Origin of the sequence: Bacillus sp. RC252 (assembly GCF_044909215.1) — a bacterium.
GTDB classification, from domain to species: Bacteria; Bacillota; Bacilli; order Bacillales; family Bacillaceae_G; genus Bacillus_A; species Bacillus_A mycoides.
The window spans coordinates 1-57,671 of the sequence record NZ_JBIYDV010000004.1; the positions used below are offsets into that span (position 1 = coordinate 1).

Below are 57,671 nucleotides of genomic sequence, written 5' to 3' on the forward strand. Positions count from 1 at the left end.
CCAGTAGCACCTGTGTTACCTTGAACGCCTTGAGGTCCGGTAGCACCCGTGTTACCTCTAGGACCAGTGGAACCAGTAGCGCCCGTGTTACCTTGAGGTCCAGTAGGTCCTCTGCCGAACGAAGCTGAATTAACTAGAGTAGTTTGTAACTCTGCAATTAATTTAAGGAGTTCTTGGAGTGTACAAGGATCAATTCGGAATAACTTTGTAATGTAAAGTAAATAATTAATTAAAATTTGAAGTTCAACAAATACAGCACTTGCTACGAAGGTTGGATTTTTTAATATAGTTATTAAGTTTTTAATGATGGCTAATCCTTGTGCTTTCAGAGCGGAAGTAGTGTCTAGTGAACAGATGAATTTGCTTAGTAGGTGCAATGTATCTATTAGATCTTCTATGTTTTTGGAAGATGGATTGGCGAAAAGTTTAGGGATTATTTTTATTAAATCGTTAATGATTGCGCGGAATGTTCTAATTTGCGCTTTAGTAATTGGAATCGTTGGGGTAGTTGGAATTCGTCCAGCGCTAGTTGGAAAGCATGGATTGGAGTATTTATTTTGATTGTCATTAAAGCGAGACATTAAATCTCTCCTTTCTAATAAGAATGTGAACGAAACTCATCATAGTAGATGCAGAGAGTAGTTAAATGGTCATAGTGAAATGGGTTCTTTCGAGAAAAAAATAAAAAAAACGCCTTATTATAGGGCGTTTTTTTTATTTTCAGCATACTGATAATACCGTTTTAGTGAAATTTTTGATTTGAAGCCAACTAATTTTATGATCTCTGGCTCTGGGGTTTGTTTTTTTATTAGGCGTAAAATAAATGTGTTCCGGAAATGTTGTCCAGAAATGCCTTTACGTAAATTCGCTCTTGCTACTTCAAGTCGGATCATTTTTTGAATAGCGATTTCTGTTAGTGCTTTTGGTGCGTCGTTTTCATATACCCATCTGTATGTTCCGCGGTTAAAATCGAATGCAACAAACAACGGGTCATTACTATGGTATTTAGGGCGAACTGGTTCTGGAATACTTTTATAATATGTGTACAGTTGTTTTTTGTCTTCGATTGCTAATGTGATTGTTCTTTCTACTCCTGCGGTTGCTGGAATAGAAAGTGTATTAGTTTCAAAATGAACGTGATGCATAGTTAATGCTGTAAGCTCTTGTAAGGATAGTCCGTAGTCGATTAATATACTTAAAATGGCGATATTACGATCCATTAATAATGGACGAACGGGACGTTGTTTTTCTGAAAGTCCTTCTAATGAAGTGACTATATGCTTTAATCTTTTTTCTTCATCGGATGAAATGAAATCTTCATTACGCAATGCACGGTTTGGTTGAATAGTAATTTCCATATCATTCAATGGATTTGGAATGTTAAGAAAATGATGCATTCTATTTAATACAATAAATACACGATGCATTGTTTTCTCAGAGTAGTGTCGATTCTTTTTTAAGTCTGAAAAGTAATCTTCATAGTCTTTTGTACAAAGTGTTGCCCATATATTACTGGAAGGGAGCTTTTTGTTTTTTTCTAACCAATGTCCAAAATCTTCAATGTCATAAACATAACGTTTAATGGTTGAAGACTTTCGGCCTTTATTCAATAAAAAAATAGAAAAGGCTTGTATTGTATCATGGAATTCCGTTGTTTCCATAGTCCCACCACCTTGATTATTTCTTATATTATAGCAAACTTTTCTGAAAATAGGCATTTGCAAGAGGGACTGGAATAATAATATTTGGTGAGTGGATAAAATGAGGTGATTGTATGGAACAATCGATGCGTAAGAAAAATAACAATCAAATTAATATTGTATTAAACCATCGAAAGAAAATTTCGTTACCGGCATCAGAAAATAAAACGGTAATTTCAAGTGAAACCACTACTAAACATGAGATGTTGCAGAGAATTGAAGAAGAGATGGGAAAGCTTGTTGGGATGGATGAAATAAAAAAGATAATAAAAGAAATTTATGCTTGGATTTATGTAAATAAAAAAAGACAAGAGATGGGGTTGAAATCTGAGAAGCAAGTGCTTCACATGTTATTTAGGGGGAATCCCGGTACTGGGAAGACAACCGTTGCTAGAATGATAGGGAAATTGTTGTTTGAGATGAATATTTTATCGAAGGGGCATTTAGTTGAAGCAGAACGTGCTGATCTTGTGGGGGAGTATATCGGTCATACAGCGCAAAAGACGAGAGATTTAATAAAAAAGGCCATGGGAGGTATTTTGTTTATTGATGAGGCGTATTCTTTAGCGCGGGGGGGAGAGAAGGATTTTGGGAAGGAAGCTATTGATACACTTGTGAAGCATATGGAAGATAAGCAGCACGGTTTTGTATTAATTTTAGCTGGATATTCAAGAGAGATGAATCATTTTCTTTCATTAAATCCAGGGTTACAATCTCGTTTTCCATTTATTATTGAATTTGCGGATTACTCGGTAAATCAGCTGTTGGAAATTGGAAAGAGAATGTATGAGGAGCGTGAATATCAGTTATCTAAAGAAGCGGAGTGGAAATTTCGAGATCATTTACATGCGGTAAAGTATTCGTCGCAAATTACATCGTTTAGTAATGGGCGATACGTACGGAATATTGTTGAAAAATCGATTCGTACACAAGCTATGCGATTGTTACAAGAGGATACGTATGATAAATATGATTTAATTGGGATATCAAGTATGGATTTAATGCTTGAAGAGGAGACGCACAGTACGTAAACTGTGCGTCTGTTTTTATGCATAAGTTCGTTTACTCTTTTTTTGCTTTTTCTTGGTGAGTTTTATGAAGACGTTCCATTTTAGCGCTCTTTTCGTGCGCTGAATTTGGATCATGTCCAAATTGGTTTACTGAGCTTTTTTGAGCTCCTTTATTAACATGGTTTGTCATTTGCATTCACCTCGCTTTAAAAATTAGTATAAACATTATGTAAAGAAAAACTCGTTAGAAAAGAAAAACCTCTTTACGATATGTAAAGAGGTTAGATTGCTATTTATGCATTGAGCGCTCCTTTGTATCGATGCGTCTATGCGGTAAATGCCATTTGTAATGAATAGAAACCATGCGAAAGCAAACAATTAAAATGAATAAGGTGTATAGAGCCCAATCGCTAACGATGACTTTAGCGCCAATCAAAAAACCGGCTAAAATCGTCCAAAACGCATATACATCAGCTCGAAGGACGAGAGGTTTTCTACGTGCTAAAAGATCACGAATAATACCGCCGCCAATGCCAGTTAAAACAGCAGCTACAATTGTAGCGCTAATTGGTAAATTTAATTTTTGGGCGTATAGAGCTCCTTGTACGGCGAACGCTGATAAGCCGATGGCATCTGTGATGTTTTCCCACTTTTTCCAATGCTTAATTAATTTATTAGGAAAAAGAAAAATAATCGTCATTGATAATAGTGCGATTTGGAATAACATGTCTTGTTGCCAAAACGCGACGATTGGATAACCGATTAATAAATTACGAAGGGCACCTCCCCCAAATGCGGTTGCCATTCCTAAAATATATACCCCGAAAATATCATAATCCTCTTCCATTGCAACAATGGCTCCGCTTAGTGCGAAAGCGATTGTGCCTATGATGCTAAAAATCTCCCATGCCATGAATTTTCTCCCCCGCTAACTAGATGAAATGTGCTTCCTCTGCTATTATATTAGAAGGTTTAAATTTCGAAAAGGATGAGTGAACATATTTGATGGAAGAAAAAGAAAAAATCATATTAGTTGGCTGTCAATTGCCACAAGATGATGATGAAAAATTTATGCATTCCATGAAAGAGCTTGCATCGCTAGCGAAAACTGCGCGAGCGGAAGTGTTAGTATCAACGACGCAAAAGCGCCCGAAGTTTCATCCGGCGACTTATATAGGAAAAGGTAAACTAGAAGAGCTTGCAGCGTTGACGGAAGAATTAGAACCAGCTGTTATTGTTTTTAATAATGAGTTAACACCAAGTCAAATTCGGAATTTATCTTCAGTATTAGATGCGAGAGTGATTGACCGAACGCAGTTAATACTAGATATTTTTGCGCAACGTGCGAAATCGAGAGAGGGTAAGCTTCAAGTAGAATTAGCTCAATTGCAATATACAATGCCGCGCCTTATGGGACAAGGTCTTGCTTTATCGCGTCTTGGTGGTGGAATTGGTACAAGGGGACCAGGAGAGACGAAGCTTGAGACAGATCGTCGTCATATTCGATCTCGTATTGATGAAATAAAGAGACAACTTGCGGTTGTTGTGGAGCATCGAAAGAGATATCGTGAGAGAAGAAAAGATAATAAAGTGTTTCAAGTTGCGTTAATTGGGTATACAAATGCAGGGAAATCTACGTTGTTTAATAGATTAACGGAAGCTGATACGTTTGAAGAAAACTTATTGTTTGCAACGCTAGATCCGACGACAAGAAAGATGCCGTTACCTTCTGGTTATACAGTGCTTTTGACTGATACGGTTGGTTTTATACAAGATTTACCTACGTCACTAATTGCTGCTTTTCGATCTACGTTAGAAGAAGCTGGGGAAGCAGATGTTATTTTACATGTTGTTGATTCTGCAGATCCTAATTATGTAGGGCATGAGCAGACAGTAAAACAATTATTGTCGGACCTTGAAATTAATCGTATTCCTATTATTACGTTATATAATAAAAAAGATAAATTGCATCAAAACTTCATTCCATTTCCGAAAAGTGATTTCTTAATGACTAGTGCTTTTGAAGAAAGTGATTTATTGCGTATAAAAGAAGCGCTAGAAACGAAGATGAAGGAAGAAATGGATGATTATAAAGTGGAAATCCCTCCGAGTGAAGGTAGGTTATTAACGCTTTTAAAGACAGAAACAATATTAACTAAAATGGAGTTTCTAGAAGATAAATTTGTATATGATTGTACAGGGTATATATTTGCTCATTCATCGCTTAAGGGGCAATTAAAGAGATTTTTAGTGGAAGAAGGAGAAAATAATGTTTGATCGTTTGAAAAATGGAGAAAAAATTGCTCCAATCGTAAAAGAAGTAGAAAGTCAAATTATAGAAGTACATAAATATGTGGATGAAGTGATTGAGAGTAACCAATTTCGTGTATTAGAAAGTTTTCGTAAACACAAAATTAGCGATTCGCATTTTATTCCGACGACAGGTTATGGTTATGATGATATTGGTCGTGACACGTTAGAAAAAGTGTATGCTGATGTATTTGGGGCAGAAGCGGGTCTTGTTCGTCCGCAAATTATTTCAGGTACTCACGCAATTTCGACAGCTCTATTCGGTATTTTACGTCCAGGAGATGAACTGCTATACATAACAGGAAAACCATATGATACGTTAGAAGAAATCGTTGGTGTACGCGGAAAAGGTGTAGGCTCATTTAAAGAATATAATATTGGTTATAACGCAGTTCCGTTAACTGAAGAGGGATTTGTGGACTTTGAATATGTTGCAGCTGCGATCCATAGTAATACGAAGATGATTGGTATTCAGCGTTCAAAAGGATATGCTACTCGTCCGTCGTTTACTGTTTCACAAATTAAAGAGATGATTGCGTTTGTGAAAGAGATTAAACCTGATGTTGTTGTATTTGTAGATAACTGCTATGGCGAATTTATTGAAGAAGAAGAGCCATGTCATGTTGGTGCGGACTTAATGGCAGGTTCTCTTATTAAGAATCCTGGCGGTGGAATTGTTAAAACTGGTGGTTACATTGTTGGTAAAGAGCAGTATGTTGAAGCGTGTGCATATCGTCTAACATCTCCAGGAATCGGTGCGGAAGCAGGGGCATCTTTATACAGTTTGCAAGAAATGTATCAAGGTTTCTTCTTAGCGCCGCATGTAGCGGGACAAGCGCTAAAAGGTGCGATTTTTACAGCTGCATTTTTAGAAAAGTTAGGGATGAATACATCACCAGCTTGGAATGCACCAAGAACAGATTTAATTCAGTCTGTTCAATTTGATGATAAAGATCGTATGATTGCGTTCTGTCAAGCGATTCAATATGCATCTCCAATTAATTCTCATTTCACTCCATATGCAAACTATATGCCGGGTTATGAAGATGATGTAATTATGGCTGCGGGGACGTTTATTCAAGGTGCAAGTATTGAGCTGTCGGCTGATGGTCCGATTCGTCCGCCTTATGTTGCTTACGTGCAAGGTGGATTAACTTATTCGCATGTAAAGATTGCGATTTGTTCTGCGATTGATGCGTTAATTGAAAAAAAACTATTAACAATTTCTTAAAGGAAAGCTGTCGATTTCGGCAGCTTTTTTCGTGTGAAAGTAATGATTTGTGCCATTAGAAAAAAATGAAAAAATTCACAAAAAAATCATGTAAGAAAAGCTAACATCTATTGACACTAAACATAACATGGTATAAAATGAGAAACAGTTAAGGCGAAGGAGGAACTGAAACAATGAAAGAAGATAGACGTTCTGCTCCGCTGTTTCCAATTGGTATTGTAATGGATTTAACACAATTATCTGCACGTCAAATTCGCTACTATGAAGAGCATAATCTTATTTTTCCAACCCGTACAAAAGGGAATCGTAGATTATTTTCATTTAACGATGTAGATAAATTGTTGGAAATTAAAGATTTGTTAGATCAAGGCTTAAATATGGCCGGAATTAAACAAGTATTGCAAATGAAAGAAAATCAAACAGAAGCAGTGAAAGTAAAAGAAGAAACGAAAGAAATTTCAAAATCCGAGCTTCGCAAAATTCTTCGAGATGAACTACAACATACAGGTAGATTTAATCGGACCTCATTGCGACAAGGTGACATTTCAAGGTTTTTTCACTAAAGATAACTGATTCTGAAGGTGTTTAGAGGGACTAAGGAGGAATTTATAATGGCTAGGTACACAAAAGAAGATATTTTCCGTTTGGCGAAAGAAGAGAATGTAAAGTATATCCGTCTGCAATTTACGGACCTTTTAGGGGTAATTAAAAACGTAGAAATTCCAGTGAGCCAATTAACAAAAGCTCTTGATAACAAAATGATGTTTGATGGATCTTCTATTGAAGGTTTCGTACGTATTGAAGAATCTGATATGTATTTATATCCGGATTTAGATACTTGGGTAATTTTCCCTTGGACAGCTGAAAAAGGTAAAGTAGCTCGTTTAATCTGTGATATTTACAATGCTGATGGTACTCCATTTGATGGCGACCCACGTAACAACTTAAAACGTGTGTTAAAAGAAATGGAAGCATTAGGATTCTCAGATTTCAATCTTGGACCAGAGCCAGAATTCTTCCTATTTAAAGTTGATGAAAAAGGAAATCCAACACTGGAATTGAACGATAACGGTGGATACTTCGACCTTGCGCCGATGGATCTAGGGGAAAACTGTCGTCGTGATATCGTTCTTGAACTTGAAGAAATGGGCTTTGAAATTGAAGCATCTCACCATGAGGTTGCGCCAGGTCAACATGAAATTGACTTTAAATATGCAAATGCAATTCGCTCATGTGATGACATTCAAACATTCAAGCTTGTTGTAAGAACGATTGCTCGTAAACATGGTTTACACGCAACATTTATGCCGAAACCATTATACGGTGTGAACGGTTCAGGTATGCACTGTAACTTATCACTATTTAAAAATGGTGAGAACGTATTCTTCGATCAAAACGGTGATTTACAATTAAGTGATGATGCTCGTCACTTCATCGCAGGTATTTTAAAACATGCGCCAGCATTTACAGCGGTAGCAAACCCAACTGTAAACTCTTACAAGCGTTTAGTACCTGGATATGAAGCTCCATGTTACGTAGCATGGTCTGCACAAAACCGTAGTCCATTAGTGCGTATTCCTGCATCTCGTGGTATTAGTACACGCGTAGAAGTACGTAGTGTTGACCCAGCTGCGAACCCGTATTTAGTAATGGCTACATTATTAGCAGCAGGTCTTGATGGAATTAAAAATAAATTAACTCCACCAGCTGCAGTAGACCGTAACATCTACGTAATGACAAAAGAAGAGCGTGAAGAAGCAGGTATCGTTGACTTACCAGCAACATTAGCGCAAGCGTTAGTTACTTTACAATCTAATGAAATCGTATGTGGCGCATTAGGTGATCATTTACTTGAGCACTTCATTGAAGCAAAAGAAATTGAGTGGGATATTTTCCGCACGCAAGTTCACCAATGGGAACGCGACCAATATATGTCTCTATATTAAGAGAGAAAAAAGCCCTAATACTACGGTATTAGGGCTTTTTCGTCATTTATCTACAGTGAAAAAACACGAATATTGTCGCATTTTTTTTAGTGTCATCAGGAAGTAATTTAGTGAAAATAATTTGTGTTGACTCGTTCTGTATAAAGAACTAAAATGGCATTAACTAGAAATGTTTGTATATTAAAAAGAATGAAAATATTGTTTTTTTCTTAAGTTTTCGATGTCAATTTCAAGTTGAAGCTCATTGGTTTTAAATGAGGAGGGAAGTTATGGATAAGGAAATAAATTTGAAAAATCTATTTACTATTATACGGAAAAGAATTTGGATCATTCTATTATTTACAACTCTCACAACAGTAGCAGGAGCGATGTATACTATATATGTAAAAACACCATTATATGCCTCTTCAGCAAGAGTTATTGTTCAAGCTAATGCTGAAACGATGAATACATTGAAAGCGATGGTAAATGAGCCTGTAATATTAGAAAAAGTGGCTGCTGAATTGAATATTAACAGATCTGCAGGTGCATTAAGTGGACAAATAAGTACAGAAAGTGTGCAAGGGTCCCAGATTATGAGAATAAATGTAGTGGATATAGATCCTGTGCTTGCTCATAAAATTGCAAATACTACAGCCGTTGTTTATAAGAAAGAAGTAGCGAATATACTGAATTTTAATAATGTGAGTATATTACCAGAAGACCCAGTTCAAAAAAATTCTATGCCTATAAATATAAATCACTTTAAGACGATACTAATTGCATTCTCTATAGGTATGGTGCTCAGTATTGGATTCATTTTTTTATTGGATTCACTTGATGAGAGAATCAAATCGGAACGGCGAATTGAACAATTGTTAGATGTCCCTGTTTTGGGCGGAATATCTAAAATGAATAGAAAAAATGTGAAAGACAAATTCAGTAAAAAAAATACGGTATTATTGGGGGAGGGAACGGAGTGGCTTACAAAAATAGACGAAAAACAAATAAAGTTAAAGGAGAAAGTATAATTGTACATACCGCTCCAAGATCGAAAATTTCGGAGCAGTATCGTTCGCTTCGAACAAACCTTCAATTATCTTCATCTATTCATAAAAGCAGAACTATAGTTATTACTTCTCCGAGGTATGGTGAAGGAAAATCAACGATTACAGTTAATTTAGCAGTCTCAATAGCACAAAAAGGTGAAAAAGTATTGGTAATAGATGCAAATTTACGAACACCAACGATTCATGAAATGTTTGGAGTAGAAAATACAATTGGATTAATTGATATATTGAACGGAAAAACAACTTTAGAGGGCGCCGTGAAAAAAACAGAGATGGAAAGTCTGGATGTATTAACTAGCGGACCGGTACCAGTCAATCCATCCGAAGTACTTAGTTCGAGTGCAATGGATATGTTAGTTCAAAAGGCAATGGAACGATATGATATTATATTATTTGATTCTTCTCCTGTACTAGAAGTAACAGATACAAGTGTATTGGCTGATAAGTGTGAAGGTGTATTATTGGTGATACGTTATAATCATACTGTGAATGAAGATGCGCTTGAAACGAAAAGGGCGTTAAGTTTTACGAAAAGTAGGATATTAGGTGCGATTTTGAATGGAAAAGTATAAATAACATAAATGGACTTTTAAAAAAATAATTTAATATCCCAATATTAAGATGTTTTTTATAAAGAATTTTTTAAAGAGCTACGATGTGGTGATGTCTCCTTACCGCTATCAACGGAGGCACTCGATTATGCTGTGGGTTGTGAAAACAACCTTAGATGCGAGTCATCAAGAGTGTAATGTGAGGCCGGGTTAGATGCCCATGTTTTATTAAAGTTTCTAACTATGTGCTTTTAATAAAGAGAATATAGTTAGAAACTTTAAATTTGAAAGAGTTAAGTATGGAATTGATTAAAGGAGGAAGTTACATGACGTATCGGCGGAGGATATCGTTATTGCTTTTAATGGATTCAATGATTGTGTTAAGTGCTATTTTCTTTAGTTATTTCTTTGTAAATGCTAGCTTTAGTGTTATCACTTTATCATCAATTATTAGCTCTATCACTCTATTAGTCAGTCATCATTTATTTGCTTTAATATATAAGTTGTATAATAAAGCTTGGGAATATGCAAGTATAGGAGAATTACTCATTATATGCAAAGTTGTTACATTTTCTATAATTGCTACAGCAGTTGTGCAGCAACTAATCATGCAAAAAATGTATTTTCGGCTGTTAGTTGTAACTTGGATGATTCATATTTTATTAATTGGTGGTTCACGTTTTATATGGAGAATGTACAGAGATATTTATTATGTAAAAAAGGGTGATAGAAAAAGAACGTTAATTGTTGGTGCGGGATCTGCTGGGACAATGGTTGCAAGGCAGTTGTTAAAGAATAGTGCTGCCGAATTAATGCCAGTCGCATTTATTGATGATAATGTAAAAAAACATAACCTTGATATTTGGGGTATTCCAGTAATTGGTGGTAAGAATCAAATTGAGTACGCTGTTAAAAAACTGAATATTGAAATAATAATTTTGGCAATTCCTTCATTAAACAAAAGAGAGCAAAATGTTATTTTGAAAAGATGTTTAAAAACAGAAGTGAAAACTCAAATTCTTCCGATGTTAGAAGACTTAGTAACGGGTAAAGTATCGGTGAACGAATTCAGGGATGTTCAAGTAGAGGATTTATTAGGGCGTGATCCTGTAGAACTTGATGTGGATATTATTTCAGATTATATAACTGACAAGGTTATTTTAGTTACTGGTGCAGGAGGTTCGATTGGTTCGGAAATTTGTAGACAAATTGCAAAATTCAGGCCGAAAAGGTTGATTTTACTAGGGCATGGGGAGAACAGTATTTATTCTATAGAAATGGAATTAAACAGAAAATATGGAGATATGAAAGGCACGTTTATTCCTGAAATCGCAGATATACAAGATGAAAAAAAGATGAATTCAATAATGAATAAACATCTTCCAAATGTTGTATATCATGCAGCTGCACATAAACATGTACCACTAATGGAGAATAATCCTGAAGAGGCTGTTAAAAATAATTTGATTGGAACTATGAATGTATCAGAGGCAGCGAGAGCACATGGAGTAGGAACGTTTGTTATGATTTCCTCTGATAAAGCTGTGAACCCGAAGAGTGTTATGGGAGCAACAAAGAAATTAGCTGAGATGGTAATTCAACATAAAGATAAAATAAGTCATACAAAGTTTGTTACTGTACGCTTTGGGAATGTCTTAGGAAGTAGAGGGAGTGTTATACCTTTATTTAAGAAGCAAATTCAAAATGGTGGACCAGTTACAGTTACTCATCCTGATATGGTTCGGTATTTTATGACAATCCCGGAAGCATCAAGACTCGTAGTGCAAGCTGGTGCTTTAGCTAAAGGTGGAGAGATTTTTGTATTGGACATGGGAGAACCAGTGAAAATAGTCGACCTTGCCAAAAATCTTATTCGATTATCAGGAAATTCTGTGGATGAAATAGGAATAGAATTTACTGGTATACGCCCAGGGGAGAAACTTTTTGAAGAATTACTAAAAGAAGATGAAATGAATGAAAAGCAAATTCATCCGAGGATTTACGTAGGACAAGAAATGAATGTTCGTATAGAAGAAATTGAAGAGTTTATTTCAAGTTATACAGATTTAAACGAAGTAGAATTAAGAAAACGATTGTTAAAGTTAGTAAATCAGCGTAAAACTTTAAAACTGTTAATACCTGTATCAGGTTAATAGAAAAAATTTATATAAGACGGGTGCGTGGGATGGTGTCTAAAAAAGTTCTGTTTTGTGCAACTGTAGATTATCATTTTAAGGCTTTTCATTTACCGTATTTGAAATGGTTTTCAGAACAAGGATGGGAAGTACATGTTGCAGCGAATGGGAATATACATCTTCCGTACGTAACTCGAAAATATAATATTCCTATTCAAAGGTCACCTCTTAGTATACAAAACCTCCACGCATATAAAAAACTAAAATCAATTATTGATCAAAATAAATATCATATCATTCATTGTCATACGCCTATGGGAGGAGTAATTGCTCGTTTAGCTGCTCAGAAAGCCAGGCGGCAAGGAACGAAAGTCGTATATACAGCACATGGATTTCATTTTTGTAAAGGAGCACCATTCATAAATTGGCTTCTATATTATCCAATTGAAAGAAGTTTAGCAACTAATACGGATTGTCTTATAACAATTAATCAAGAAGATTACAATTTAGCAGTTAAACATCGTTTTCAAGCGAAAGATATTAAATTCGTTCATGGTGTAGGGGTAGATATAAAGCGATTTGCCCCTGTAACTGAAACTGAAAAGCAAGAATTAAAACTACAATTTGGCTATAATCCACAAGATTTTTTAATGTTTTCTGCTGCTGAATTTAATAAGAATAAAAATCAAAGCTTTTTAATCCATGTATTAGCACAATTGAAAAATGAAATGCCACATGCGAAGCTTTTGCTTGCTGGCGAAGGACCGTTAATGGAAGAGTGCAAAAAAATAGCTACTCAACTAGGAGTGACTAACATGGTTCATTTGCTCGGTTACAGAAATGATATAGCTTCCTTACTACAGATGTGTGATCTTGCGGTTGCATCTAGTTACAGGGAAGGTTTGCCAGTTAATATTATGGAAGCCATGGCTTGTGGACTTCCGGTTGTAGCTACTGATAACCGGGGACATAGGGAATTGATTATTAACAATAAAAATGGTTGGATTGTAGATCGTGATGATATAAAAGCAATGGCTGACAGGATAAAGGGTATTTCTATAAATCCTAAAGTATTAGCTCAGATGGGGCAGTATGGATGTACTATTATTAAAAATCAATATTCAGTAAATGAAGTGTTAAAAGAGAAAAAAGAAATTTATACAACATTTATGGGGGAAATGGAGGATTTAAATTGGGCACTCCATTAAGAGTATTACATGTAGTCGTAAATATGAATAGAGGCGGAGCGGAAACTTTAATTATGAATTTATATCGCAATATAGATCGTTCCAAAGTTCAATTTGATTTTTTAACATGTAAAGAAGGAGTGTTTGATGAAGAAATAGTAAAGTTGGGCGGAAAAGTTCATAGAATTCCATATGTTACGGATGTTGGTCATAGAGGCTATATAAAGGCATTAAATACCTTCTTTAGCTCTCATCCGCAATATAAAATCGTTCATTCACATATGGATAAAATGAGTGGATTGGTACTTCGTTCAGCTAAAAAAGCAAGGGTGCCAGTTAGGATTGCACATAGTCACAATACTAGTAGTGAAGGTGGTGCTACTGCAAAAATCTATAAATGGTATGCAGGAAAATCTATAGGTACATGTGCAACGCATTTGTTAGCATGCTCAAATGCAGCTGCGAGATGGTTATTTGCAGATAAAGCTGATACAGCTAGAATCTTAAAAAATGGAATTGATTGTGATAGATTTTTGTTCATTCCAGAAATGAGAAAACATGTAAGAGAAGAATTACAGCTTGAGCAAGACGCTCTTGTTATTGGCCATGTTGGAAGATTTGCTCATCAAAAAAATCATGCTTACCTTATAGAAGTATTTGCGCAGTTAACTCGATTTAGGCCGAATTCAATTCTTTTATTAGCTGGCGAAGGGCCACTTCGTATGGAAATTGAAAATCAAGTGAGGGAATTAAATTTGGAGAAGCATATAAGGTTTCTTGGGATACGAGCTGATATAGAAAGGATACTTCAAGCATTTGATGTATTTGTTTTTCCATCCATACATGAGGGATTGCCACTTACTCTCATAGAGGCGCAAGGAGTTGGTTTGCCTTGTATTATATCGGATGCTATTACGAAAGAAGTGGATTTGGGAATGAATCTAGTTGAACATGTTCCTCTAGCAGATAAAATGGCTTGGATAGAAAAAATGAAAAATATAGAAATTAGTAATTTTCCGAGGGAAATACCAGCTCAAGTATTTTTGGAGAAAGGCTACGATATAAAACATACGGCAGAATTAACTCACGACTATTATTCCGTACTTTCGAGGTGAGTAATTTGGAGAATTTAACGATTTTCACCCCTACTTATAATAGAGCATATTGTCTTACAAATTGTTATGAGAGTTTAAAACGTCAAACATGTAAGAATTTTATTTGGTTAATAATAGATGATGGATCTAGTGATAACACAAAAGAATTGGTGGATAGCTGGATTGCTGAAAAATATATAAAAATTATGTATCATTGGCAACAAAATCAAGGGATGCATGGTGCTCACAATACAGCATACGAAATGATTGATACGGAGTTAAATATTTGTATTGATTCTGATGATTATATGCCAGACGATGCTGTAGAAAAAATCCTTTCTTTTTGGAGTAGATATGGGAATGATGAAGTTAGTGGGATAATTGGATTGGATTTGTATACAAATGGGCAATTAATTGGTTCAAAGTTACCAGAAAACCTTAAATATTCCACGTTGTTTAATCTTTACAACAAACATGGTGTCACAGGTGATAAAAAATTGGTCTATCGCACAGAATTGACTAAGAAATATCCATACCCAATTTTTAAAAATGAAAAATATGTTGGGTTAGCATATAAATATTATATGTTAGATCAGCAGTATGAGATGTTACTGATGAACGAACCTCTTTGCTATGTTGAATACATGCCTGACGGTTCATCAATGAATATGCTAAATCAATATCGTAAAAATCCAAGAGGTTTTGCTTTTTATCGTAAGGAACTTATGAAATTACCATTTACTAATCGAGTATTCAAGTATAGGCAAGCTGTACATTATGTATCTAGTAGTTTTATAGCGAAAAATAAAAGATTTATGCAAGAGTCGCCATGCAAAGGTCTTACGATTTGCGCATTGCCATTTGGAGTTATTCTTTATAGTTACATTACAATGAAAACAAGAATGGAAGTAAATATATAGGGATTTACTTAGTAAGTAAATGAGAGGACATAATAATGACTATACTTTGGATGAATCTTTTTATCGTATTCATACTCGCATTTTTTGCAAGGTATTTTGCTATACCTGTAACTAATAATTTTACATTGATAAAGCCAAATAGATTATTGGTTTTAATGGCGGCTCTATCACTTGTATTGGTAGCGGGACTTCGGAATAATATTGGGGATACTTATTTTTATATGCATGCATATAAAATAACGGAGTTTAATTGGGAGTATGTTCAAACTAACAAAGACATGGGCTTTAATATTTTTCAAATGGTTTTGAAAAAATATGCGGATGATCCTCAAGTAATGGTTTTTACTACAGCATTGATAACAAATGTACTCATTGTAGCAACACTATATAAATATTCAAGACTAATTGAATTGAGTTTATATGTTTATATTACGTCGGGTATGTATTTAACATCAATGAATGGGATTAGGCAATATTTAGCCGCTGCAATTATTTTTGCTGCCACAAAATATATTTTTGAAGGAAAATGGAAAAAATATATGGCAATTGTATTATGCGCATCAACATTTCATGCAAGTGCATTAGTTCTTATGCCAATCTACTTTTTTGTAAGAAAAAAAGCCTGGTCAGGAACGACATATTTGCTTCTTTTTTTAGCAGTATGTGTAGTTATAGGTTTTAATCAGTTTTCGGAAGTTTTATTTTCGGCAATTGGAAATACTCAATATGGTCAATATAAGGAATTTCATGAAGGTGGTGCCAATATACTTAGGGTTGCTGTGAGTATAGTGCCAATTATACTGGCTTACCTTGGGAAAGATAAAATGAGGGCGTTATTCCCTGAAAGTGATTATATTGTAAATATGTCTATATTAGGTCTTGTTTTTATGATTATTTCAACACAAAATTGGATATTTGCTAGATTCTCCATATATTTTGGATTGTATCAGTTAATATTAATTTCTTGGGTTGTGAAGTCATTTACAGATAAAGATCAAAAGTTGATTTATTATGCAGTTCTAGTGTGCTATTTTATTTATTTTGTATATGAACATGTAATTACTCTGGGAATTATCTATAAGAGTAACCTACTTTGATAATAAAGTGCAAGATGCTGGGAGAGGATTGTTAAATGGGGATAGATTCTAAGCTTAGACCTAAAAATAAAAAGAAGGTTTTACACATTGTCAGCGCTCTGAATCGCGGGGGAGCTGAAACGTTACTAATGAATATATATAGGAAAATAGATAAGAGGCAGCTTCAGTTTGATTTTGTATCTCATCGAAATGAGAAAAATGATTATGAAGATGAAATAATGGCGTTAGGTGGAAGAATATATAAGGTACCTAGTTTAGGACAAATAGGACCTTTTTCCTATGTTAAAGAACTTGTGAAAATTATGTCGGATAATCAATATGAAGTTGTACATGCACATACGGATTATCAAGGTGGTTTCGTTGCTGTAGCGGCAAAAATAGCCGGTATAAAAAAGAGGATTTGTCATTCGCATAGTAATAATTGGCCACAAGACTCTGGAATAAAAGCAAGAGTTATCCTAAAGGTTTTGCAATCTATTATTAAATATGCTGGAACTAATTATTGTGCGTGCAGCGTTGAAGCAGCACGTTTTTTATTTGGCGAAAGGATGCTTCATAGTGAGAGGATAGAACTAATTAAAAACGGTATAGATATTAATCAATTTACTGATATAGACGCTGGGAGTAGTGTCAGCGTAAGAAGGGAACTTAATATACCGAATGCAACAAAATTAATAGGACATATAGGAAGTTTTTCAGAGTCAAAGAATCATATTTTTATCCTAAAAGTTTTAAAGCAAATTTTAAAACGAGATTCAAATTTTGTTGCTATTTTAGTAGGAGATGGCCCGTTAAGGATTTCTATTGAATTAAAAGCAAAGCAATTAGGGATTTTTGAAAATATTAGATTTTTGGGGGTTAGGAAGGATATTCCACGACTCATGAAGAGTTTTGATGTTTTTATTTTTCCTTCTTTGTTTGAGGGGTTTGGTATTGTAACTTTAGAAGCGCAATCTGCAGGTGTACCATGTGTTGTAGCAGATACGCTACCTAATAATACTGATATGGGGTTAGGGATAATGTCATTTGTTGACTTAGATGAAGAAATTGAAATATGGTGTAAAGAAATTTATAAAGCCTTGTTAAAAGAAAGACCTGACAGGGAATTCATAATTAACAATATATCGAAATTAGGCTTTGATATTAACGATAACATTTACGAGTGGCTATCGTTATATGGAATTGTGCGCAAGGAAGAAATAGGATAATCTAATTTATTTTCATTTTATATGTCTGATGTATAAGGAGATTTGTTGAGCGTAACAGCAAAATACAAATATAAAATGAGGAAGAGAAATCAATAATAGATTTTGTGAGGTATCCTATAATGAAAAAGAAAAGAATATTAATTACATCTTTTGATATGGAAATTGGTGGAGTAGAAAGAAGTTTGATTGGTTTATTAAATACAATTGATTACAGTAAGTATGATATAGATTTAATGTTATTTAAACATGAAGGTGGATTTTTCTCTTTACTACCTAAAGAGCCGAATTTATTAGAGGAATTGCAACAATATACTACTTTTAGAAAATCAATTAAGCAGATATTACAAGAAGGGCATTACTCAATTGGGATTACTAGGATAGTAGGGAGAATTATGGGCGTTATGCATGGGCGATATGTAAATAGTAAAGAACCTGGATACTTCGTCATTCAATATGGATGGAGAATATCTCTTCCATTTCTTCCAAAGTTGAGAGAAGAGTACGATGTTGCGATAAGTTTTTTATGGCCGCATTATTTTATAGGGGATAAAGTTCGAGCGAAAAGAAAAATTGGGTGGATTCATACTGATTATTCGAACATACAACTTAACAAAGAAATGGAATGTAAAATGTGGAGGAAAATGGATGATATTGTGGCGGTTTCCGAAAGTTGTAGAGATACATTCCTGAATAGTCTGCCTTATATTAATAAAAAGGTGCAAGTGATAGAAAATATAATAGATTCTGAATTTGTTCGCGAACAATCTAATGAAGGAGATATTACTCAGGAAATACCAATAAATAGAGAGCGAATCAAGTTAGTTACTGTTGCTAGACTTTCTCATGCTAAGGGAATTGATGACGCTATATATGCGCTTAGAAAACTATTAGATCAAGGGTATGATATCGAGTGGTACATAGTTGGATATGGGCCTCAAGAAGCGGAACTTAAATTGTTGATAGATAAATTAGGACTTCAAGATGAATTTGTTTTACTAGGTAAGAAGATTAATCCGTACCCGTACATAAAAGCATGTGATATTTATGTACAACCTTCTAGATACGAAGGGAAGGCAGTAACAGTTCGGGAAGCGCAAATTCTTAAGAAACCAGTATTAATAACTAATTTTTCAACTGCCAAAAGTCAGCTGGAGAACGGGGTAGATGGATATATTTGTCCAATGGGTATAAAGGGAATTGTCGAAGGAATAAAAAAAATGATTGATGATGTTGAATTCAGAAGTGAAATTGTTAATAATGTAAGCCAAAAAAATTATGGTAATGAAATAGAAGTGGAAAAGATATATAGGTTAATTGAATTAGAATAGATTAAGTTATAAAACTAAAAAATCTTTTACTATTTATAAAAGATACTTGGGGGAATTATTTTTATGGAGAATGTTTTAGTATTAGATACATCGGTAGGTTCTCTTAACAAGGGTGACGATATAATAATGAAGTGTGTAAAGCATCATCTTTCTGATATAACTAAAAATGCATATGTTTTAACATTACCTACTCATGTTTCACCTTTTCATTGGTACCAAGTAGCGAGAAAATCAAATAGGGTAAAGATTTATAGTGATGCGAAATATAAGTTTGTAGGTGGTTCGAATTTGCTAGCAATGGATATGTTTACGCACTTTCCGCAGTGGAATATTAATATATTTAATTATGGTCCTTTAAAGGGGAGTGTTCTGGTTGGAGTTGGTGCAGGAAAAGGGAATAAAATAAATCCCTATACAAAAATGTTATATAGAAAAGTTTTATCACATGAATATATACATAGCGTTAGAGATGAAAGAACAAAAAAAATTTTAGAAGAAATGGGCTTTAAAGCTCTAAATACTGGTTGTGCAACTTTGTGGTCTTTTACGCATGATTTTTGTAGGGGAATTCCAAGTGGAAAATCGGAATCGGTTGTTTTTACACTAACCCATCATTCTAAAAATCGTGAAAAAGATCAATTATTGATAGATACACTTAACAAAAGTTATGAAAATGTCTATTTTTGGATACAAGACGCTGATGATTTTGAATATTTAAAAACTTTAGAGGGTATACAGGACATAAAAATTATACCTCCTACTATAGAGGCGTATGAAAAAATCCTAAATACAGCCGTCGATTATATTGGAACACGTTTACATGGCGGCATATTTGCTATGCGTCATAAAAAACGTGCAATAATTATCTCCATAGATGAAAGAGCTAAGGGGATGGGCGAAACGTATAATTTAAATCTGATTGATAGGGAAGATTTAAATAATCTTGAAAAAATGATAAATTCAGAGTTTATCACGGATGTTCAAGTGAATTTTGATGTAGTAAATCAATGGTTAAAACAGTTCTCTAATTAATAAATGTACTTTGATAAAAATGGCGATTTATTAGGAGGCTCAAATGAATAGTATAATTCTCGATAAAATTGTCGTAAGAAATAATAGAGTTGATTATTCTTTTAGTATTAAGGGGGATTTACAAAAGTATTTTAAGACAAGTAATCATATGTTTCTTGAATATAACTATGATGTATCTGATATCCCTTTAAGTATTTTGGCTATTCCGTTTGTTGCAAATGTAGTTCCTCTTGTATGGATTACTAATTCAACAATAGTAATAAATGAACTAGATAAATCTTTTTATATTTGTTTAAATAATATAAAAAATGCATATCAAAACATGTTTCCTGGTGTGAAATTTAAAGGATCCGTGGATGTAGGAGAAATTATTGATAATGTTTACATTCCGGAATTTGAAGCGGCATCTTTATTTAGTGGGGGATTAGATGCACTTACTACATTTATAAGAATAAAAGATAAAAACCCCTTGCTAGTTACTGAATATGGATGGCATGAAAATGAAATAGAGGGTAGTAAAGTATGGGAGGCAGATAAAGAAAATGCCATAAATTTTGTAAAGGATAATGGACTAGAAAATATTTTTATACAATCCAACTATGGGACCTTTATAATTGCAGGGAACATTGACCATGATTTTAGAGAAAAGTTAAACGATACATGGTGGCATGGATTGCATCATGGTCTAGCGATAATATCTGCAGCTATTCCAATAGCTTTTAAACTTAAGATAAAATGTATATACATTGCAAGCTCTAATTCTCCATTATATCAAGTTACTTGTGCATCTGATCCAACTGTGGATAATGAAATAAAATATGCATCTGGAACAGTATTTCATGATGGATACGAACTTACTAGGCAAGAAAAGATTAAAGTTGTTGTGGACCATTATTCAGCTAGTAAAGAACCTGTTAATATCAGGGTATGTTTTAAAAATGAAGAAAATTGTTGTAAATGTGAAAAATGTTTAAGAACAATTATGGGAATTATTGCTGAAGGGAGAGATCCTCGTGAATATGGTTTTAATATTCCAAGTAATCTTTATCAGTACGTTAAAACTTCTTTAAATAGTGAGGTGAAGTTTTTTACTAATACATTCATTGAAATGTATTGGAATTTAATCCAAGTGCGAATGAAACAAAATTGTGATTGTATTACAGATAAAAATTTACTAAATTGGTTTCTAGATTATGATTTCAAGGCGCAACGAAGAAAAGCGTTATTAAAATACAGGATAACAAAGTTTTTCCCTATTTTAAAGAGGAAGATTAGTGCCAAATTTAGTAGAGTGGGCACGCAAAACAACTAAAATATAGAAGGTATTACGATGAGAATACAAAATTCCTTAAAAAATATTTTATTCGGTTTGTCTGGACAAATAATTAGTATTGGCATGGGATTTGTTGTTCGAACTGTTTTTATTTATACACTCGGTATAGAATATTTAGGTGTGGATGGGCTTTTTACAAGTATACTATTGATGTTTTCCCTAGCTAATTTAGGCTTTGATACAGCTATAATTTATAGTTTATATAGGCCATTAGCTGAGAAGGATATCTATAAAATACAGGCATTAATGAATTTATATCAAAAAGCATACAGATTAATAGGAGTAGTAGTCTTATTATTAGGGTTATCTCTATTACCATTTCTTGATTATTTAGTGAATGCAGATACTATGATTAAAGACATTAACATTATCTATCTTTTATTTTTAATAAGTTCGGTGTCATCATATTATTTTGTATATAAGCAATCTATTATTATTGCTGATCAAAGTAACTATATCATTTCTAAAATACACACTTTGTTCATAATTATATCTAACGCATTACAAATTGTTTTATTAATAATTATTAGTGATTACATTGTAGTACTGATAGTTCAATTAACATTGAAAGTAATTGAGAATGTATATATTGCAAATAAGGCAAATAAATTATATCCATTTTTAAAAGAAAAAAATAATGCGAAATTATCTAAGGCAGACAGACGAGAGTTTTTTGAGAATTTGTATTCCTTGTTACTATATAAAATTAGTGGTGTAGTAATTAATGCAACAGATAATATAATTATATCGAAATTCATTGGAATTATTTGGGTTGGTGTGTATTCAAATTATTTGTTGATCTTAAATACATTAAATACCTTATTAGGCTATTTGTTTTATTCTATCACTGCTAGTGTTGGAAATTTGAATGTGAAAGAAAATGCAGAAAAAAAATATTTTATTTTTCGTGTAATTAACTTTTTTAATTTTTGGATATATGGATTTTGTACAGTTTGCCTTTGGAATTTGATAAATCCATTTATAACACTCTGGTTAGGTGAGGAATATGTGTTTAATAAGTATGTATTATTTTTCATATTACTTAATTTTTTCACTTCAGGAATGCAAAATACAACTACAATTTTTAGAGAAACCACAGGTTTATTTAAAAAAGGGAAGTATAGACCTATCATAGCGGCAATTATAAATATTGTAGTTTCTATAATTCTCGCGAAACAAATAGGAATAGCAGGAGTGCTTTTAGGGACTGTTATTAGTAGATTATGTACTTACTTTTGGTATGATCCTTATATTATATTTAAAATGATTTTTAAAAAATCTGTAAAAGTATATTTTATTAGATATATTTTGTTTGTAGTGCTTGTATTATTTTCTGTTATAGCAACGGATTTTATTGGTTATATTTTTCACATAAATATATTTATGGACATGGTAATACGTAGTATTTTGTGCCTGATTATTCCGAATTTGATCTTTTGGATGGTATTTAAAGAGGCGGAAGAGTATAGATATTTCCTTAATTTAACCCGAATATTAATAAAAAAAATAAAGTCGAAAATATTAACTCGGAAAGTTTCGAATGATAATTATCCATAAATTATTATTTTATTTTTTCCATATCACAGTAAAGAATGCTTTATTTACGGAAGAGATTTTAGGTTGTTCTGAAAATAATAGTAGGGGAGTTATGTATAAAGAGCATAGTGTCTTTTTAATAAAATTGTAAGTTTAAATAGTATAAATAAAAGGGTATTGAAATAAAAACAGCTAGTAAGAATAGATCTATTTAGGAAGGAGAAAGGAATTGTGAAAAGACTTTCTAAATAATGGATCTCTAAAAAAAATAAAAAGTGATGTTACTTCTCTTATATCCAATCAATTTACCTTATGAAACATAAGATGTAGAAAAGCAAAAAAGAGGTGTGAATTGATGTGGAGAAGAAGGGATAATCTTGGGAATTTGAATGATTTAGATTTGGTGTCCAAGCCTCCTTTTCATAATGACATTTTAACTTATGATAGTACGCAATTAAAATGGATTCCAAAATCATTTGAAGCTACAAATTCTACAAGTATATATGTATTAGAATTAGATAGATGGGATGTTAAGAATGATGGGACTGATGCTATCAATACTTCCAAAGGTATTAATAATGCTTTAGTTTGGGCGGCTCAACAAGGTTATACGGAAGTTGTGTTACCTAGAGGAATATATTTGATTGATAAACAAACACCCATCGAACCACCAAGTCATTTAACTTTGAATCTAAACGGTTCAACATTAAAAATGGAAACAAATAATTTGACTGGATATGCAATTATAAGTTTTCGTAGAAATCAAGTATATTCTAGGATAACAAATGGTATTATCCAAGGAGATAGATATACACATGATTATTCTAGTGGGGGAACACATGAGGCAGGGTACGGCATTGAATTGGGGAGTTTTACTCCACCTGCTGATGGGGGGAACAATACACGGTTTGTATCTTTAGATAATCTAGATATTTTAGATTGTACAGGAGATGCCATTACACTGAACAGTACTTTTGGGCAGATTTCACCTTTTCCTACAGCATTAGCAAGTTCATTTGAACAGGGAGCAATTAATACAACAGATGGTTCATTAGTAAGTAGTACAACAAAGATACGTTCCAATTTGCAAATTGATATGACCCAAGTGGCTATTGTAAAGTATGGTTACTTTGGATTATATGGAAATGGATTTGGAGCATTGGGTTCTGAAATAAAATGCGATTATTATGATGTCATTTTTTACACTTCAAATAATATATTTTTATCTTCAAAAACCAATGTACAATTCTTTGATGAAGTAGAAGTCCCTAATGGAGCAAGTTATGCTAAAATTGTTTTGCATCAAGGGAATGTTCCTGCTCCTGCAAATTGTTTAATAAATGTTCGGGTGCCTTCTTTTTCACAATATACTTATATAGAAAAATGTAATTTACATGATTGCCGTAGACAAGGGATTAGTGTATGTGGGGCAAAGAATGTATATATTCGAGATAATGATATTCATCACATCGCAGGTACCAATCCACAAAGTGGACTAGATATTGAAGATGGATATGATTTAAATCAATATATATACATTGAAAGAAATAATTTTCATGATAATAAAAATTATAATATTATTGTTGTAAATGGGAAATTTATCTATATATCGAATAATTCTATTATGAATACCATTTCAAATGCTTATGTTGGGCTATCTATTAATGGTGGTGCAGATAGGGTAATCGTAACAGGGAATAATATCCGATTAACCAAGGTCTCTTTGTTAGGAAATGTTATTTTTTCCAATAATTATGTATACGGAGCGCAAGTAAATGTTCAAGGTGTATATGTAAATCGACCTATTAATATATTAGATAATCATTTTTCTAATAGTAAAATGATTATTGATACCCCCTTTCCATATGCGGTTAAAGTTGATTCCTGTCGCTTTATAAACGATGCAGATAAACTAAATTCCTTGTCATCATTGTATCAGTGGACATTAGAGATGAAAAATGAGCCGCAAACTATCTCAAATTGTATATTTGAAGGACAAGACGTTTTGTATTTAAATTATGTACCAGTAGGAACAGTTAAATCAGGATGGATATTTGAAAATATTATATTTAATAATGTTAAAAACCCAACCTTAGTTGCAGGGACATATACAAATTGCTTTTTTAAGGACGTCACCTTTTTGGGGATAACAAGTACAGGAAGCACTTTAGAATTAAAAGATTGCAAGTTCTTTAGTATAGATAGAAATAACACGTTATTTACAGTGAATAACCTCAAAGCATTCAAGATGATGGATTGTCATATAGAAAAACCAAATGGTACGGTCTTGAATATTCAAAATGTATCTGATGAAATAGTGTTAGGGGGAAATACTATAAAAATTACAAATGATACTCTTCAGAGAGCTATTATTGTTTTGGATGCAGCGTTTACTGGTAAGCAAGTGATAATTCAAAATAATATTATAAATTCCACAAATTTGATGCAAGTTGGGATAGATAATAGAACAACGAGTATTACACCCCTAGTAGTAATTCAAAACAACGTGTTGAATAATGCGAAAATTACAATTACAGGGAGGGAATTTCTGCAAGGGAATATAGTTAATGGTGTAATAGATCCAAATTAATGCATGGTGATAATTAAATTTGAATAGTTTCAAAAAATTATGAGAAATGAAGTAGAGTGGCTCTTAATAAATATGTCCATAAAGTATTATATAATGGTACATGGAAGGATTTTGTCCAATGTAATTATTCGAAATAGTCTAATTCCTAATAGATAATAGGTTTATTGACTTTTAGTTACTACTATAGAATAGAGAAAAGCTATTATGTTTTTTATAAACATAATAGCTTTTTATTATTACGTTAACTGCATACTAAAAAATAGTGTGTAGGAGAATTTTTAAATAATAAATGGATTTTTTAATATACTACTAAGCGTTGTTTATAAAACTGTGTTTGTGAATATATTTTTTGAGATTTTTACAGTGTGTAATAGTCTCTTGGATAAGCATTTGGAAAAATATATTTTGCACCTATGTGTATTGCTTTCTTCTACTTATTAAGTTTTAAAGCTGTGTACTATAGAAAATGTTTGCAGGTGATAAGTAAAGAGAAATTGAATACAATTCTTTAATTACAACTTAAGAATACTTGATTTCAATCCGTAATGAATACTTTGTAGATTATTTAACTTTGGAAAAGCATTTGTAATAATTTAAGATGGGGGAATGATTGGTAATGAAGAGAATGTTTGATATCTTTATTTCTTTATTATTATTAATTTGCTTTTTTTTCGTTATTCTTTTAGTAGCAATTATAGTTAAAACTCAGATAGGATCACCCATTTTATTTAGACAACAACGTCCAGGGTTACATGGAAAATCTTTTTATCTTTATAAATTTCGTACGATGACCAATGAGCGAAATCGTAATGGGGAGCTGTTACAAGATCACGCTAGATTAACTAAAGTTGGAAAATTTCTTAGAAAATATAGTTTAGACGAATTACCACAATTAATAAATGTGCTAAAAGGTCAATTAAGTTTGGTGGGCCCCCGCCCATTATTAATAGAATATATGCCTTTATATTCGAAAGAGCAAGCTAAAAGGCATAATGTAAGACCCGGAATCACTGGATGGGCTCAAGTTAATGGAAGAAATAGTATCTCATGGGATGAGAAATTTAAATTAGATGTATGGTATGTTGAGAATCAAAGTTTTCTTTTAGATTTGAAAATTTTATATCTAACTTTTAGTAAGGTTTTAAAGTCGGAAGGGATAACAAATAATAAGCATGTGACTATGCCAGTTTTTAAGGGGGGAATCGAGCATGGGGGGGAATAAAATGAATATTTTGTTTACTAGTTCTGGTAGGAGGGTCACCTTAATTAAAAAATTTAAGGAAGTACTTAAACAAGAAGGAATCAAAGGAAAAATCTTTACTGCAGACTTAAAAGAAACTGCTCCTACCATTTACTTTAGCGATAAGCATTTTATTGTTCCGCGTGTAAATGAAGAGGGATATATAAATGAATTATTAAAAATATGTAAATCTGAAATGATAAATCTAATAATTCCGTTAATTGATACGGAATTAACCCTTATGGCTAATAATTCGAAGGTTTTCGAGGGTATTGGTGTAAAAGTATTAGTTTCTAGTATGGAATTAAATAAGATTGCTAATAACAAAAAATACACATATAACTTTTTTGCATCTAATAATATACCAACACCTAGAGTATATAGTGATGAAGAGATTGGAAGAAAAGAATATCAATTTCCACTATTAATTAAACCTTATGATGGCAGTTCTAGTAAAGGTGTAACAAAAATAATGAATGAAAAGGAATTGGAATTTTTTAAGGATTATATACCTAACGCTATGATACAAGAGTATGTTTCAGGAGAAGAATACACTATAGATGTCATGGTAGATTTCTGTGGGAATATAAAAACAATCGTTCCTAGATTGCGTATAGAGACACGAGCAGGTGAGGTAAGTAAAGGTATGACCAAGAAGGATTTTGATATCATCCAAGCAGCAGAAACTGTAATAAAAGCTCTTCCTAATCCTATTGGGTGTATTACTTTACAATGTTTTAAAAAGGAGGATGGACAAATTACGTTTATTGAAATAAACCCTCGTTTTGGAGGAGGAATACCACTATCAATAGAAGCAGGAGCGAATTTTCCACTTTGGACAATTAAAATGTGTCAGGGGGAAGTCTTTATAGATAAGGACTTTAATTGGAGAGAAAATTTAACAATGCTTAGATATGATGAAGCGGTTTTTATGGAGAGTATTTAAGATGATGATTAAAGCAATTGTTTTTGATATGGATGATACTTTATATAAAGAGAAAGATTATGTTGTAAGTGGTTTGAAAGCAGTGGATGATTGGATTAAAGAGAAGTATAAGAAAACCGGATTTTATAATATTGCAATTCAATTATTCGATTCGGGGGAAAGAAGGTTCGTGTTTAATGAAACACTAGAAAAGTTAAACATTCCTTACGATGAAAAATTGATTAGTAATTTGATAGAACAGTATAGGTTTCATAAACCAGATATTCAATTGTTGGATGAAGCGGATTGGGTACTAAATAATTTAGTTAATACCGTTAAAATAGGACTTATTTCAGACGGATATTTAGTTGCCCAAGAAAAGAAAATTAATGCATTAAAGTTAAAAGAGAGATTTCATTCGATAATTCTCACTGATGAGCTGGGAAAAGAATATTGGAAGCCGAGCCAAATTCCTTATGAAAAGATAAGTAAGGAACTACAGGTGCCTCATCAGCAATGTGTCTATATAGGAGATAATTTAAGTAAGGATTTTATAACAGCCAAGAAATTGAAATGGTTAACGATCCATATTAATAGAGAAGGTGGAATTCACCATAATCTTATAGTTGAGCAAGCTTATAAAGCACATTATACAATTGATAATTTAAGGAGATTATCTGATATATCTGTATTAAAGCATATGTTTTTAGATACATAGTATTTAAATATGTATAAAGGATGTGTTTACATGCACACAGTTCAGCATAAAAAGCGAATTTACCTTTCCTCTCCGCACATGAGTAGGAATGAACAAAAATATATTCAAAATGCATTTGATACAAACTGGATTGCCCCTCTTGGCCCAAATGTTGATGGATTTGAAAGAGAACTTGCATCTTTTGTAGGAGTGAAAGGTGGGGCTGCAGTTAGTTCAGGTACGGCTGCTATTCATTTAGCTTTGCGATTATTAGATGTCCAAAAGGGAGATACAGTGTTTTGTTCAAGTTTTACTTTTGTAGCGAGTGCGAATCCGATTGTTTATTTGGGAGCTGAACCAGTATTTATTGACTCAGAACCGGAAACATGGAATATGTCACCGAATGCATTGGCACATGCATTGTATGAAGCTAATAAAGTGGGGAAATTACCAAAGGCTATCATTCTTGTTCATTTATATGGTCAGAGTGCTAAACTAGATGAAATTCTTTCACTTTGTAATCAATATAATGTTCCTATAGTTGAGGATGCAGCAGAATCTCTTGGATCTACATATAAAAGAAAAGCAAGCGGTACATTTGGGAGGTTTGGGGTTTATTCATTTAACGGAAATAAAATCATTACAACTTCAGGTGGTGGAATGCTAGTTTCTAATGATGTAGAAGCATTAGAAAGAGCGAGGTTTTTAGCGACACAAGCAAAGGATCCAGCTCCACATTATGAGCATAGTGAGATAGGATATAATTATCGAATGAGTAATATTTTAGCTGGTATTGGTAGAGGACAATTAGAAGTGTTAGAAGATAGGGTGAGAGCTAGAAGATTTATATATAAACGGTATTATGAAGCGCTATCTCACATGCCAGGATTTTATTTTATGCCTGAATTAGAAAATACTCGCTCTAATCGTTGGCTTACTACATTGACAATTGATGAAAAGGAATCCGGGATCTCTATTGGGAAATTGTTGAGAACTTTAGCAGAAGAGAATATTGAAGCGCGTCCTATGTGGAAGCCACTTCATATGCAGTCGCTCTTTAAAGAGAAGAAGTATTATCCGCATAGTAAAAATGAAGATGTGTCGCATTCCTTATTTCAAAGTGGAATTTGTTTGCCTTCAGGATCTAATATGTTAGCTGAAGATCAACAAAGGGTAATTCAAAGCATTTTAAAAGCAGTAGAATGGAAGAATTAAAAGAAAAGTAAGTAAAATTGGAATTAGATTTGTATATGTACCACTATCTGTTCTTTATAGTGAATTCTAAAGGGGATTGTTTGGGAACATTCAGTTTCAATTGATATAAAAAAGAGATGATTATAGGTTTTAAATATTTATATCTTGGTCTGTAAGTAAATTAAAGCATGTAATTGAGAAAGTAATAAAACAAATAACTTTGTTCGTTAAAAAGAATGATAAAGGGGTATGTTTAACGAATTTAATATATAAATAGTATTTGTAGTGACTTTCCATATATTAGGAGGAAGAAATGAGCGCTATAACTGGTATTATTCACTTTACTAATGAACCTGTATCAATTGAACATGGCACACGATTAATGAGTGATTTACAAAAGTACCCTGCTGATGATATTCAAATATGGCACAAAGAAAATGCTTTCCTAGGATGTCACGCACAATGGATTACGCCAGAGTCAGTTGGTGAACAATTACCCTTCTATAATTATGAAAAGCAACTGGCAATTACAGCAGATGCTATTATTGATAATCGTCATGAGTTATTTAAAAAATTACAAGTAGATTATGCGGATAGAAAGAATATGACAGATAGTGAATTAATTTTACTTTCTTATCAAAAATGGGGGGAAGCGGCTCCAAAATATTTGGTAGGCGATTTTGCCTTTATGATTTGGGATGAGAAAAAACAAATTCTTTTTGGAGCTAGAGATTTTTCGGGAAGCCGGACACTTTATTTTTATCGTGGTGAGAAAAAGTTTGCTTTTTGTACTATTATAAATCCGTTATTTTCTCTACCATATGTTGAGAAGAAATTAAATAAGCAGTGGATTGCTGAATTTTTAGCTATACCTGTAAATTTCGAATCAGTAGATCCACAGTTAACAGTTTATAAATATATAGAACAGGTGCCTCCATCCCACACTATTTTGGTAAAGGAAGGCAAAGTAAAGTTTTCGCGATACTATACACCAACTGCTGGGAAAATGCTTAATTTAAAATCAAATGAAGAGTATGAAGAGGCGTTTCGAGAGGTGTATCAAAGTGCAGTGAAGGCACGTTTACGAACACATCACCAAGTAGGAGCTCATTTGAGCGGAGGGCTAGACTCAGGGTCTGTCGTTAGCTTCGCTGCAAAGGATTTACGTGCTGAAAATAAAAAGTTACATACGTTTAGTTATGTCCCTGTAACAGGATTTGAAGATTGGACACACAAAGGTAGAATTGCTGATGAAAGGCCATTTATTCAATCAACTGTAGAGCATGTAGGGAATATACAGGATTATTATTTAGAATTGCCAGAGAGAAGCCCACTATCGGAAATTGATGATTGGTTGGAAACGATGGAGATGCCATATAAATTTTTTGAGAATACTTTTTGGTTGAGTGGAGTTTATGAAAAAGCATCTCAGCATGGAATAGGAGTACTCCTTAGTGGTCAAAGGGGTAATTGGACAGTATCATGGGGGCCTATTTTTGATTACCAGGCAATGTTGTTGAAAAAGCTACATTGGATTCGTTTTTATCGTGAACTATATTTGTATAGTAAAAATATAGGAGTGAAAAAATCACGTGTTTTTGAAGTGGTAAGAAGAAAGGCTTTTCCGTTTTTGTATCAGTTACTTTCTTCAGAGGAACAAGATGTTTTCCCCACAATAATCAATCCGGAATTTGCTAAAAAAATGAATGTTTTTGATAGACTCAAAGAACAGGGCGTTGATATAACAGGTACTTCTATCGCAAATGCATATGACATGAAAAGAGAACAGTTTGAAAAACCCTATTATTGGAGCATAAATGGAACGTATGAAACGAAATTGTCGTTACGCTATGCTTTATGGGATCGTGATCCTACAAATGACTTACGGATTATTCAATTTTGTTCGTCAGTCCCGGAAGAACAGTATGTTCAAAATGGTTTAGATCGATCCCTTATCCGGAGAGCAACAAAAAAATTACTCCCTGATAAAGTACGATTAAATCAGTGTATTCGAGGTGTTCAAGGTGCAGATGGTGTTTACCGTATGGCTCCTTTTTGGAATGAATTCATTGAAGAAGTTGAAGAACTTAGTGTAGATCCAGTAATTTCTGAATTTCTAAATGTAGAGGTAATTAAGAAAGCTATCTCAAAAATTTGTAAAGAACCTCGACCAGAATATGCATTTGATTTAGATTTTAGAGTTTTAATGCGCAGCTTAATATTCTATCGATTTATAAAAAAATTAATATGAAAGGAGGTGATACGTATGAAAAAGGAATGGAAACAACCTGTATTGGAAGTACTTAATATTAATATGACTATGGCGGGACCTGGGCATAAACTTCCTGATGCTGTTCAACCTGATCCAGATGATGCGGTGAAGTATAGTTAAATCATTAGAAAAATAAAGCTCTTATATAGTTTATCTTATATATAAGAGCTTTCAAAAAATTGACAATGTGGGGTGAATAGGATGATTGATTCGATGGGAAATGTGTTATACAAAGCCTTCGGGTTAAAGATAGTAAGTGAAATTCCATTACCTGAATTGTCTCAGCTGAATGAAAAGAAAGAGATGGCAGATATTCAAATAGAAATGACTGATCTATCTGAACGATGGAGTGGATATAACGAAGAGCAGCAAAGAACAATTGTAGTGGAAGATGATGTAGTTATGTTTCATGTTCCTCAAACTGCAATATTTTCTGTCCAAGCGGGTGAGAAAATCATTTTTTCACCTATGCCAGAGGCTGAAGAAAATAAAATACGACTATATATCCTTGGAACTTGCATGGGAGCACTATTAATGCAACGCAAAGTACTTCCATTGCACGGAAGTGTGATTGCTATAGATGGGAAAGCATATGCTTTAATTGGTGATTCAGGGGCTGGAAAATCAACTTTAGCCTCGGCTTTTTTGAGTAAAGGATATCAGTTTTTAAGTGATGATATAGTTGCTGTGACTCTTTTATGTAAGAATACCCCAATAGTTCATCCGTCTTATCCACAACAAAAATTATGGCAAGAGAGTTTAGATGAGTTTGGAATGGAAATAACGCAATATAGCCCTTTGTTTGAAAGGGAAACGAAGTATGCTGTTCCTGTGAATTCTCAATTCTTTCCTGATCCATTACCTCTTGCTGGTGTTATTGAATTAGTAAAAGCACAGGGAGAAGATATCGAGATGACCCGTATAGAAGGGCTTGCACGCTTGTATAAATTATACCGCCATACTTTTAGGAGTTCTTTGATTTCTAAATTAGGATTGATGGAATGGCATTTTGAAACGTCATCTGATATTGCAAGCGGAATGGAAATGTTTCAATTAAGTCGCCCGACTTCAAGATTTACAGCTCATGAGCTTGTGCAAATTATTTTAAATACTATACAGAAAGGGAGTATGGTTGATGGTTGTTCATTCGAGAAAAATATCATTAGAACATAACGTTGTCCAAAGTAAAGGTAATATAGTAAGCGATATGGATGGAGAAAAAGTTATGTTAAATGTCCAAAAAGGAAATTACTATAACTTGGGTGAAATAGGCGGAGAAATATGGGAGCTTATTGAAAATCCAGTAATAATTAATCAGCTTGTTACTATGCTAGTATCTAACTATGATATTGAACGAAAAGATTGTGAAGAGCAAGTTCTTTCCTTTTTAGAGTGTTTGTTTCAAGAAGGGTTAATTCAAATAAAAGATCAGCCTAATAGATAGATTCGTAATTTCAAAAGAACTGTTAGGAAGGGATTAATAAATATTGTGAAAAGGTTAAGGATGTTTTTATCACTAAACATGAAAACAAAGCTCTTATTTTTAGAGGCTTTTATTTTTTTAGGATGGGCACGTGTACTAAAAAATATTACATTTTCCAAAGTTGCACCTTCTTTAGGGAATTACATGAGTGAAACCTCAAGTACTCATATTCAACCGCACGGAGATACGCTAAAAAAGGTGTCCGAAGCAATTTCTATTATGAGTCGTTATACTTTTTGGGAAAGTCAATGTCTCGTTAAAGCTATAGCTGGGATGAAAATGCTTGAAAAACGTCACATTGAGAGTACTCTTTATTTAGGAATGGCTAAGGATAATAGTGGGGAACTAATTGCACATGCATGGTTACGTAGCGGTTCTTTTTATGTTACTGGATCGGAAGGAATGGAGAAATTCACTGTCGTTGGATCATTTGCAAAGAGGCTAAGTGAGAACACTATTAAAGGAGAGTAAAATGGAGAAAGATTTTGGTCTTAATGTAGAGTTCATGTCTAAGGAATTGAAACTTCTTTTTGCAATTTTGAAGTTACAAGATGACGAAACAATGCAAACTTACAGTAATGAATGGTTTTCGGATATTGATTGGGAAGTATTTCTTGAGCAAGCCGTGCATCATCGCGTTTATCCGGTGATATATCAAAAACTTAAACAGGTGGACAAGGAGCTGATTCCTTCACATATTGTACAAACCTTGACTAGAAAATATAAAAGAAATACATTTCAAATGCTTTATTTAAGTGCTGAAATGGAACGAATAAATAAATTATGTAATGAAAATGAGATTCGTACGATTTTTCTAAAAGGGCCTGTACTATCTCAGGACTTATATGGAGATCTTTCTTTACGAACATCCTGTGATTTGGACGTTCTCATCCCTATTCAAAATTTAGAAAAAGCAGAAAAACTACTTTTAGAGCAAGGGTATGTGAAAGATGATTATATTCAAACGATATTAAGTGATTGGAAATGGAGGCATCACCATATAACATTTTTCCACCCAACAAGGCGGATCAAACTTGAAATTCATTGGAGATTAAATCCCGGACCGGGTAAGGAACCTGGGTTTGAAGAGCTTTGGAAGCGAAAGAGAAAAAGTACACTTACGAGTAATTCGGTATATATGTTAGGGAAGGAAGACTTATTTTTATTTCTTGTATCTCATGGTGCCAGACATGGTTGGTCCAGGCTACGTTGGTTAGTAGACATAAAAAAAATTGTCGATCAAGATCTTAATTGGAGTGAGATTCATAAATTAATGAGAAAATATCAAATGCTTCATTTAGGAGGACAAGCGTTAATTTTGGCATCTCAATTGCTAGGTGTACGACTAGATGAAAGAATGATGGAATTAGTAACTAAAAAACATTCAAAGCAGTTAGCGCAAGAAGCGTTGTTTTATTTCAAGCAAATGATAAACTTGCATACCGATCCTGTTCCTGAAGAAGTACTTGCTTATCATAGTAGGCATTTATTTTCACTGATGTCTAATCAGCAAAAAATTTTATTTATTATGAGCCAACTCTATCCTTATCCGATTGATGCAAAAACATTGCCGTTACCTAAATTCCTTCATTTTTTATATTTTCCTTTACGTCCGTTTCTATGTCTTTGGAGGAAAACAAAGAAGCTTGCTTTGTCATAGGGGGAACATCGATGAATCATATTATATATTTTATGAAGAAATTATATTCTTCTGCAGGGAAAATTCTGTATGTGAATTTGTTTGGTATGGTTTTAATAAGTTTACTTGAAGGGATAGGTATTATTTTATTAATTCCTATGATAAGTATGGCTGGAATAATTAATATAGGTGAGGAGACTGCTTTTATTGCACCTGTTTATAGATTTTTGCAGGATTTCCCTAAAACAACAAGCCTAATTTCTATTTTAGGTATATATATACTAATAGTGTTAGGGCAAAATCTATTACAACGAAACATAACGCTAAGGGATGCGAGAACGCAACAAGCTTTTGTACGAGAATTAAGAATAGAAACATATAGTATGATTCTAAAAGCGAAGTGGAGTTTTTTTTTAGAGAAAAGGAAAACAAATCTAATAAATATATTAACTACAGAATTAGCTCGCGTAAGTTATGGGGTTAATTTAATTTTACAATTGTTAGCTGTTATTCTGTTTACATTCATACAGGTGGGGCTTGCGTTTTTATTATCTCCCCAAATAACTATATTTGTTTTGGTCTTTGGCTTATTATTCTTAGTAGCTTCTCGTGCTTTTATAAAAAAAGCACGAATACTAGGCGGTAAGACCTCGAAATTAGCACAAGACTATCTTTCTGGTATAACAGATCATTTTAATGGAATTAAAGATATAAAGAGTAATACTTTGGAAGCATCACGTTTAGATTGGTTACAATCTATAACAGAAAAGATGAGTAATGAACAAATGGAGTATATGAGAATAAGGTCGAACTCTCAATTGTTTTATAAAGTTTCAATGGCTATTTTAATTGCATTTTTTATATTATTATCAGTAAGTATATTTAAAGCTCAACCCACCCAATTACTATTAATCATACTCATCTTTTCGAGACTATGGCCACGATTTATGACAATTCAGTCAAATTTAGAACAGCTTGCTGCAAGCATTCCTGCTTTTAAGTCATTATGGGACTTACAAGGGGAATGTAATGAAGCAATTGAAATGCAGGATATACATCAGCAAAAACATATAAAGCCGATTTGTATAGAGCAGGGTATTGAATGTAAGGGTATTTATTTTCGATATAATAAGAAGGAGCATTTGTATGCACTTCAAAATATTAATGTGAAAATACCAATCAATAGTATGACGGCTATTGTGGGACATTCGGGAGCTGGGAAGAGCACATTAATCGATGTTTTAATGGGATTGATTCAGCCAGAGAAAGGTCAAGTATTAATAGATGGAACTCCTCTTACAAGTGAAAATTTATTGTCATTGAGACGGGCTATTAGTTATGTGCCACAAGATCCTTTTTTATTTAATGCAAGCATAAGAGAAAATTTATTGATGATTGAGCCGAATGCGAGTGAAGAACAAATTTGGACTGCATTAGATTTTGCGGCGGCAGCTGAATTTGTACGAATGCTTCCAAAAGGGCTTGATACTCTCATTGGAGATCGTGGAGTGAGACTTTCAGGTGGTGAACGTCAACGACTTGTACTAGCTCGAGCTATTTTAAGACAACCATCCATTTTAGTATTAGATGAAGCTACGAGTGCATTAGATACTGAAAATGAAGTAAAAATTCAATCAGCAATAGAAAGGTTGAAAGGAACGATGACTATTGTTGTTATTGCGCATCGGTTATCTACGATCCGCAATGCAGATCAAGTTATTGTTTTAGGAAAAGGTGAGATTGTTCAAAAAGGTGAATTTAATCAATTGGCTAAAGAGAGAAAAGGTGTATTTCGAAATTTATTAGGGTCACAAATGGAAGTGGGTTCATAGAGGAGAAAGATTGAATGAAATCTTGTATTATTGTAATTCGAGTTGAATGATAGCCCGGATAATGGTCAGTTACAAAAGGTCTTATTCGGGCTTTTATATTTGTGTTTTCTAAATTTAGGGAATAAATATAATTCAGTACCTTGCAATAAACAATACTAAGTGGTATATTATGGATAAAATAGCTACCGTTTATTGAACAGTACTAAAATGAGAAAGGGGGATTGTCCTTGAACGTTCAGTTTAAAAAAGGTGTGTTAGAACTGTGTGTATTGGCACTTGTAAAACGTAAGGATTGTTATGGATATGAACTTGTTCAGCAAATCTCTAATAAATTTTTAATATCGGAAGGTTCTGTATATCCGTTATTACGTCGTTTAACGAAAGAGGGATATTTTCAAACGTATTTAAAAGAATCCACGGAAGGACCGCCCCGTAAATATTATCAACTAACAGAGCAAGGAGAGATGCAACTTACTTTATTAGTAACAGAGTGGCGTGATTTTGCTAAAGGTGTTCAAGAAATTATTGAAGGGGTGGAATGGGATGAGTAAAGAACGGTTTCTTAAAGAATTATCAAGTCATCTTAGAAAGTTACCAGAAGAAGAGCGACAAGATATTTTATTTGATTATGAAGAGCACTTTCAGTTTGGGATGGAAGAGGGGAAAACTGAATCAGAAATAATAAAGGGACTTGGCTCTCCGAAAGTAATTGCGAAAGACTTGCTTGCTTTGTATCGCTTTGATGAGATGAAAAAGGATCCATCGACTTCGAATATAACAAGAGCTGTCATGGCAGCGGTTGGACTTAGTTTGTTTAATTTTATTATTGTGTTAGGCCCGTTAGTTGCAATTATAGCTTTTATATTTTCCTTTTGGGTCGGTGGGATTGCTAGTGTAGTGACACCATTTTTCGTTATTGTAAAAGTATTTATGGGCACTTTTATATGGTTGGATCTTTTCGTTAGTATAACGTTTGTCGGAGTAGGTTTGTTGTTATGTATTGTAGCTTATTATAGTACGAAGTGGTTTAAAAGATTATGTGTACGCTATGTAGTCTGGAACTTCAAAATGATAAAAGGGGAGTAGATGATGAAAAAGATATTATTAGTAGCTATCGCTTGTATCATTATTGGAGTAATAGGGATTTCACAAACATATGAAAAAGCAGTACAAACTGCAGAAAAAGGAGATAAAGAGGACGTAATTAAAAACGAAACGCTAAAAAATGTAGAAGTTAAGTTAGATGCTGGAGATATTGTTGTCCAAAAATCTCCTGATTCCTCTTTTTATGTAAAGCAAAAAGGAGACGTAAGTAAACAGGAGATTCGTATTGCTGAAGATGGTGATACATTAAAAATCATAGGGGAAATAGAAAAAGGTTTTTCATTTGATTTTTCATTTTACAATTTCGGATTTCAAACGCCTACATTGACTATATTAGTACCTGAACGTTCTTATCAAGAGATAAAAGTAAATTCATCCGCTGGACAAATAGAAATAAGTAATGTGAAAAGTGACCGCGTAAGTGTTGAAACACTCGCCGGAGAAGTGGATTTGAAACATGTAACAGCAAAGAGTGTGGAGGGGTCTACAAAAGCTGGTGAGGTGAATTTTAAAAAAGTAACAGGGAAAGTAACAGCAAAAACGGCTAGTGGGGATATAGATATTATTGATCATGATTCTAAATATGATTTAGAGGTAAGTTCAACTGCTGGAGATGTAGATATTACTTTATTGGAAAAACCACAAGATGCAGTTATAACTGGGCAAACTGCTGCTGGAGACGTGACAATTTTTAATGAAGACAATAAAAATATAACGATTGGTAGTGGTAGTAAAAAGATTAGCGGTAAAACCGCTGCTGGAGATGTTACTATTGAAACGCGTTAATAATTAATGAAACGCATTCTTTTGAATGAACGGAAATCTATCAAAATATAAAAAGAAGATAATTACCTATATAAATAAGGGAATTATCTTCTTTTTATTATTTTTAATGTAAATCACGATATACGCCAATTACTTTTCCAATAACTGACACTTGTTTTAAAATAATAGGTTCTAGTGAAGAGTTTTCCGGTTGTAGACGGAAATGATCTTTTTCTTTATAGAAACGTTTAACAGTTGCTTCGTTATCTTCTGTTAAAGCAACTACAATTTCACCGTTGTATGCAGACTGTTGTTGGCGAACAACAACTAAATCACCATCAAAGATACCGGCTTCAATCATGCTATCTCCAGAAATGCGTAACATAAACACTTGATCTGCTCCAGCAACGATACTAGCTGGAAGTGGGAAGTGATCTTCTACACTTTCGACTGCTGTAATCGGTAAACCGGCAGTAACTTTTCCGATGATTGGAACTTGAATAACAGATTGTGTTTCCGTTCGGTTGTCACCTAAAATTTCAATTGCGCGTGGTTTTGTTGGATCGCGTCGAATATATCCCTTTTCTTCTAGTCGTGATAAATGTCCGTGCACTGTAGAACTAGAAGCAAGGCCGACTGCTTGACCGATTTCACGTACGGAAGGTGGATATCCTTTTTCTTGTACTTTTAGCTTAATAAAGTCGAGAATGTCTTGCTGGCGTTTCGTTAACTTTTCCATGTTTTCTAACACCTCGTTTTCTTTCATTTTTCTTATTATTAAGTATAACATGCGAAAAAACATTCTACAAACATAAGTTCGAACGAAAGGCAAATTTATGATACACTATAAGGAAAATATAGTGAGAAAGAAGGGTTCAAAATGAATGCAATTATTTATGCACGTGTGAGCACAACAAAAGAAGAACAGGAAACATCATTATTGCGTCAAAAAGATGAATTATTGCATTTAGCTGAGCGCTATCAAATGGATGTTACAAAGGTAATTGAGGAGCAGGCTAGCGGTTATACAATTGAACGTGATGGCATATTAGAAGTGCTAGATACAATTCGAGATGAACAAGTTGATGTACTACTTATACAAGATGAAACGCGTCTTGGTAGAGGAAATGCAAAGATTGCATTAATGCATTGTTTACATAAAGAGGGGATAAAAGTTTATACGCACACGCATAGTGGTGAATTACAGCTTTCAGATTCTGATTCGATGGTGCTAAATATAATTGGGATCGTTGAAGAGTATCAAAGAAAGATCCACAATTTAAAAATTAAACGTGGCATGCAAAGAGCAGTGGAGAAAGGATTTCGTCCAGAAAATAATTTGAAAAATCGTCATTTAAGCGTAGGACGTGAGAAAAAAGAAGTGCCAATTGAGGAAATTGTACGTTTGCGCCGGAATGAATTAACTTTTGAAGAAATTGCAGCAACACTTCGTGGTTTTGGTCATGATGTTTCAAAAGCAACTGTACATCGAAGGTATGTAGAATATACAAAGCAATTGCTTGATAAAGAGGAATAACTATTGTATGATAATAATCAGTTTTGAGTAGAAGGGGGATTCGAGATGCCAAGTCAAGAACTCATTGAACGCATTAACTTCTTAGCGAAAAAAGCAAAAGCTGAAGGCTTAACTGAAGAAGAACAACGTGAGCGCCAATCGCTTCGTGAACAATATTTAAAAGGATTTCGTCAAAATATGTTAAACGAATTAAAAGGAATTAAAGTCGTTAACGAAGAAGGAACGGACGTTACACCGGCGAAATTAAAAGCTTTAAAAAAGCAGGATAATGCAAAATTAAATTAAAAGATGGGCATAGCCCATCTTTTTTTTATTCGTTAAAATTGTTATTTAATAACTTTCCAGTTTTCATTTTTCGTTGCTTCTATCCTTTTATGCTTCAATATATAGTTAGCGATAAGTTCAGACATATCTGTTGGTATGTCTTTTACTACTGGTTTATTTTGAAACATAAAGAAGTTCCCGCCACCGCTTGCACGATAATTATTCATAACAACGTCATATTCTTCATTTATATTAAGAGGAGCGCCTTTATACTGCAAAGACTCTACTCTCTCTCCAATTGGTTTTGAAATGTTTAATACATACGAAATCCCTTCCCACATATCGTAATTATAGTGTTGTGGTTTTGGTTCTATATAGGTAGGGTTTACGATGATGGTTCCATCTGCTTTTAATGTGAAATAAGAAGCAGAGAGTTCGAGAGCATTTTTTATATCCGCTCCGGTTATTCTAATTACTTTTAATGTATTTGGATAAATATAATTAGAAACGATGTCACGCATTGTTACATGTTTCGGGAAACCTGGAGATGTATTATGAAACAAACTTGTACAAGAAATTGAAACATTAGCTATATCCATCTGTATTTTATTTATGAATTCAATAAAAGGATGGTCTTGCAAACGTGTTTGCATAGCATCGGAAATTTGCATATCCCCATAAATTATTCCAATAGGTTTATCAAGCCAATTTTGTGTTTTCTCTTCATAATTGGCAACCAAGGAAAGAACATCTTGGTCTGCCGCAATTCCTTGTACGGGCAATAACTCTGAATAACTCTCTTTTTTCACCCATTTTTGTTCTGCTTTTTCGAATGTTACTGTTACTTTTCCAACTGAGTGTCCATTGCATCCGGTCTGTAAAATTGTTACACCATTAATCACGGTGTGAGCGATTTCTCGGTGTTGGTGGCCTGTTAGTAAAATATCTATGCCTTCAATTTCATGGCACATTGCATATCCTTGGTTTTCACCTGTTAAAACTTCAGTCGGTACTCCGGTTTGTAAATCACGTTCAAATCCCCCGTGATAGGCTACGACTAGTAAATCTGATTTTTCATGTTTACGGATGTAAGAAACCCATTTTTTTGTTGTTTCAAATGCATCTTCAAATTGTAAATCTTTAATATGATGTGCTTGTTCCCAATGGGGGATGTAATGCGTTGTCACCCCTAAAATAGCAATTTTTATATTTGATTCAATATGTTTTATTATATATGGTTTTCCGAAATAAGGTTCTTTTCTGTTTTTATCTAAAATGTTTGCTGATAGATAAGGGGAATTTGCAGTAGTCACAGCATTATTTAATATATCCATTCCGTAATTAAATTCATGATTTCCGATAATTGCAATGTCATACTCTAAGTAGTTGGCTAATAAGGACATTGGGTTTTCCATATCTTTTTCGTATGTAGCGTAATGATAAGTAAATGGTGTTCCTTGAATGAAGTCCCCGTTATCAATCAGAAGAACGTTTGCATTTTGAGAACGTTCTTTTTTTATGAGAGTAGAAATTTTAGCTAAACCAATTTCTGCTTTGGAGTTATCTTGGTAGTGAATTGGATACACAGTACCATGTACATCGCTTGTTAATAAAATATTTAAAGTTACAATTTGATTTTGATTCAACGCCATTCACCTTTTCTATAGTTATCTTTCAATTAATCATATCAAATATATGAAAAGAATTTTAATGTGAATGTATAGAATGTGTAAAGATTCTGTAAATAAGCAATTATTTGTAAAAGTATGTGATATATTTCTTCATGTTTATGGAAGGTTATTTTATAACAACGAAAAATGGAGGCATTAACATGTTGAAAAAAGTTTTTGCAATGAGTACAACAGTTGTACTAGCAGCGGGATTATTAAGTGGATGTGGAACGAAGGAATCAAGTGCAAGTAAAAATGAAGATACGAAAAAAGGTTATGTACCGAAGACACTAAATGTTCAATTTGTTCCTTCTCAAAATGCAGATACGTTAGAGGCGAAGGCAAAACCATTGGAAAAGCTATTAAGTGATAAATTAAACATTCCGGTAAAAGTTAGTATTTCAACGAATTACAATACAATTGTAGAAGCGATGGCATCTAAGCAAGTAGATGTAGGCTTTTTACCTCCAACAGCGTATGTGTTAGCGCATGAGAAAAAGGCTGCAAACGTAATTTTACAGGCGCAACGTTTTGGGGTAGATGATGAAACTGGAGCTCCCACAAAGGATTTAGTAGATGTTTATAAATCAGAGTTTGTTGTTAAGAAAGATTCTAATATTAATAGTGTAAAAGATTTAAAAGGTAAAAAAATTGGCTATCAAGATGTAACATCATCAGCGGGTTATGTATGGCCTGCGGCTGTATTGTTAAAAGAGGGAATCGATCCGCTAAAGGATGTGAAACCTGTTACATTAAAAGGTCATGATCAGTCACTTATTGCTCTTTTAAATGGTGATGTAGATGCAGCTGTTGTATTCCAAGATGCTCGTAATATTGTAAAAAAAGATTATCCGAATATATTCGATCAAACGAAAATAGTAAAATTTACGGAGAAAATTCCAAACGATACGATTTCTGTACGTTCTGATTTAGATGCAGAGTGGAGCAAGAAATTACAGGATGCTTTCATTGAAATAGGAAAGAATGAGGGAGGGCACAAAATCATTAAAGAAGTATACTCACATGAAGGATACGTTAAATCTGATGATAGTAAATTTGATATCGTTCGTGAATATGGAAAGAAAGTGAAAACGCAATAATACATATGGAAATGGCGACTAACTGGAAAGTGTGTGATTTCAGTTAGTTTGCCGTTTTTCAGTTATTGATAATACATAGAAGGTAGGTAAGATGTGTGATAGAGTTTCGAAATGTTTCCAAAGTGTATCCGAATGGTACAAAAGGATTGAATAATATAAACTTGAAAATTCAAAAAGGTGAGTTTGTTGTAATGGTCGGGCTATCCGGTGCTGGAAAATCAACACTTCTTAGATCGGTAAATCGCCTTCATGAAATCACAGAAGGAGAAATCATTATTGAAGGGGAGTCTATTACTGCTGCAAAAGGAAAAGGATTACGACGCATGCGCCGAGATATTGGTATGATTTTTCAAAGCTTTAACCTTGTGAAGCGATCAACGGTACTGAAGAATGTATTAGCTGGGCGGGTTGGATATCATTCTACATTGCGTACAACGTTAGGTCTGTTTCCGAAAGAGGATGTGGAGCTTGCATTCCAGGCGCTGAATAGAGTGAATATCTCAGAAAAAGCATATGCACGAGCTGATGAATTATCAGGGGGACAACAGCAACGTGTATCAATTGCTAGAGCATTGGCACAAGAAGCGAAAATCATATTGGCAGATGAGCCTGTTGCTTCGTTAGATCCTCTGACAACAAAGCAAGTAATGGATGATTTGAAGAAAATTAATGAAGATTTTGGAATTACGACAATTGTAAACTTACATTCTATTGATTTAGCGAGGCAATATGCTACTCGTATTATTGGATTACATGCTGGTGAAATTGTTTTTGATGGATTAGTAGAAGAGGCAACGGATGAAAAATTCGCTGAAATTTATGGGGACGTAGCTCAGAAAAGCGCATTATTAGAGGTGGCAGCTAAATGAATGAAGTGACGATATATTCGAAATCGATACCGAAGCCGCCGAGTAAATTGAAACATATGTTAACGGTTATTTTAGTTATTTTACTGTTGTGGGGTAGTAGTGTACAGGTCGACGCATCATTTTCAAAACTAGTAGTTGGTTTTCCGAATATGATGGATTTATTGAAGGAAATGGTGCCACCAGATTGGAGTTATTTTCAAATTATTACAACAGCAATGTTAGATACAATACGTATGGCGATTATTGGAACGACTTTAGGGGCGATTTTAGCCATTCCACTTGCACTATTTGCGGCAAGTAACGTATTCACTAGTGTATTTTTGTACAGTCCAGCTCGATTGATTTTAAATTTTATACGAACAATACCAGATTTATTATTAGCGGCTATTTTTGTAGCGATTTTTGGAATAGGACCACTTCCAGGTATTTTGGCTCTTACTTGTTTCTCCGTTGGACTCGTAGCGAAATTATTGTATGAGTCAATTGAATCAATTGATCCAGGTCCATTAGAAGCGATGACAGCTGTAGGAGCGAATAAGGTGCAATGGATAGTTTATGGGGTCATTCCGCAAGTGAAAGCGCACTTCGTCTCCTATGTACTTTATACATTTGAGGTGAATGTACGTGCAGCAGCTGTTCTAGGTTTAGTAGGAGCAGGTGGGATTGGATTATATTATGATCGTACACTTGGATTTTTACAATATCAACAAACTGCTTCTATTATTATTTATACCCTTGTTGTTGTATTGCTAATTGATTATATAAGTACAGCGTTGCGGGGGAAATTATAATGAGTAAAACGACAATAATCGTACCAAAACCGAAGAAACCGAGTATATATCGCTGGATTATTTTTATAGCACTTACAGTTATATATGTATGGGCCTTTTCAGGAGTCCCGTTAGAGGGAATAAAGAATACGGCGGGAGAAATTACAAAAGCAATTATGACAGGCGTATTGAACCCAGATTGGTCGTATGTATCTTTGCCAGATGGTGAAGATTTATTACACGGTTTAATTGATACGTTGGCAATTGCGATATTAGGTACATTTATTTCTGCTTTTTTATCTGTTCCATTTGCTTTTTGGGCGGCAACGAATATGAGTAGTGGAAAATTAACTTCAGGAACTGGGAAATTTGTACTTAGTTTTGTTCGTACATTTCCTGAATTAGTTATGGCTCTTTTATTTATAAAAGCTGTTGGTCCAGGCTCTTTTGCCGGAGTTCTAGCTTTAGGGTTACACTCTATCGGAATGTTAGGGAAACTATATTCGGAAGGAATTGAAAATATAGATAAGGGACCGACGGAAGCGTTAATAGCAACGGGTGCAAATCGGTTTCAAATACTTTGGTATGCCGTATTACCACAAGTGTTACCGGATTTTCTATCGTATACGTTATACAGGTTTGAAATTAATGTACGATCCGCTGCGATTTTAGGTGTTATTGGAGCAGGTGGTATTGGTACGCCATTAATTTTTGCACTTAGTTCACGTAATTGGTCTCGTGTGGGAATTATTTTATTAGGTATCATTTTAATGGTAATTATAATTGATTTTATTTCAAGTTCTATTCGTAAGCGGATTATTTAATTTGTTTTAAAAGCATCTAATTTAGATGCTTTTTTGTATTTTTAAAGGTTATCAAAAGGGAGATATATCAGAAATTAGTATATTTGTATAAAAATACAGATAATTATATTTATTTTTAAAATAAAAACAATTAAAAAGTATGTCATATTGAATGCCCATACATTCCCTGAATCACTGTGTTTTTTATGAAAAATCAAAAAAACATCAACATATTTGTCGATACATGTTGTATAATCTTGCGTGGGAAGCTATCATATAAATGTATAAAACGTTTACTAACATACGCGAAGGGAAGAATAGCATGTCACATTCAATCGAACAACTTTCTATCAACACGATTCGCACATTATCCATTGATGCGATTGAAAAAGCAAACTCTGGTCACCCAGGAATGCCAATGGGTGCAGCACCAATGGCTTATACATTATGGACTCAATTTATGAAACACAATCCAAATAACCCAACGTGGTTTAACCGCGATCGTTTCGTATTATCTGCAGGTCATGGCTCAATGTTACTATACAGTCTACTTCATCTATCTGGTTATGACTTAACAATGGATGATTTAAAGAACTTCCGTCAATGGGGAAGCAAAACTCCAGGACATCCTGAGTATGGTCACACAGCAGGTGTAGACTCAACAACTGGTCCACTTGGACAAGGTATTGCAACTGCTGTAGGTATGGCAATGGCTGAAAGACATTTAGCGGCTAAATACAACCGTGATGCGTATAATGTAGTAGACCATCATACATACGCTATTTGTGGTGATGGAGATTTAATGGAAGGCGTTTCTGCTGAAGCATCTTCATTAGCTGCTCATTTACAATTAGGTCGTCTTGTTGTACTTTACGATTCAAACGATATTTCATTAGATGGCGATTTAAATCGTTCATTCTCTGAAAGTGTAGAAGATCGTTACAAAGCATACGGATGGCAAGTAATCCGTGTTGAGGATGGAAATGATATTGAAGCAATCGCAAAAGCAATTGAAGAAGCGAAAGCTGACGAAAAACGCCCAACGCTAATTGAAGTAAGAACGACAATTGGTTTCGGTTCTCCAAACAAATCAGGAAAATCAGCTTCACATGGTTCTCCACTTGGTGTAGACGAAACAAAATTAACGAAAGAAGCATACGCTTGGACTGCTGAACAAGACTTCCATGTAGCAGAAGAAGTATATGACAACTTCCGTAAAACAGTACAAGATGTTGGTGAAACGACGCAAGCTGCGTGGAACACGATGCTCGGTGAATATGCACAAGCATATCCAGAATTAGCAAACGAACTGCAAGCAGCAATGAACGGTCTTCTTCCAGAAGGTTGGGAACAAAGCTTACCAACTTATGAATTAGGATCAAAAGCAGCAACACGTAATTCTTCAGGTGCTGTAATTAATGCAATTGCAGAGTCTGTACCATCATTCTTCGGTGGATCTGCTGACCTTGCTGGTTCTAACAAAACATACATGAATAACGAAAAAGACTTTACAAGAGCTGATTACAGCGGAAAAAACATTTGGTACGGTGTACGTGAGTTCGCAATGGGTGCAGCAATGAACGGTATCGCACTTCATGGCGGTTTAAAAACTTACGGTGGTACGTTCTTCGTATTCTCTGACTACTTACGTCCAGCAATTCGTCTTGCAGCATTAATGCAATTGCCTGTAACGTATGTATTTACACATGACAGTATTGCTGTTGGTGAAGATGGTCCAACACATGAACCGGTTGAGCAATTAGCAGCGCTTCGTGCAATGCCAAATGTATCTGTTATTCGTCCAGCAGACGGTAACGAATCAGTTGCAGCTTGGAGACTAGCTCTAGAATCTACAAAAACACCAACTGCATTAGTGTTAACTCGTCAAGATCTTCCAACATTAGAAGGTGCAAAAGACGATACTTATGAAAAAGTAGCAAAAGGTGCATATGTAGTTTCTGCAAGCAAGAAAGAAACTTCTGATGTAATCTTAATTGCAACTGGATCTGAAGTAAGCTTAGCAATCGAAGCGCAAAAAGCTCTAGCAGCAGACGGCGTTGATGCAGCTGTTGTTAGCATGCCATCTATGGATCGCTTCGAAGCTCAAACTGCTGAGTACAAAGAATCTGTACTACCAAAAGCAGTAACGAAACGTTTCGCAATTGAAATGGGTGCTACATTCGGATGGCACCGTTACGTAGGCCTTGATGGAGATGTACTAGGTATCGACACATTCGGTGCTTCTGCTCCTGGTGAGAAGATTATGGAAGAGTATGGATTTACTGTAGAGAACGTTGTTCGTAAAGTAAAAGAAATGCTTTAATGATTTTAGAAAAATCTCTCCAGCATGGGGAGATTTTTCTATGTAATTGAGTTTTTTCGACAGGAAAAGTTTTTTCTCTCTCCGTAGTCAGACAATCATTGCAAATCTTCTCTTATATAATGTAGGGAAAAGGTTGTCCAGATCGGGAGGGGAAAAATGAAAACGTATGAATTGTATTTAATTCAAGAGGATATTGCGAAAGCTTACTTTGGTCGTGAATATTTGTTTTTTGATTTATTTGCTCGATTTTCAGAATCTGGGTTCCTTTCGGAGAAGAAAGTATTATATAAACAAATGACGTATATTACGATGCCGTTACAAGTAATGAAAATTCATCATAAATTAGAACAAGCTTTGCGTGTTCTTGGTAAATATGAAAGAACAAATCATACTCATACGCTTTATACAGGAGCCGAATACGGAGAAATAATGGTGAAACCACAATATATTCGAATAAATACTTCTGGAAATGTATCCATGGAAACAACTTTCTTTGAGGTGCTTAGAAAGTGTGAGTTAACATTTTTAGCGATGGATTATGAAAATAAAAAGTACGGTTGGTTAAATCCTCTCAAACAAGTACGAACATATGTGTAAAAAATGTCGAATAGTATCTTGTCTTATTGAAAAGGTTTTAGTACACTGTAAGGTAGACAACATGAAGGAGGAAAAGATATGCCAATGTGGTTAGGTATTCTAGTGGGCGTAGTAGCACTAGTAGCAGGCGTGGCGTTAGGATTTTTCATTGCCCGCAAATACATGATGAATTACTTACAAAAAAATCCACCAATTAACGAACAAATGTTAAAAATGATGATGATGCAAATGGGACAAAAACCTTCCCAAAAGAAAATCAATCAAATGATGAGCGCGATGAACAAGCAACAAACAAAATAAGCGCCAAAGGGCACTCTTACCGAGTGCCCTTTTCTTTTGGTTATAAAACATATTTAAAACTTTTAAATATTCTGTATTTTTGTTACACTGAAAACATCGCTCATTTTAAGGGAGGAGGATAAATATGAAAGTGTTTTTTAATTTAGCTTGGTTTTTTAAGCAAGAAAAACGAGCGTACATAATCGGAATTATTATGTTATTTGGTGTCGCGCTTCTTGAACTTGTAGCGCCAAGAGTACTAGGGATTGTAGTAGATGAAATTAATAGTGGAACATTAACGTCTGAAAAATTGTTGAACTGGGTTATTCTATTAGTAGTTGTAGGAATTATGATGTATATATTACGTTACTTATGGCGTATTATGATTTTTGGATCTTCTTTAAAACTAGCTCGTCAACTGCGAAAGAATCTATATGAACATTTTACTAAGATGAGCCCATCCTTTTATCAATCACGTCGCACAGGCGATTTGATGGCACATGCGACAAATGATATTCAGGCGATTCAGCAAACTGCGGGGGCAGGTGTTTTAACACTCGTTGATTCATTAGCTGTTGGAGGATGTGTACTCGTAGCGATGGGATTTACAATTAGTTGGAAGTTAACGTTATTAAGTTTAATTCCGATGCCAATTGTAGCTATTTCTACAAATTATTATGGAACTTTATTGCATAGAAGATTTCATAAGGCACAGCAATCGTTTTCTGAAATCAATGATAAAGTACAAGAAAGTATGAGTGGGATGAAGGTAATTCGCTCACTTGGACAAGAGAAAGAGGATTTGCAATCGTTTCGGAAGAAATCGGAAGATGTCGTACATAAAAATATGCTAGTCGCACGTATTGACTCGTTATTCGATCCAACGATTGCTCTAATTGTCGGATTTTCATTTTTAATCGCAATTTGTTACGGATCATTATTAGTTGTACGGGGCGAATTAACTGTAGGGGAATTAGTAACATTTACAACATACTTAGGGACACTTGTATGGCCAATGTTAGCTTTTGGATGGCTATTTAATATTATGGAGCGTGGACGTGCTTCGTATGATCGTGTGGAGAAAATACTTTCACAAACTTCAGATGTAGTGAATAAGGAAAATGCTATACATACTATAGCAAGTGGTGATGTTTCGTTTGCTGTTGATTCGTTTTCTTATAAAAAGAATGAACTATTAAACTTAAAAGATATTTACTTTAACTTAAGAAAAGGTGAAACGTTAGGAGTTGTAGGGCGTACCGGTGCAGGGAAGACGACGTTATTAAAATGTTTAATTCGTGAGTATGACCACTTTAATGGTGAATTAAAAGTTGGTGAGCGGGATATTCGAGATTTAACACTTCACGGTGTACGCTCTGCAATTTCATACGTACCGCAAGATCATTTTTTATTTTCAGCGAGTATTGGGGAGAACATTGCTTTTGGAAAGGCCGATGCTACATATAAAGAAATTAGCAGGGCTGCTGAGATTGCTTGTATTCATAATGATATTATTCAATTTTCGGAAGGATATGAAACGGTAGTAGGAGAAAGAGGGGTTTCGCTATCAGGAGGCCAAAAACAGCGGATTTCAATTGCACGTGCGTTATTAACGAATGCTGAAATTTTAATTTTAGATGATTGTTTATCAGCTGTAGATGCAAAAACAGAAGAAACTATTTTAACTGCATTGAAACGAGAAAGAGCAGAAAAAACGACGATTATTACTGCGCACCGTTTAAGTGCGATTCAGCATGCAAATTTTATTCTTGTTATTGATGAAGGTAAGGTTATGCAGCGAGGAACACATGAACAACTAATGAACGAAAATGGTTGGTATAAGGAAATGTATGAAAGCCAGCAGTTAGAGGCGTTGGTGGAGAAAGGAGGCGTATGATGACTGAGAAAAAGCGGAGTGATTTAAGGCGATTGCTTTCTTATATGAGACCATATAAAAGGCTATTAGCGTTAGCATTTTTATTTCTAGTTGGTGCAACTGTAACTGAAATGATGGGTCCTTTTTTAATTAAACAATTTCTTGATGAACACTTAGTACCACGTAACTTTGAACAATCAGCACTTGTAACCCTATTTGTAGTGTATATTATTGCTCATTTATTAAAAGTATTATTTACTTATTTAGACTTATTGTACTTTCAAAATATCGCTTTTAAGATTGTCCAAGATATGCGAGTTGAAGTGTATGAACATGTTCAAAAATTGTCATTAAGCTTCTTTGATCGTACGCCGATTGGTACGCTCGTATCTCGCATAACGAATGATACAGAAGCGATTAAGGATTTTTATGTTAGTGTACTATCAACATTCGTGAAAAATGTAGTCTTTTTAGTAGGGATTTTAGTAGCGATGTTTTTATTAGATGTAAAATTAGCGCTATTTTCGCTCATATTAATTCCGGTAATGTTCGCAATTATGGTGTTGTATCAACGGAAAAGTGCAGCTTTTTATTTAGAGGTACGTAATCAGCTGAGTATATTAAATGCAAAGTTAAATGAGTCCATTCAAGGTATGAATATTGTTCAGGTGTTCCGGCAAGAAAAGCGGATGAGAAAAGAATTTGAAGAAGTGAACAATAAACATTTTAGTGCTGGACGTCGTACATTGAAATTAGATGCATTACTTTTACGTCCAGCAACAGATCTTGTTCATATTGTAGCAATTGCGTTAGTACTTGGTTTATTCGGAATCGATGCTTTAAAGAGTCCTGTTGAAGTAGGGGTTTTATATGCTTTCGTTAACTATATTCATCGTTTCTTCCAGCCGGTAAATGAGATGATGATGAAACTATCTTTCTTCCAACAAGCGCTTGTTTCATCATCGCGTGTATTTCATTTAATGGATGATAAAGATTTAGCTCCTGTTCAAATGGGGAGTGAACAGCCAGGAATAGCTAATGGGGAAATTCAGTTTAAAGATGTTACTTTTTCATATGATGGAAAGCGTGACGTTTTAAAAAATGTATCTTTTCACGTAAAGCCAGGGCAAACGGTTGCTTTCGTAGGGCATACTGGTAGCGGAAAGAGTACGATTATGAATTTATTAATGAGATTTTACAATATTAAATCAGGAAATATTGTAATAGACGGAGTAGATTTAGAGAAGTTTGAAGAACAAGAAATTCGAAAGAAAATTGGTCTTGTGCTGCAAGATGCATTTTTATTTGCTGGAAATGTAAAGCAAAACATTCGTATGTATAATGAAGAGATTACGGATGAAGAGATAGAGGAAGCAGCGCGATTTGTGCAAGCGAATACGTTTATTGAAAAATTACCAGAGCAGTATGATACAGAAGTAGTCGAAAGAGGAGCTGCATTTTCTAGTGGTCAAAGGCAATTAATTGCTTTTGCTAGAACGATAGCAACTAATCCGAAAGTATTAGTGTTAGATGAAGCGACGGCAAATATTGATACAGAAACAGAGGAGGCTATCCAAACGGCATTGCAGCAAATGCGAAAAGGCAGAACAACGATAGCGATTGCGCACAGATTGTCTACAATCCAAGATGCGGATCAAATATTTGTTATGCATGAAGGGGAAATTGTAGAAAGCGGAACACATCAAGAGTTACTTAGTGAACAAGGACTTTACTACAATATGTACTTACTACAAAATAAAGGGAGTTTGCAAAAGGCTTTGTAATTACAAGGCCTTTTTTGCGGTGTTAAAAGTGTATTAATGGAGTTTTTGGTGAAGGGTGGTTTCAATTTCACTTTTTTCTTAAACAACTCGACAAAATAAATGTATTAGAACTTTATTACTATAGCATAAAAGTCGTGTCCACTAACTGAAGTTGTACATATTGTATACGGAATAAAAAAATTTGATAGGAGCTTTTATATGCAAAATAGATCCAGTTCAAATGTTACGTTTATCGATGTGTCTCATTGGGAAGGAAACATCGATTGGAATGCTGTGAAGTCATCTGGTATTCCAGCGGCGTATGCAAAAGCGACGGAAGGTGTGAACTATATTGACCCTACTTTCGTTCAAAATGTACAAGCTGCGAGAAATGCGAATGTATTAATTGGTGCATATCATTTTGCGCACCCAGAACAAAATGATGCCATTTCAGAAGCGAAATATTTTGTGAATATATTACAGAGTAATCAGACGGACTTAATTCCTGTTTTAGATTTAGAATCGCCAACGGATACTAGCAATAGTAGTTTAACGGGTGCGACTATATCGAATTGGGCAAGAAGTTTCGTAAATTATGTGAAACAAGCTACTGGGAAAAATGTAATGTTATATACAGGAGTTTGGTATATTAATGAATTTGGAATTAGCGGATTAAGTGACATTCCACTATGGATTTCCAGATATTCTAGTATACCGCCTGCTGATGCTGGTGGATGGACAGAGTGGACAGCATGGCAGTACACAGATTCTGGGCAAATTTCAGGTGTAGGAAATTGTGATGTATCAGCAGCTGTTTCATTAGAAGCTTTACAAGGAAATGGAGCAAGTGGTGGAGGTAATGTTCCCACGCCTAATAATGCGACTCCAGTATACGGAGTTGCTGTAATTAATGGAGATAATGTGAATTTACGAAGTGGACCATCTATACAGTCTAGTGTAATTCGCCAATTGAATCGTGGCGAATCGTATGAAGTTTGGGGAGAACAAGATGGATGGCTTTGTTTAGGGACAAATCAGTGGGTATATAATGATTCAAGTTATATTCAGTACAAACATTATGTGGCAACTATTACTGGCGATAATGTGAATCTGCGAGACGCTCCATCATTAAACGGGAATGTTATAAGACAGTTACATCATGGTGAATCATATCGAGTATGGAGTAAGCAAAATGGATGGCTTTGCTTAGGGACAAATCAGTGGGTATATAACGATTCAAGTTATATTCAGTATGGTGTACAATAAAGTGAACTTAAAAGGTATCTCGACTGAGGTGCCTTTTATTAAAAATATATAATTTTTACAAAGTGTATATTGAAAGCATAGTATAATATAATGGATATATTTATAAAAAATAATCGAAAATGAAATAAAGGAGTAGAAGTATGGATTATGTGCTAATAGGTGGAATTTTAATATTATTAGCTGCAGTGTTTGTACTGTTTTATAAAAATAAACAGTTAGAATCAGAGAGTCAGCAAGTAGAATTTGAAAAGAAACAAGCGATTGAAACGTATGAAAGTGAAATTGCAGCTACGATTACAGATCATAAAGAACAACAAAGTACTTTAAAGAATATGGAACAGAAAAAATATAATGATTTACAAGTTAGTACAGCTAGAGAACTTGAAAATATGCGTATGATGAAAAATCAACTGGCTGTTCAACATAGTAAAGAACGTAGTGAAATGCAAGATAAGCATAGTAATGAACTACATATGTTTCAAAATTTAATTGCGGATTTACGAGAGTATACCAAAAACGGTGCTGAAGTGAATGCGCATGAAACATTACATTATATGAAACGAGGTTTTGTTGAGCAAGGAATTATACTAGAAGATGAATTTCATATTATGCCGAACGTTTTTATGATACGCAATAAATCTAGACATAAACGTGACATAAACGAAAATCGAATCCATCACCTCATTTTATGTAAAACTGGTATTTATCTACTTGAGACGAAAAAATGGACAGGGAAATTAATCCATGGCTTAACGAGAGAAAATGCAGGTATATATTCATTTATGATTGAGGAAATTGGCAAGCATCAACATGAAATTGAAAAAGAAGAGACATTTGAATTTATTACGGATGGAACGTCATTAACTTTGCAAGTAAGAAATGAAGGGAATCCAGCGTATAAAGCGAAAATATTATCTCAAACTTTATATAATTGTTTGGAAGAAATGCAAATAGATATTGTAAAGGAAAAAATAAAACCGATTGTATATTTTGAAAATGAGAATGGAAAAGAAGTTATTGATCTTTCTAATGAAGAATTGCCGAGATTTAAAGATAGAGAGCAAATTGTAACGTTTTTCAGAAATGAAGTTTTAACAAGTAAAGTAATATATACAGCACAAGAACTAAGAAAGATTAGAGATATGATTGGTCAGATGAATTATGTCGCGAAGTAAAACTTTAATCAGTAGGGTTTTATGGGCATCCCGGCTCCTACCCTGTACAGCCGAATTTTGAGGTGGGAGTATAACTGTTTGCAAATAGCGGGATAAAGAAGGTGTTATTTGGATGGAGAAAGGTAAAAGCTCTATATTGTGGGGAATATTGTACATTTATTTTTGTTTGTATATATTAATGTATCTTGTGTTTATCTTTGTTATCGATATGGTTCATGTGCCATTGAGTGTAATGAGTATGTTTGTGGTAGTAATGCCTTTTATTTTATTAGTTATTATTCAAAAGTTTATATTACATGTATCAGCAAGACGTGATAAAGATAAGAAACAACTGTTCACTGTAATGATGGTTGCTCTCATTCCATTGATAGTATGCACTGTACAATTAAGTGTAAATAAATATACTTCAAACTTTAATCAGGATCGGTGGTTAAATTATGAAGAAAAACGAGTACATATGGTAGATGACCTATTACAGCAGCATAAATTGATAGGGAAATCAAACGAGGAAATCATAAAATTGTTAGGGGCCCCTACGAAAACAAGCAGTTTGGAAACGGGAATTACTACACTATACTATCTTGGGAATGAACGTAGTTCCATTCCTATAGATAGTGAATGTCTTATTTTGCAATTTGATAAAGATGGTAGAGTTATAGAGTATAAGGTACAACGAGATTGAAATAGTGAGAGGAGAAGCTATATCTTTTATAGCTTCTTTTCTATATTCCAATATAGAAAAAGTAGGCAAATAGTAGTCATTCCTATCTATACGAATGAGATAGAGTTTGTTATATTGTAAAGGGTTATTTAGTTTAGAAGTTTGCTAGATAGTCTTAAATATTTTAGATTAGGGAGGGAAGTTAACACGAATTAAGATATAAACGTGTTAAATAATTAGTATGAAAAAAGGATTTTATAATGTTTTAGCTGCATCAATTGTATTTAGTATGGTAACGATTCCAAGTTTTTCCTATGCCGACACAGTAGAAAAGACCGTAACGATTTCAACAGACGAGCAAGCATTAAAAAGTATTGAAAGCCATATGAAAGATGAAGATGGACGTGGAGAGAGCAAAGGAATAACAAATGAAGTACAAGGAGATTTTTTTGTACATATAATAGGTTCAGCATCTTTATTTGATTCTGCTGAGTTACAAAAAGCGACAGGTGTTCAGCTTTCTAATCAAGTAGTGAAAGCCGAAAAACAAAAAGGAAACGCTTACTATATACAAACAGAATCTGGAGCTGGGTGGATACAAAGTAGTGAAGGAAATGTAGAGGTTAAGGAAGTTTATCACTTGGCAAACGAAAAATTAGTAATTAATGAAGAGACAGCTACATATTCCGCACCATTTAATTCATATAAAGACGAGAAAGTGTTACAACCGCAAACAATTATTGCAATTGGACAAGTTGGAGAGTGGTTCCAAGTCCAAATAGATAATGAGGTGAAATGGATTTATTCACCTTCAGCAAAATTTGAGGGTACAAAAGCATCTCTTATTCAAAGCACAACTCCAACTCGTACGAAACGTGCAGCGGTTATGTATACTGCACCAATAGAAGAGAAAACAACGGATATTTACGGTGTACCATTAAAGGAAATGATTGTACCAACAGGTAATGAAAATATTCGTCCAGGTTATGCGATGAAACCAAAATACATTACAATTCATGAGACGGATAATTATAGTGTTGGAGCAAATGCTAGAAACCATGCACAATATTTATACAGCCAAGCAACAGGAACGACTGATCGTTCAGCATCTTGGCATTTTACAGTAGATGATAAAGAAATTTATCAACATCTACCATTAAATGAAAATGCTTGGCATGCTGGAGATGGAGCAGAAGGAACTGGTAACAGAGAATCAATTGCAATTGAAATTGCTGTCAATCAAGATGGTGATTATAATAAAGCTGTGGAAAATGCTCGCAAACTAGCAGCCTATTTAATGGGGGAATTAAATATTCCCTTAGAAAATGTGAAAAAACATCAATTTTGGAGCGGAAAGAATTGTCCGGCCATTATGATAAGGAATAATGCGTGGGAGCCATTTTTACAGGGAACGAAAGCTTATTATGATACGAATCATAAAGATGATATAACTGGCGGTTGGTATGAAGCAGATATTCGTGAATTAGATAAAAGAGGTATTATGGTTGGAGACGGGAAGGGTTCTTACTGGCCAGAACGTCTTGTAACACGTGGTGAATTTGCGAATTTAGTTTCAAGATCATTGCAATTACCAGAGGGGAAATCGAATTTCAAAGATTTAAGCACAGCCCATCCATCGTTAGTAGATGGTATTAATCGTGCAGCTAGTGCTGGGATTATAAGTGGACGAGGAAATGATATATTTGCTCCGAATGATACGATTAAACGTGATGAAGCTGTTATTATGATTGATCGTGCATTGCAATACAAAAATATAAAAGGTAATTTAGTTTCATTACCATTTACGGATCAAAATTTAGCGTATGATAAACAGGCGGTTCAACGTGTTTATGGGTTAGGTATTGTAAAAGGGAATGAGAATAATGAGTTTATGCCAAAAGGTTCTGCAACACGTGGGGAATCGGCAGCATTTATTAATAGAATGTTAAAAGTAATAGAGAGTAAATAATGGAAAGGCATTCGCTTTGGCGAGTGCTTTTTATTTTTCAATATGTTATAGAAAGGGGATGTGAATTTTGGCTGGAATAAGGAATGAAAGTGGAGGTGATGCATATATTTAGATGCATTGGGTAATTTTTTGTAATTTCGTATAAAATGAAAAGGAGGTAGGGCGGTGAAATCAATACCGACTGATGTCCTGAGTAAGGAATTGATGGAAAGAGAAGGGGTTATATCTATTACAGTGATGGAATTTGAAAAGATAGAAGTGGCCGGAGTAGTTGTTTCTGGTCCAGCTGTTATTTTGATTAATCAAGAGTAAGTACATATTATTAATATAGAAAAGTAGAA

At 34.1% G+C, this 57,671-nt stretch carries 54 protein-coding genes; 48 read left to right on the top strand and 6 right to left on the bottom strand.

The window, feature by feature from the left end; all coding sequences use genetic code 11:
- A partial coding sequence (locus ABH960_RS06890; protein WP_404443843.1) for a collagen-like protein occupies positions 1 to 581 on the bottom strand: 581 nt, incomplete at its 3' end.
- Between the two features lie 117 nt (positions 582 to 698).
- Positions 699 to 1,661, bottom strand: coding sequence for a tyrosine-type recombinase/integrase (locus tag ABH960_RS06895; protein ID WP_002128613.1), 963 nt, complete (start codon positions 1,659 to 1,661; stop codon positions 699 to 701).
- Positions 1,662 to 1,774: 113 nt separating this feature from the next.
- Here ABH960_RS06895 and spoVK point away from each other — a divergent pair, with 113 nt between their 5' ends.
- Positions 1,775 to 2,731, top strand: coding sequence for a stage V sporulation protein K (gene spoVK, locus ABH960_RS06900; RefSeq protein ID WP_002014481.1), 957 nt, complete (start codon positions 1,775 to 1,777; stop codon positions 2,729 to 2,731).
- 31 nt (positions 2,732 to 2,762) lie between these two features.
- Here spoVK and ABH960_RS06905 read toward each other — a convergent pair whose 3' ends face one another.
- Both ABH960_RS06905 and ABH960_RS06910 read right to left on the bottom strand, forming a co-directional pair.
- The gene (locus ABH960_RS06905) at positions 2,763 to 2,900 is read right to left on the bottom strand and encodes a hypothetical protein (RefSeq protein WP_002087943.1); all 138 of its coding nucleotides are present in this window, start codon (positions 2,898 to 2,900) and stop codon (positions 2,763 to 2,765) included.
- 99 nt (positions 2,901 to 2,999) lie between these two features.
- Positions 3,000 to 3,623, bottom strand: coding sequence for a trimeric intracellular cation channel family protein (locus ABH960_RS06910; protein WP_002014478.1), 624 nt, complete (start codon positions 3,621 to 3,623; stop codon positions 3,000 to 3,002).
- Positions 3,624 to 3,715: 92 nt separating this feature from the next.
- Here ABH960_RS06910 and hflX point away from each other — a divergent pair, with 92 nt between their 5' ends.
- The 31 genes from hflX to ABH960_RS07065 all read left to right on the top strand — a co-directional run bounded on the left by hflX (position 3,716) and on the right by ABH960_RS07065 (position 38,429).
- Positions 3,716 to 4,987, top strand: a complete 1,272-nt coding sequence (gene hflX, locus ABH960_RS06915) for a GTPase HflX (protein ID WP_404443848.1) — start codon at positions 3,716 to 3,718, stop codon at positions 4,985 to 4,987.
- Positions 4,980 to 6,251, top strand: coding sequence for a methionine gamma-lyase family protein (locus ABH960_RS06920; protein WP_404443851.1), 1,272 nt, complete (start codon positions 4,980 to 4,982; stop codon positions 6,249 to 6,251). The genes hflX and ABH960_RS06920 overlap by 8 nt, the downstream gene beginning before the upstream one ends.
- 173 nt (positions 6,252 to 6,424) lie before the next feature.
- Positions 6,425 to 6,814: a transcriptional repressor GlnR gene (gene glnR / locus ABH960_RS06925; protein WP_002014475.1), complete on the top strand. Its 390-nt coding sequence runs from the start codon at positions 6,425 to 6,427 to the stop codon at positions 6,812 to 6,814.
- A 48-nt stretch (positions 6,815 to 6,862) separates the two neighbouring features.
- The gene (glnA, locus tag ABH960_RS06930; protein ID WP_002014472.1) at positions 6,863 to 8,197 is read left to right on the top strand and encodes a type I glutamate--ammonia ligase; all 1,335 of its coding nucleotides are present in this window, start codon (positions 6,863 to 6,865) and stop codon (positions 8,195 to 8,197) included.
- A gap of 269 nt (positions 8,198 to 8,466) precedes the next feature.
- Positions 8,467 to 9,207, top strand: a complete 741-nt coding sequence (locus tag ABH960_RS06935) for a YveK family protein (protein WP_002128610.1) — start codon at positions 8,467 to 8,469, stop codon at positions 9,205 to 9,207.
- Positions 9,156 to 9,818, top strand: coding sequence for a CpsD/CapB family tyrosine-protein kinase (locus tag ABH960_RS06940; protein WP_404443856.1), 663 nt, complete (start codon positions 9,156 to 9,158; stop codon positions 9,816 to 9,818). The genes ABH960_RS06935 and ABH960_RS06940 overlap by 52 nt, the downstream gene beginning before the upstream one ends.
- A 305-nt stretch (positions 9,819 to 10,123) precedes the next feature.
- Positions 10,124 to 11,950 carry a polysaccharide biosynthesis protein gene (locus ABH960_RS06945; RefSeq protein ID WP_404443859.1) on the top strand — a complete coding sequence of 609 codons (1,827 nt, stop codon included), beginning with the start codon at positions 10,124 to 10,126 and terminating at the stop codon, positions 11,948 to 11,950.
- 32 nt (positions 11,951 to 11,982) lie between these two features.
- Complete coding sequence (locus ABH960_RS06950) at positions 11,983 to 13,140, top strand: glycosyltransferase family 4 protein (RefSeq protein ID WP_404443862.1); 1,158 nt, start codon at positions 11,983 to 11,985, stop codon at positions 13,138 to 13,140.
- Positions 13,125 to 14,234 carry a glycosyltransferase family 1 protein gene (locus ABH960_RS06955; RefSeq protein WP_002128605.1) on the top strand — a complete coding sequence of 370 codons (1,110 nt, stop codon included), beginning with the start codon at positions 13,125 to 13,127 and terminating at the stop codon, positions 14,232 to 14,234. Before ABH960_RS06950 ends, ABH960_RS06955 begins: the two co-directional genes overlap by 16 nt.
- 5 nt (positions 14,235 to 14,239) lie before the next feature.
- Entirely contained in the window at positions 14,240 to 15,133 is an 894-nt protein-coding gene (locus ABH960_RS06960; RefSeq protein WP_404443865.1) for a glycosyltransferase family 2 protein, read from the top strand.
- 35 nt (positions 15,134 to 15,168) lie between these two features.
- Positions 15,169 to 16,230: an EpsG family protein gene (locus tag ABH960_RS06965; protein WP_002014464.1), complete on the top strand. Its 1,062-nt coding sequence runs from the start codon at positions 15,169 to 15,171 to the stop codon at positions 16,228 to 16,230.
- Between the two features lie 35 nt (positions 16,231 to 16,265).
- Positions 16,266 to 17,438 (top strand): glycosyltransferase family 1 protein, encoded by a 1,173-nt coding sequence (locus tag ABH960_RS06970; protein WP_002128602.1) that lies wholly within the window; start codon positions 16,266 to 16,268, stop codon positions 17,436 to 17,438.
- 119 nt (positions 17,439 to 17,557) lie between these two features.
- A complete protein-coding gene (locus ABH960_RS06975) occupies positions 17,558 to 18,766 on the top strand; it encodes a glycosyltransferase (protein WP_404443869.1) in 1,209 nt (402 codons plus the stop codon).
- 63 nt (positions 18,767 to 18,829) lie between these two features.
- Positions 18,830 to 19,798 carry a polysaccharide pyruvyl transferase family protein gene (locus tag ABH960_RS06980; RefSeq protein WP_404443872.1) on the top strand — a complete coding sequence of 323 codons (969 nt, stop codon included), beginning with the start codon at positions 18,830 to 18,832 and terminating at the stop codon, positions 19,796 to 19,798.
- A gap of 43 nt (positions 19,799 to 19,841) precedes the next feature.
- Positions 19,842 to 21,110, top strand: coding sequence for a hypothetical protein (locus ABH960_RS06985; RefSeq protein ID WP_002128600.1), 1,269 nt, complete (start codon positions 19,842 to 19,844; stop codon positions 21,108 to 21,110).
- 18 nt (positions 21,111 to 21,128) lie between these two features.
- On the top strand, positions 21,129 to 22,688 hold the full coding sequence (locus tag ABH960_RS06990) for a lipopolysaccharide biosynthesis protein (RefSeq protein ID WP_016120648.1): 1,560 nt from the start codon (positions 21,129 to 21,131) through the stop codon (positions 22,686 to 22,688).
- Between the two features lie 334 nt (positions 22,689 to 23,022).
- Entirely contained in the window at positions 23,023 to 25,257 is a 2,235-nt protein-coding gene (locus tag ABH960_RS06995; protein WP_404444315.1) for a right-handed parallel beta-helix repeat-containing protein, read from the top strand.
- Positions 25,258 to 25,873: 616 nt separating this feature from the next.
- Positions 25,874 to 26,479, top strand: coding sequence for a sugar transferase (locus ABH960_RS07000; RefSeq protein ID WP_404443876.1), 606 nt, complete (start codon positions 25,874 to 25,876; stop codon positions 26,477 to 26,479).
- Positions 26,466 to 27,443, top strand: a complete 978-nt coding sequence (locus ABH960_RS07005) for an ATP-grasp domain-containing protein (RefSeq protein WP_002165241.1) — start codon at positions 26,466 to 26,468, stop codon at positions 27,441 to 27,443. The genes ABH960_RS07000 and ABH960_RS07005 overlap by 14 nt, the downstream gene beginning before the upstream one ends.
- A gap of 1 nt (position 27,444) precedes the next feature.
- The gene (locus tag ABH960_RS07010; protein ID WP_016120646.1) at positions 27,445 to 28,140 is read left to right on the top strand and encodes an HAD family hydrolase; all 696 of its coding nucleotides are present in this window, start codon (positions 27,445 to 27,447) and stop codon (positions 28,138 to 28,140) included.
- Between the two features lie 30 nt (positions 28,141 to 28,170).
- Complete coding sequence (locus ABH960_RS07015) at positions 28,171 to 29,334, top strand: aminotransferase class I/II-fold pyridoxal phosphate-dependent enzyme (protein ID WP_404443880.1); 1,164 nt, start codon at positions 28,171 to 28,173, stop codon at positions 29,332 to 29,334.
- A 292-nt stretch (positions 29,335 to 29,626) separates the two neighbouring features.
- Positions 29,627 to 31,564 carry a lasso peptide isopeptide bond-forming cyclase gene (locus ABH960_RS07020; protein ID WP_404443883.1) on the top strand — a complete coding sequence of 646 codons (1,938 nt, stop codon included), beginning with the start codon at positions 29,627 to 29,629 and terminating at the stop codon, positions 31,562 to 31,564.
- Between the two features lie 15 nt (positions 31,565 to 31,579).
- Entirely contained in the window at positions 31,580 to 31,705 is a 126-nt protein-coding gene (locus tag ABH960_RS07025) for a paeninodin family lasso peptide (RefSeq protein WP_000712620.1), read from the top strand.
- Between the two features lie 81 nt (positions 31,706 to 31,786).
- Positions 31,787 to 32,758 carry an aldolase gene (locus ABH960_RS07030; protein ID WP_404443886.1) on the top strand — a complete coding sequence of 324 codons (972 nt, stop codon included), beginning with the start codon at positions 31,787 to 31,789 and terminating at the stop codon, positions 32,756 to 32,758.
- The gene (locus ABH960_RS07035; RefSeq protein ID WP_404443889.1) at positions 32,721 to 33,029 is read left to right on the top strand and encodes a lasso peptide biosynthesis PqqD family chaperone; all 309 of its coding nucleotides are present in this window, start codon (positions 32,721 to 32,723) and stop codon (positions 33,027 to 33,029) included. The genes ABH960_RS07030 and ABH960_RS07035 overlap by 38 nt, the downstream gene beginning before the upstream one ends.
- A 36-nt stretch (positions 33,030 to 33,065) precedes the next feature.
- Complete coding sequence (locus tag ABH960_RS07040; RefSeq protein ID WP_404444318.1) at positions 33,066 to 33,539, top strand: lasso peptide biosynthesis B2 protein; 474 nt, start codon at positions 33,066 to 33,068, stop codon at positions 33,537 to 33,539.
- Position 33,540: 1 nt separating this feature from the next.
- Positions 33,541 to 34,728 (top strand): nucleotidyltransferase domain-containing protein, encoded by a 1,188-nt coding sequence (locus tag ABH960_RS07045; RefSeq protein ID WP_404443892.1) that lies wholly within the window; start codon positions 33,541 to 33,543, stop codon positions 34,726 to 34,728.
- An 11-nt stretch (positions 34,729 to 34,739) separates the two neighbouring features.
- Complete coding sequence (locus tag ABH960_RS07050; RefSeq protein WP_002128582.1) at positions 34,740 to 36,539, top strand: ABC transporter ATP-binding protein; 1,800 nt, start codon at positions 34,740 to 34,742, stop codon at positions 36,537 to 36,539.
- Between the two features lie 227 nt (positions 36,540 to 36,766).
- The gene (locus ABH960_RS07055; protein WP_002066545.1) at positions 36,767 to 37,090 is read left to right on the top strand and encodes a PadR family transcriptional regulator; all 324 of its coding nucleotides are present in this window, start codon (positions 36,767 to 36,769) and stop codon (positions 37,088 to 37,090) included.
- Complete coding sequence (locus ABH960_RS07060; protein ID WP_404443897.1) at positions 37,083 to 37,625, top strand: DUF1700 domain-containing protein; 543 nt, start codon at positions 37,083 to 37,085, stop codon at positions 37,623 to 37,625. The genes ABH960_RS07055 and ABH960_RS07060 overlap by 8 nt, the downstream gene beginning before the upstream one ends.
- A complete protein-coding gene (locus ABH960_RS07065; RefSeq protein ID WP_404443900.1) occupies positions 37,626 to 38,429 on the top strand; it encodes a DUF4097 family beta strand repeat-containing protein in 804 nt (267 codons plus the stop codon).
- Between the two features lie 103 nt (positions 38,430 to 38,532).
- Here ABH960_RS07065 and lexA read toward each other — a convergent pair whose 3' ends face one another.
- On the bottom strand, positions 38,533 to 39,147 hold the full coding sequence (lexA, locus tag ABH960_RS07070) for a transcriptional repressor LexA (RefSeq protein ID WP_002087894.1): 615 nt from the start codon (positions 39,145 to 39,147) through the stop codon (positions 38,533 to 38,535).
- 141 nt (positions 39,148 to 39,288) lie between these two features.
- Here lexA and ABH960_RS07075 point away from each other — a divergent pair, with 141 nt between their 5' ends.
- Both ABH960_RS07075 and ABH960_RS07080 read left to right on the top strand, forming a co-directional pair.
- A complete protein-coding gene (locus ABH960_RS07075; protein ID WP_002014433.1) occupies positions 39,289 to 39,945 on the top strand; it encodes a YneB family resolvase-like protein in 657 nt (218 codons plus the stop codon).
- A 45-nt stretch (positions 39,946 to 39,990) separates the two neighbouring features.
- Entirely contained in the window at positions 39,991 to 40,230 is a 240-nt protein-coding gene (locus tag ABH960_RS07080) for a DUF896 domain-containing protein (RefSeq protein ID WP_002014431.1), read from the top strand.
- A 41-nt stretch (positions 40,231 to 40,271) separates the two neighbouring features.
- Here the strand turns inward: ABH960_RS07080 and ABH960_RS07085 are convergent, their stop codons facing one another.
- Complete coding sequence (locus ABH960_RS07085; protein WP_404443904.1) at positions 40,272 to 41,855, bottom strand: bifunctional metallophosphatase/5'-nucleotidase; 1,584 nt, start codon at positions 41,853 to 41,855, stop codon at positions 40,272 to 40,274.
- A gap of 185 nt (positions 41,856 to 42,040) precedes the next feature.
- Between ABH960_RS07085 and ABH960_RS07090 the strand changes: the two genes are divergently transcribed.
- The 14 genes from ABH960_RS07090 to ABH960_RS07155 all read left to right on the top strand — a co-directional run bounded on the left by ABH960_RS07090 (position 42,041) and on the right by ABH960_RS07155 (position 57,642).
- Positions 42,041 to 42,979 carry a phosphate/phosphite/phosphonate ABC transporter substrate-binding protein gene (locus ABH960_RS07090; RefSeq protein WP_404443907.1) on the top strand — a complete coding sequence of 313 codons (939 nt, stop codon included), beginning with the start codon at positions 42,041 to 42,043 and terminating at the stop codon, positions 42,977 to 42,979.
- A gap of 95 nt (positions 42,980 to 43,074) precedes the next feature.
- Positions 43,075 to 43,848 (top strand): phosphonate ABC transporter ATP-binding protein, encoded by a 774-nt coding sequence (gene phnC / locus ABH960_RS07095; RefSeq protein ID WP_002033479.1) that lies wholly within the window; start codon positions 43,075 to 43,077, stop codon positions 43,846 to 43,848.
- Positions 43,845 to 44,639, top strand: coding sequence for a phosphonate ABC transporter, permease protein PhnE (gene phnE, locus ABH960_RS07100; RefSeq protein ID WP_002137773.1), 795 nt, complete (start codon positions 43,845 to 43,847; stop codon positions 44,637 to 44,639). The genes phnC and phnE (ABH960_RS07100) overlap by 4 nt, the downstream gene beginning before the upstream one ends.
- The gene (phnE, locus tag ABH960_RS07105; RefSeq protein WP_002066554.1) at positions 44,639 to 45,442 is read left to right on the top strand and encodes a phosphonate ABC transporter, permease protein PhnE; all 804 of its coding nucleotides are present in this window, start codon (positions 44,639 to 44,641) and stop codon (positions 45,440 to 45,442) included. Before phnE (ABH960_RS07100) ends, phnE (ABH960_RS07105) begins: the two co-directional genes overlap by 1 nt.
- A gap of 301 nt (positions 45,443 to 45,743) precedes the next feature.
- The gene (gene tkt, locus ABH960_RS07110) at positions 45,744 to 47,744 is read left to right on the top strand and encodes a transketolase (protein WP_002087884.1); all 2,001 of its coding nucleotides are present in this window, start codon (positions 45,744 to 45,746) and stop codon (positions 47,742 to 47,744) included.
- A 156-nt stretch (positions 47,745 to 47,900) separates the two neighbouring features.
- Entirely contained in the window at positions 47,901 to 48,341 is a 441-nt protein-coding gene (sirA, locus tag ABH960_RS07115) for a sporulation inhibitor of replication protein SirA (RefSeq protein WP_002014415.1), read from the top strand.
- Positions 48,342 to 48,419: 78 nt separating this feature from the next.
- Positions 48,420 to 48,641, top strand: a complete 222-nt coding sequence (locus tag ABH960_RS07120; protein ID WP_001132292.1) for a YneF family protein — start codon at positions 48,420 to 48,422, stop codon at positions 48,639 to 48,641.
- A 124-nt stretch (positions 48,642 to 48,765) separates the two neighbouring features.
- Positions 48,766 to 50,517 (top strand): ABC transporter transmembrane domain-containing protein, encoded by a 1,752-nt coding sequence (locus ABH960_RS07125; RefSeq protein ID WP_404443914.1) that lies wholly within the window; start codon positions 48,766 to 48,768, stop codon positions 50,515 to 50,517.
- Entirely contained in the window at positions 50,517 to 52,280 is a 1,764-nt protein-coding gene (locus ABH960_RS07130; protein WP_404443917.1) for an ABC transporter ATP-binding protein, read from the top strand. The genes ABH960_RS07125 and ABH960_RS07130 overlap by 1 nt, the downstream gene beginning before the upstream one ends.
- Positions 52,281 to 52,478: 198 nt before the next feature.
- The gene (locus tag ABH960_RS07135) at positions 52,479 to 53,525 is read left to right on the top strand and encodes a GH25 family lysozyme (protein ID WP_113936929.1); all 1,047 of its coding nucleotides are present in this window, start codon (positions 52,479 to 52,481) and stop codon (positions 53,523 to 53,525) included.
- Between the two features lie 140 nt (positions 53,526 to 53,665).
- Positions 53,666 to 54,700 (top strand): nuclease-related domain-containing protein, encoded by a 1,035-nt coding sequence (locus ABH960_RS07140; RefSeq protein ID WP_113936930.1) that lies wholly within the window; start codon positions 53,666 to 53,668, stop codon positions 54,698 to 54,700.
- Between the two features lie 112 nt (positions 54,701 to 54,812).
- Entirely contained in the window at positions 54,813 to 55,382 is a 570-nt protein-coding gene (locus ABH960_RS07145; RefSeq protein ID WP_404443921.1) for a hypothetical protein, read from the top strand.
- Between the two features lie 220 nt (positions 55,383 to 55,602).
- Positions 55,603 to 57,330, top strand: a complete 1,728-nt coding sequence (locus ABH960_RS07150; RefSeq protein WP_404443924.1) for an S-layer homology domain-containing protein — start codon at positions 55,603 to 55,605, stop codon at positions 57,328 to 57,330.
- Positions 57,331 to 57,495: 165 nt separating this feature from the next.
- Positions 57,496 to 57,642: a BC1881 family protein gene (locus tag ABH960_RS07155; protein ID WP_002033491.1), complete on the top strand. Its 147-nt coding sequence runs from the start codon at positions 57,496 to 57,498 to the stop codon at positions 57,640 to 57,642.
- Positions 57,643 to 57,671: the final 29 nt, after the last annotated feature.

Bases quoted from the DNA above. Each gene is read 5' to 3' on its own strand.
- ABH960_RS06920 (WP_404443851.1), top strand. From the start codon at position 4,980: ATGTTTGATCGTTTGAAAAATGGAGAAAAAATTGCTCCAATCGTAAAA.
- ABH960_RS07125 (WP_404443914.1), top strand. From the start codon at position 48,766: ATGAAAGTGTTTTTTAATTTAGCTTGGTTTTTTAAGCAAGAAAAACGA.
- ABH960_RS07130 (WP_404443917.1), top strand. From the start codon at position 50,517: ATGACTGAGAAAAAGCGGAGTGATTTAAGGCGATTGCTTTCTTATATG.
- tkt (WP_002087884.1), top strand. From the start codon at position 45,744: ATGTCACATTCAATCGAACAACTTTCTATCAACACGATTCGCACATTA.
- ABH960_RS07035 (WP_404443889.1), top strand. From the start codon at position 32,721: ATGGTTGTTCATTCGAGAAAAATATCATTAGAACATAACGTTGTCCAA.
- lexA (WP_002087894.1), bottom strand. From the start codon at position 39,147: ATGGAAAAGTTAACGAAACGCCAGCAAGACATTCTCGACTTTATTAAG.
- ABH960_RS07030 (WP_404443886.1), top strand. From the start codon at position 31,787: ATGATTGATTCGATGGGAAATGTGTTATACAAAGCCTTCGGGTTAAAG.
- ABH960_RS07015 (WP_404443880.1), top strand. From the start codon at position 28,171: ATGCACACAGTTCAGCATAAAAAGCGAATTTACCTTTCCTCTCCGCAC.
- phnE (WP_002066554.1), top strand. From the start codon at position 44,639: ATGAGTAAAACGACAATAATCGTACCAAAACCGAAGAAACCGAGTATA.
- ABH960_RS06990 (WP_016120648.1), top strand. From the start codon at position 21,129: ATGAGAATACAAAATTCCTTAAAAAATATTTTATTCGGTTTGTCTGGA.
- hflX (WP_404443848.1), top strand. From the start codon at position 3,716: ATGGAAGAAAAAGAAAAAATCATATTAGTTGGCTGTCAATTGCCACAA.
- ABH960_RS06980 (WP_404443872.1), top strand. From the start codon at position 18,830: ATGGAGAATGTTTTAGTATTAGATACATCGGTAGGTTCTCTTAACAAG.
- ABH960_RS07145 (WP_404443921.1), top strand. From the start codon at position 54,813: ATGGAGAAAGGTAAAAGCTCTATATTGTGGGGAATATTGTACATTTAT.
- ABH960_RS06905 (WP_002087943.1), bottom strand. From the start codon at position 2,900: ATGACAAACCATGTTAATAAAGGAGCTCAAAAAAGCTCAGTAAACCAA.
- ABH960_RS06895 (WP_002128613.1), bottom strand. From the start codon at position 1,661: ATGGAAACAACGGAATTCCATGATACAATACAAGCCTTTTCTATTTTT.
- ABH960_RS06995 (WP_404444315.1), top strand. From the start codon at position 23,023: ATGTGGAGAAGAAGGGATAATCTTGGGAATTTGAATGATTTAGATTTG.
- ABH960_RS07025 (WP_000712620.1), top strand. From the start codon at position 31,580: ATGAAAAAGGAATGGAAACAACCTGTATTGGAAGTACTTAATATTAAT.
- ABH960_RS06970 (WP_002128602.1), top strand. From the start codon at position 16,266: ATGGGGATAGATTCTAAGCTTAGACCTAAAAATAAAAAGAAGGTTTTA.
- ABH960_RS07020 (WP_404443883.1), top strand. From the start codon at position 29,627: ATGAGCGCTATAACTGGTATTATTCACTTTACTAATGAACCTGTATCA.
- phnE (WP_002137773.1), top strand. From the start codon at position 43,845: ATGAATGAAGTGACGATATATTCGAAATCGATACCGAAGCCGCCGAGT.
- ABH960_RS07075 (WP_002014433.1), top strand. From the start codon at position 39,289: ATGAATGCAATTATTTATGCACGTGTGAGCACAACAAAAGAAGAACAG.
- ABH960_RS06975 (WP_404443869.1), top strand. From the start codon at position 17,558: ATGAAAAAGAAAAGAATATTAATTACATCTTTTGATATGGAAATTGGT.
- ABH960_RS07150 (WP_404443924.1), top strand. From the start codon at position 55,603: ATGAAAAAAGGATTTTATAATGTTTTAGCTGCATCAATTGTATTTAGT.
- ABH960_RS07090 (WP_404443907.1), top strand. From the start codon at position 42,041: ATGTTGAAAAAAGTTTTTGCAATGAGTACAACAGTTGTACTAGCAGCG.
- ABH960_RS07010 (WP_016120646.1), top strand. From the start codon at position 27,445: ATGATGATTAAAGCAATTGTTTTTGATATGGATGATACTTTATATAAA.
- spoVK (WP_002014481.1), top strand. From the start codon at position 1,775: ATGGAACAATCGATGCGTAAGAAAAATAACAATCAAATTAATATTGTA.
- ABH960_RS07045 (WP_404443892.1), top strand. From the start codon at position 33,541: ATGGAGAAAGATTTTGGTCTTAATGTAGAGTTCATGTCTAAGGAATTG.
- ABH960_RS07000 (WP_404443876.1), top strand. From the start codon at position 25,874: ATGAAGAGAATGTTTGATATCTTTATTTCTTTATTATTATTAATTTGC.
- ABH960_RS07060 (WP_404443897.1), top strand. From the start codon at position 37,083: ATGAGTAAAGAACGGTTTCTTAAAGAATTATCAAGTCATCTTAGAAAG.
- sirA (WP_002014415.1), top strand. From the start codon at position 47,901: ATGAAAACGTATGAATTGTATTTAATTCAAGAGGATATTGCGAAAGCT.
- glnR (WP_002014475.1), top strand. From the start codon at position 6,425: ATGAAAGAAGATAGACGTTCTGCTCCGCTGTTTCCAATTGGTATTGTA.
- ABH960_RS07005 (WP_002165241.1), top strand. From the start codon at position 26,466: ATGGGGGGGAATAAAATGAATATTTTGTTTACTAGTTCTGGTAGGAGG.
- ABH960_RS06985 (WP_002128600.1), top strand. From the start codon at position 19,842: ATGAATAGTATAATTCTCGATAAAATTGTCGTAAGAAATAATAGAGTT.
- glnA (WP_002014472.1), top strand. From the start codon at position 6,863: ATGGCTAGGTACACAAAAGAAGATATTTTCCGTTTGGCGAAAGAAGAG.
- ABH960_RS07135 (WP_113936929.1), top strand. From the start codon at position 52,479: ATGCAAAATAGATCCAGTTCAAATGTTACGTTTATCGATGTGTCTCAT.
- ABH960_RS06935 (WP_002128610.1), top strand. From the start codon at position 8,467: ATGGATAAGGAAATAAATTTGAAAAATCTATTTACTATTATACGGAAA.
- ABH960_RS06965 (WP_002014464.1), top strand. From the start codon at position 15,169: ATGACTATACTTTGGATGAATCTTTTTATCGTATTCATACTCGCATTT.
- ABH960_RS07065 (WP_404443900.1), top strand. From the start codon at position 37,626: ATGATGAAAAAGATATTATTAGTAGCTATCGCTTGTATCATTATTGGA.
- ABH960_RS06950 (WP_404443862.1), top strand. From the start codon at position 11,983: ATGGTGTCTAAAAAAGTTCTGTTTTGTGCAACTGTAGATTATCATTTT.
- ABH960_RS07140 (WP_113936930.1), top strand. From the start codon at position 53,666: ATGGATTATGTGCTAATAGGTGGAATTTTAATATTATTAGCTGCAGTG.
- ABH960_RS07120 (WP_001132292.1), top strand. From the start codon at position 48,420: ATGCCAATGTGGTTAGGTATTCTAGTGGGCGTAGTAGCACTAGTAGCA.
- ABH960_RS06945 (WP_404443859.1), top strand. From the start codon at position 10,124: ATGACGTATCGGCGGAGGATATCGTTATTGCTTTTAATGGATTCAATG.
- ABH960_RS06910 (WP_002014478.1), bottom strand. From the start codon at position 3,623: ATGGCATGGGAGATTTTTAGCATCATAGGCACAATCGCTTTCGCACTA.
- ABH960_RS07080 (WP_002014431.1), top strand. From the start codon at position 39,991: ATGCCAAGTCAAGAACTCATTGAACGCATTAACTTCTTAGCGAAAAAA.
- ABH960_RS07050 (WP_002128582.1), top strand. From the start codon at position 34,740: ATGAATCATATTATATATTTTATGAAGAAATTATATTCTTCTGCAGGG.